Source organism: Streptomyces sp. NPDC058375 (assembly GCF_042723425.1).
GTDB classification, from domain to species: domain Bacteria; phylum Actinomycetota; class Actinomycetes; order Streptomycetales; family Streptomycetaceae; genus Streptomyces; species Streptomyces durocortorensis.
In genome coordinates this window covers 1-50,880 of the sequence record NZ_JBHXJG010000014.1, presented here as the reverse complement: position 1 = coordinate 50,880, position 50,880 = coordinate 1, and the positions used below count along the sequence as shown (strand labels likewise).

Here is a 50,880-nt window from a genome sequence, read left to right as displayed (position 1 = left end):
GCCGACGGCAGTAACGGCCTCGCTATCTCCCACAGTCCGTCCGGAACGATCCATCCCCACCGTCCACTTCCCATGAACAGCACAACCGCCAACTGACCATGTAGGACACGGTCTTAATGGCGAACCTCAGGTGCGGGGCGACGCTGCGGAGCTTTTCGCAGGTCTCCTCGATCTCGCGTTCGGGGCTGGACTGAGCGGTAACTCCCGCGCCCGCGCGTAGCCACGTCTCGTCGCCCGCGCCGATGAGGGTGCGCAGGACGAGGGCGGCGTCGAGGGTGCCACCGGTGCTCCCCCGAAAGACCGCGCCGCCGTACAAGCCGCGTGGCCCCTCCTCGTGGCGGGCCAGGGTCTGGAGGGCGGAGCGTTTGGAGACTCCTGTGGCGGTGATCGCCGGGAAGAGCGAGGCGAAGGCGTCCCACGGTCCGGCATCGGGCCGCAGTCGGCCCGTCACACGTGAGGCGAGGTGCTGCACCGAACCGCGCGGCCGGACCGCCATGAACTCCTCGACCGTGACGGACCCTGGCCGGCACACCACCGCCATCTCGTCCCAGGCCAGGCGTACGGACACGGCGTGCTCGTGCACCTCTTTGGGATCGGTGAGCAGTTCCGTGCGCAGGCGCTCGTTCTCCGTCGGATCCGTCCCATGTGCGCGGGTGCCTGCGAGGGGCTGGGTGCTGACTCGGCCGTCCTCGCCGACCTCCAGGACGGTCTCCGGGCTGAACCCCGCCGCCCGGTAGCCCCCGAGTTCCAGCAGGTAGGAGCGGGCCGGGGTGTTGGCCCGGCGGCCCGTGAGATAGGTCGCGGGGAAGTCCACGGATGGCGCGGCGGGCAGCGGAACCTTCCGGGAGACAACGGCCTTCTCCAGGAGCCCGGCGCGGATGTCCTCGACCGTTCGGGACACCGCCCTGCCATAGGCGTCCGTGCCGGCCGCGATGATCCGCTCGGACACCTCCGGGGACGTCCCGCCCGGAGCGAGATGTCGCGTCGTCGGCTCCGCCAGCAGGTCGGAGACCTTGCGGAGCCACGCCTCGTCCACCGCGCGGATCACGGTCCCGTCCCCGGTGAGGGTCACCTCGACGGACGGGATCAGCGCGTGCAGCAGAGGCCCGTCACCGGTGGCCTCGGGGTCCGCGTGGAGGAGGTGGGCGAGTTCGAAGGCGGCCCAGCCGTAGAAGTGACGTTCGCTGTCGTGCGCGCCGTGCGCTGCGGAGAGGGCGCTCAGTGCGTCGGCGAACATCGTCAGCGGCCTGTCGTCGGTGGGAGACGTCCAGGTGCGCCCCGCCGCTCGCGCCGTGATGCCGGCTGCGTGCGCGGTGAGGCTCTCGGCGGAGCCCGCAGCGAAGTGCCAGACGCCGGCTGCTGCCTCGTACACCATGTACTGGTCGGCGAGGGCGGCTTGGGCGAGGCGGGTGGCCGTGGCCGCGGGGTCGTCGCAGGGCTCCAGGGTGCTTGAGCGCGCCAGTCGCGGGACGGCACCCGCCCACGCGTCCCAGGTCTTCCTCAGGCCGGTACTCATCGTGTCATGTCCTCTCTCTGGCGCTGCGGCTGTGTCCGGTGGATCGCTGGTGCGTGGTGGGGAGTCATGGCCGTGCCGCCTCAAGTCGCCAGCCGTGGGCCCGGGTCCGGCGCTGCCAGAAGGACGCGTAGGTGCCGCCACCCGTGACCAGGTCGTCGTGCGTGCCTCGTTCGGTGATCTCACCGTCCTCCAGGACCAGGATCTGGTCCGCGTGGACGACGGTGCTCAGCCGGTGCGCGATGACCAGCAGAGTTTTGCGGTCGGCCAGGGCGCGCACGGCATCGGCGAACAACGCCTCGTTCTCCTGGTCGAGCGCGGCCGTCGCCTCGTCGAGGATGAGGATGGGAGCGTCCTTCAGCAGTGCGCGGGCGATGGACACGCGCTGGCGCTGCCCTCCCGACAGCCTCGCCCCGCCCTCCCCCACCTTGGTGTCCCACCCGTCGGGAAGCTCCGCGATCACCCGGTCGAGCCCGGACAGGGCGGCGGCAGTGGCCAGTTCCTCCGGGGCGGCGTCCGGGGACGCGATCCTGACGTTCTCCTCGATGGTTCCGTCGAAGAGGTAGACGTCCTGGAAGACGAGGGAGACATGGGCGGCCAGGTCGTCGGCGGCGATCTCGCGGACATCGACTCCGCCGATGCGGACCGTGCCGTCCGTGGTGTCACGGAAGCGGGCGATCAGCGCGGCGACCGTGGTCTTGCCGGCGCCGGAGGGCCCGACCAGTGCGGTCATGCTGCGCTCGGGCAGGCGGAACGTCACGTCGTTCAGGACCGGGCGTGCGGAAGCTGCGTGGGCCGTCCCGTCGGTGTAGCGGAAGCCGACCCCGGAGAACTCCACGCTCGCGTCACGGGGTGTCTGCGGCTCGACGGGCTGGGGGAACGGCGGCTCGTCGAGGACGGCGCCGAGCCGTTCCAGGGTGTTACGGGCAATACGCATGCCCGCACCGGCCTCGGCTGCGGACGACACGCTGTCGATGAGCCGCACCAGCAGGACCAGGAGGGCCAGCAGGGTGGGGACGGTGAGCGACCCGTCGAGCTGCCAGGACACCCCGAGTGCGAGCAGCAGGGCGAACACGAGTCGGGTGGCGAACGTGAACGAGACCAGGCCGGGGAGGCCGCGCGCGATGAGCCGCCGATCGGCGCGTGCCTCGGCCACCAACGCGTCGTCCAGCGCTCCGTAACCCTCCGCGGTCCGGCCGAACGCCCGCAGGACCGGCTGGTTGCGCGTGTACTCCAGCACGCGGTCCGCGGATTCGCCGGCCGCGGCGTCGCGGCCGAGGTCGAGTCGGCGCATCATCGCGGCGCTGGCCAACTGGACGGCGAACAGCACGGGCGCGCAGACCAGGAGCACCAGGGCGGTGCGGACGTCGAAGAAGAAGGTGGCGATGACCAGCGTCACCGGGGTGAGAAGGGAGGTGAGGAATGGGCGCAGCAGGTGGGCCGGTGTGCTCATCACCTGGATGACGTTCTGTCCGGCCAGTCTGCTGAACTCGGCCGTGCGGTCGGCGGTGAACCAGCCCAGCGGCAGGCGCAGGGCCTGGTCGGCCAGTCGGCGGTGCAGCACCCGGGAAAGCTGGGAGCCGACGGTGAACCCGCCGCTCAGAGCGGCGCCCTGCAACGCCGCGTAACCGAGTACGCAGCCGGAGAACGCCGTCAGCCAGGGCCAGACGTCGTCGGGGTCCGCGCCGAGCAGGGCCTGAAGGACCGGCACGAGGAGGGCGAAGGCGACGCCTTGCAGTACGGCCGCACCGGACTGGAGGACCAGCAGCCGGTTCAGCGGGCGGGAGCCAACCGGTCCCAGGACGCGGTAGAGCTGACGGATCATCGTGCACTTCCTTCTCGGATATCGTCCGCCCTGCGGCCGGCTCCCAATGGTGCGGACCGGTGGTGTGGTAGGCCATCGCTCTCGTCCGGGCCCGCGGTCCGCTGGGCCTCCCACAGCGCGGCGTAGCGGCCCTGAGCGGCCAGGAGGTCGTCGTGGCGGCCCTGTTCGGTGACGCGTCCGTCCTCCAGCACCACGATGCGGTCGGCGGAGCGGATGGTCGACAGCCGGTGGGCGATGACGAGGAGGGTCCGGCCGGCCGCGAGCTCGGACAGCGCGTCCTGGATCAGCGCTTCGGAGTGCGGGTCGGCGTACGCGGTCGCCTCGTCGAGGACGAGAACGGGGGCGTCGGCGAGCAGTGCCCTCGCGATGGAAAGGCGTTGGGCCTCCCCACCGGAGAGGGTGACGGTCGTGCCGAGTTCGGTGGCGTATCCGTCCGGCAGGGCCGTGATGCGGTCGTGGATGCGGGCGGCGCGGGCGCACCGCTCGACCTCCTCGTCAGTGGCGTCGGGGCGGCCCAGCCGGATGTTGTCGGCGACGCTCGCGCGCAACAGCCGCACGTCCTGGAGGACGAAGCCGACCCGGCGGTACAGCTCGGCCGCGGGGATGTCGCGGAGGTCGACGCCGCCGAGGGTGGCCGTACCGGCGGTGACGTCGTGGAAGCGGGGCAGCAGCGACGCCAGGGTGGACTTGCCGGAGCCGGAGGGGCCGACCAGGGCGGTTACCGTGCCGGGCGCGAGGTCGAGATCGACGCCGCTGAGGACGTGGGCCCGCCCGTCGTAGGAGAACGACACCCCACGCAAGGAAACGTGATGGCCGTCGGGCAGGGCCGGGTTTGCTGGCTCGGGGAGCGTGGGGGCGTGCAGCAGTGTCGTGATGCGTACGGCGGCGGCCTGGCCGGCACGGATCTGCTGGATGCGGGGGCCCACCACGCCCATGGGGGCGGCGACGGCGGGGCCGAGCAGGAGGAAGGGGACGAGTTCGGCGCCGGTCATCCAGTCCTGGGTGATGAACACCGCGCCCAGAACGGACAGGAGCAGCAGGACCACGGCCGGTGCCACCACCAGGATCGCGGCGGTGGAGGTCATCAGGGTGGACCGGACCCAGCCGGAGAAGAAGTCGGCGAAGCCCTCGGTCGCGCGCACGAAACGTTCGTGGGCCTTGCTCCCGCGCCCGAAGCTCTTGAACACGGCGATGCCGGAGGCGAACTCCACCGCGGCTGCGGATATCCGTCCCAGGGCGGCACCGAACTCGGCCATCTGTCCCGCCGCGCCCGCCATGGCCCGGCTGAACAGGTACACGCCCAGCAGCAGGGGCACCACGCTGACGAGGGCCAGACGCCAGTCGACCGTGAACAGGTAGGCCAGTGCCAGCACCGGGGCGGTGAGGACCGCGACGACATCGAGCAGGGTGTGGGCGAACAGCGTGTGCAGCGCGCTCACGTCGTCCTGCACGGCCTGCTTGACCTCGCCGGTGCCTCGGTCGGTGAGCCGGCCGAGCGGCAGCCGTCCGATGTGCCGGGCGAGCCGGCGGCGGAGGGTGAGCTGGAGGTTGTTGTCGGCGATGTGGGCGAGGGCTCCGGCCGCCGTGCCGCATACCAGGGCGACGAAGCCCGAGGAGCAGGCCAGGACCACCAGCGGCCAGAGGGCGTCCCCGTCGGCCGGGGGCCCAGCGGTGAGGCGTTCGGCGATGCGGGAGACGGCGATGAAGGGGGCCACACCGGCGAGGGCGGCGACGGCCTGGAGGCCCGTGGCGAGGGCCAGCCGGCCGCGGACCGGCTCGGCGAGCGCGCGGAGCGGAGGCGGAGTGAGGCGGGGGCCCGTGCTGTCGGCAGCGGTGTCCGCGGCTGCCGGGGCCTGACCGGCCCCGGGCGGTTGTGACTTCACTTGACGAGTACTCCGATTTCGGGGATGGGCCTGCCGCCGGCCTCGGTGATGCGGCGGCTGGTCATGCCGGCCTCGCGGGCCAGCCGGGCGACGTCGAAGGTGTGCCAGTCGTAGGTATCGGAGACCTCACGCACCGTGCGGCCGTCGCGCAGCACCTTCCATGTGGTGGTGAACCGCATGGCGTCGCCGTCGGTGGGTTCGCCGCCGATCCACCACTCGTACGTCTGGCGTCCGATGGTCTCCCTGAGGGACATGACGGGCGGGATGACGCGGGGCGAGGTCACTCCCATGAGTTCGACGACGATGGGCGCGCCGTCCGGAAGGCGGTCCGCGAGCCGTTTCCACAGCGCGACGCGTTCGGGGACGGTGAGGTGACCGGCTACGCCGAAGATCACGACGGCGGAGAGCCGTTCGGGCAGGACGAGGTCCTGGGCGGCGCCGTCCACGACGGTCACGCGCTTGCGCAGGTCCGGGTCGCGGGCGACCCGGGAGGTGAGCATGGCGCGCATGGTGGCCGAGGGCTCGGCCGCGAGGACCTCCGCCTCGGGCAGGGCGGAGGCGATGACCTCCGTCACACGTCCGGTGCCCGCCCCGATCTCCAGGACGGGTCCGTGGGACGTGTCCAGACCCGTAAGGACGCGGGCCAGCGGCGGGCCGCTGCTGGCGGTGTGCCGGGTGGCGACCAGTTCGTAGAACTCGGCCGAGGTCGAGTAGTAGTCGATCACGGCGTTCTCCGGGTGGGGGCGGGCGTGGTGGGTCGTATACGGGTGGCGGTGCGGTCTCGGTTCACGGGGTGCTCGGCCAGGTGTGTGCGCCGCCGATGGTCAGCGAGGGGTCCAGTCGGCGCAGCACGGTGGCGACGACCTCGCGGCGTCGGGGGGTGAGGTAGAAGTGGTCGCCGGGGAAGACGCGGACTTCGGTGCGGGCGGTGGTGAGGTCCGCCCAGCCAGCTGCCCCGTCGCGGCTGCGTTCCTCCCCGAGTTCGGGGTCCGTGCTGCCGGTCAGGACGTGCAGGGGGCAGGCCAGGGGCGGCCGCTCCGCCGGCCGGTACGTCTCGATGATCCGGTAGTCGTGACGTACGGCCGTCAGGATCAGGGACCGCAGCCCGGGGTCGTCGAGGATCTCTCGGCTGGTTCCGCCGAGGCGTGCCAGTTCGGCGCTCAGGGTGTCGTCGTTCTGGCGGTGCAGTTGCCCGGTCACGGCGGTGCCGGGAGCGGCCCGGCCCGACGCGAACAGCCGGTGCGGGGGGAGGTTCCGGCGGCCGGTGAGCTCGTGGGCCAGCTCCCAGGCCACGGCGGAGCCCATGCTGTGTCCGAAGAGGGCGTACGGCCGGTCGAGCAGCGGTTCGAGGGCGTCCGCCACCGCGCTGATCAGCTCCCCCATGTCGGCCGCCCCGGGATCCTCGAAACGGTCCTCGCGGCCGGGGTACTGGATGGCGAGGAGTTCGACCTCGGGGGGCATCATGGCCGCCCAGGGCCGGTAGAAGCCCGCGCTTCCGCCCGCGTGCGGCAGGCATACGAGCGTGAAGCGGGGAGCAGGCCCGCCGCTCCACCGCCTGATCCAGGGGCTGTCGGCTCGGACGGCGCGTGCGGAGGGCCGGGGGAAGTGCTGAGCGGGGTGCTGGAACGACACGTTCGGTGAGGAGGACGCGGTCACCAGGTCACCCTCAGTTCTTCGAGGCCGAAGGTGGCCGAGTCGTGCTTGACGGCGACGTCGTCCCGGTCACCGGCGAGGCGGAGGGTGGGGACCCGGCGGATGAGTGTCTCCAGGGCGACCTCCATTTCCAGCCGGGCCAGGTGCTGTCCGACGCACTGGTGGACGCCGTAGCCGAACGCGACGTGGTGGTTGTCGGTGCGGTGGAAGTCGACCCGCTCCGGCGCGTCGAACTGCTCGGGATCGTGGTTGGCGCCGGCGAGGAGGGCGATGACGCCGTCGTCGGCGGGGATCGTCCGGCCGGAGAGGTCGATGTCCTCGGCGGCCACGCGCAGGGGGATGGAGTCGGCGACGGACAGGACGCGCAGGAGTTCGTCGACGGCGGCGGGCATGAGGGAGGGGTCGCGGCGCAGTTCCTCCTTCAGCTCCGGCCGGTCCAGGAGGAGCAGAGTGCTCAGGGCGATCATGCTCGTGGTGGTCTCACGGCCGGCGTTGATGGTGATGCCGAGGGTGGACAGCAGCTGGTCCATGGTCACGTGGCCGGTGGCGAGATGGTCGGTGACGAGCTTGGAGATCAGGTCGTCCCGGGGTTCTTCCCGCCGTTGGGCGATGAGTTCGGCGAGCAGGCCGAAGAGGCCGCCGAGGGCTTCGGCAACCTGTTCGGCGGTGCTGTTGCGGGAGCCGGAGATCCGGGTGACGTCCCGGAAGAACTCCAGGTTCTCGCGCGGGATGCCGAGGAGTTCGCAGATCACCGAGGTGGAGACGGCGTTGGCGTACGCGGAGACGAAGTCGACGGGTCCGCCTGCGGCGAGCATGCCGTCCAGGATCTCGTCCACCCGTGCCTGTACGGCGGGGCGCATCTCCCGGACCCGGCGCACGGTGAACACCGGCAGGAGCATGCGCCGGTACTTGGTGTGCTCGGGGGCGTCGGTGCGGATGAAGGGACGGAACCGTGCCCCGGCCTCCTGTTCGCCCTCGCCGAGGGCCGGGAAGCCCGGGCGGCGGATGTCGGCGCTGACACGGGGGTCGGAGAGCAGTTCGCGGACGTCGTCGTAGCGGGTGACGACCCAGGCTTGCTTCTTGGTCGGCAGGGTGACGCGGGCGACCGGTTCGTCGGTGCGCAGCGCGTCGTACTCCGCGGGCGCGGCGAAGGGGCAGCCTCGTTGGATGGGGAAGTCCCGGGGTGGGGCCGTGGTGTCCGTGCGGGGTGGGTCGGAGGCGTGAGACGCCGTCGAGGTCTCGGGGGTGCTCATGGTGGGTCCTAGCCGTCGGTGGGAGCGGAGACGAGCGGAGTGGCGGTGCGCGGGGCGTCCGGGCCGTCGGACGGGGTCCGCGCGTGCGGCAGCCGTGGGGCCGTGTCGGGGCCGCCGGGTGTCCGGGTGAGTACGGCCAGTGGGGGTGCTCCGGGGCGGGTGGGCAGGGCGCGTGCCGTCATGCCGGACTCGGCCGCCACGTCCTGCAGTCCGAAGGGTGCCCAGCGGTAGGAGTCGCGCACTTCGCGTTCCGCATGGGCGGCGCCGTCCCGGTAGACCCGCCAGGTGGAGTGCAGGCGCATCGCTCCGTCCTCGGCCTCGTCCGGTGCTCCGGCGAACGACCACTCATAGCGGTGGCGTCCGGCTCTGGCGGTGGCGAGCCGGGTCTCGGGCAGGGACGAGGGGCTTTCGAACTGCATGAGTTCGACGATGACGAGCCCGCTGGGGGCCAGCCGTCGGTCCAGCCGCCGCCATAGCCTGGCCCGCTCTTCGGCGTCGAGGTGGCCGAGAACTCCGCACAGCAGGACGACGCTGATCCGGTCGGGAAGCTCCAGGTCGGGAGCGGAGTCCGCGGTGACGGTCACCCGGGTACGCAGGTCTTCGTCACTGAAGACACGGCTGGTGAGCACGGCCCGCATGCCGACCGACGGTTCACAGGCGATGATCTGCGCGTCCGGCCGGGCCCGGGCGACGGCCTCGGTGACCAGACCGGTGCCCGCACCGATGTCGACGACCGGCCCCGCGCTCAGATCCGCTTCGGCGAGGAGGGCGGCGACCGCCGGGACGCTGGAGGTCGCGGTGTGCTCGGCGGCGAAGAGGTCGAAGAACTCGGCCGACGGAGAGTACGGCGCGGCGTCCGCGGGACGGACCGGCACCGTCTCGGGCGAGAAGCCGGTCGGCTCCCCGGCGGGGGTCGGACCTGCGACGTGCGAGGACGGTTCCGAGCGGGATGTGGTATCGCCTGGGAAGCCCTCCGGCACTGGGAATATGTCGCTGACCGCCAGGGGCAGGGGGGTGGCCGGCCGGACGATCTCGGGTGGTCCCAGCCGTGCCGCGAGGTCGGTCCAGATGCGGCACACGGCCAGGTCGTACTGGCCCGCGCGCAAGGCGTCCCCACCCTGGGCGACGGCCTCGCGGAGACCGTCTAGGGCCGTGCCGATCGCTTCGGGCCACAGGTCGGAGAAGACCGCACGGAAGGTCCCCGTGGTGCCGACCACGGCCGTGGTGCCGAGCCCCAGTCGCCCGGTTCCCGGCCCGTCCAGGACGAATCGCCGGTCCGTGTCCCGGCCGATGTGCAGCCGAGGACTCCACAGCACCGGGCCGTGGGTGTCGGCCAGGGTGAGCACTCCGCCCTCTGTTCCGACGGAGATCCGGTGCCAGTGCAGGGCATGGTTGTCCCGGTCGGACGGGTCGAGCTGGTGGTGCACCCGCAGGGTGAGGGGTACGCCGGCGAACACGCCGTGCAGGGAACGGAACGGCTGCGGTCCAATCTCGGCGGGCAGCGGCGCCGGGTCCGCGAACCGCCAGGGCCGGAGCGTGCCCATCGCCTGACCGAGGATGTCCACCAGGGGATGCATCAGGTGGACCGGGGTGGCGGCGTCCACGAAGAGTGGTCTCTGCCGTTGGACGAGCCGGCTGGCTGCCTCGATGAAGGCGCGGACGGGAGCGACATGCGGGTAGTGGGTGTTGAGGCGGTACTGCACCCCTCGCCTGCGGGCGTGTTTGAGGTTGTCCGTCAGCTCGGTGAGGTGGACGGGGTGTTCCTGGAGGACGTGGATGCCCCGGTCCATGAGCGCTCGGGCCAGCTCGGTGCCCGGGCCACCTGATATGGAGGAACTCACCGCGACGCAGGCGGCATCGATGTCCTCCGAAAGGTCGTCCACGTCCGTGTAGTACGGGACGTCCAGGCTCCGGGCGTACGCGCGGGACGCCGCCGAACCACGGCTCAGGACGCCGGCGAGGAGGTAGCCGGGGCGCCTGCGTACCGCCTCGGCGTAGAAGCGGCCGAAGTTGGTACCGCAGACCAGTACACGCAGGGGCGACGCTTCGCTCACAGCACGCCTTCTTCCACGTAGTCGGCTTCGGCCGCCGCGCCGGAGAGCCGGAGGTCGGCGGCACCGTGGGATCGCAGGTGCGTGACCACGGTGTCCGGATCCAGGACGTCACAGGCGAAGTGCACGCCCGCCGGGACCTCACCCCGCAGTACCGCTTCCACCGCGAGGGCGCCGAGGGTCGCGGTGAGGCGGTAGCTGCTGGCGGCGCGCAGGGTCAGCCCCGCGGTGGCCGGTCGTGCGGACGCCGTTCCCGACAGCGTGAAGTCCATGACGTAGTAGGGCTTGCGTCCGGCCAGGTCGAGGTCGGCGGCCAGGATCAGCCGCTCCGCGAGCCGGTCGGGGTCTTCTCCGGCTGCGAGGCGTCCCGGCAGGACGTTGAGCAGCGCGCGTACGGCAGGGCCGGGGTGGACGTTGTACCAGTCGAGCCGGTCCAGGCCCAGGACGGTGGCGAGGCGTTCGCTCTCCCCGCTGAGGTAGGGCTGCACCGCGACCCGGCCGGGGAACGCCTCGTGTTCAGTGTCCTCGGCCGTGCGCAGGGCACGTGACACGCGCCGCCCGCCGCGGACGGCCGCCAGCGCCTCGCCGTATGCCGCACCGTCCGCGCCACCGGAGGTCAGGGAAAGCATGAGATCGTGCGCCACGGTCGGCGAACAGGTCTCCAGGCCACCGCAGTACGCGGTCAGCGCCGCGGCCCCGTCCAGTCCCTGCCCGGCCAGCCAGCGCGGCAGGAGGCTCGACAACCCGGGCAGGGCTCCCGCGGAAAGGACGACCGTGCGGCCGCCGAGGGTCGGATCACCGGCCTTGAGGAGGTCTTCGGCAGCCGGGTCGTCCCCGGCCACGTCGACGCAGTGGGCACCGGCGGCGAGTGCCGCGGAGGCCACCGTGGCCCGGAGCCGGTAAGTGGGTCCGACGCAGTTGAGGACGATGTCGCAGCCCTCGGTGAAGGCGCGCAGGCCCTCCGGAGCGGTGGCGTCGGCCCGGACCGTCTCGTCGTGGCCGGTGGGGTTCTCCTCGACGACAGCGCTCAGGGCGGACGCGGTCCGTCCTCCCAGGCGGAGCCTGGTGTGGCCGAGCCTGCGCAGCTCCCGTACGGCGGCCCGTCCGACCGCACCGGATGCCCCGAGGACCCCGATAACTGGCTTGTTCATCGGGTGATCGCCCCCTGGGTCAGCTCACCGAGGGTCTTGAGGATGCCGGGCGCGTGCTCGACGGACAGGCAGCTGTAGTGGTCGCCGCCGATGTCGACGATGTCCAGGTCTCCCAGCGTCAGTTCCTCCCAGTAGGTGGTGACGGCGTCCTTGCTGCCGGGGAAGGGGTAGGCGCCGTCGTGGCGCAGGAAGGTGATGTCGCCCGCGTAGGGCTCGGCGTCGTAGCGGGTGATGGCGAAGACGCTCTGCCGGAACGCGAGGAAGAGCCGCGTCATGTGCTCGGGTTCGTAGGTGCCCGCCGAGGCGGGGACCGCCGCGCACATCCGCTCGATGCGGGTCGCGCGGGGGACCTCCGCCAGTTCCCGGAATCGCGCCGCCACGTCGTCGAACTCCTCGGGCAGTCCGGCCAGTCCGCCGTCCGGCAGCACACCGGGGCTGGCGGCGAGGACGGCGTCGGCGGCCGCTGCGACCCGGTACTGGTCGTCGGGGAAGCCGAGGTCGGCAGGGTCGATGCCCATCATGACGGCGAAGGAGTACTCGGCGAGGAGTTCGTCGTCGAGCCGGAAGCGGGGGCTGTGGCTGCTGATGACGGTGAGGCTCTCCACCTCGGCCCCGGACTCGGCCAGGTTGCGCGCCACCTCGGTGGCGATCAGGCCGCCCAGGCAGTAGCCGACGACGTGGAAGCGACTGCGGCCGTCCGCCGTCAGGGCGCGGGCGTAGTCGGCCGCCATCTGCTCGATGAGTCCCTCAGGGGGCGCTGCGAGGAATCCGTTCAGGTCCGGGACCTCGACGCCGACGACCTCGGCGAGACCTGGTGAGCGGCGTCTGATCTCGGTGACCAGCGCCCGGTACGGCATGATCGTCGCGGTTCCCGCATGTACCAGGACGGTCGTCGGCTCGTCCTCGGAGCGGGCGCCGTGCAGGTGGATCACCGGGTCGGTGCGCGCGGCGTCCGCCGAGGGCGCGTCCTCGGGGGCGGCCAGACCGCGCAGGAAGCCGGCGAGACCGGCGACTGTGGGGCGGCGCAGCATGTGGCGCAGGACGACCTCCCATTCCAGGTCGGCCGCCTGCGGTACGCGTTCGCGCAGGCGGCCCACCATGCGTGCGACCAGGAGGGAGTCGCCGCCGAGGTCGAAGAAGTCGTCGTTGCGGGTGACACGTTCGACAGCGAGGAGTTCCGCCCACAGGTCGGCGAGGCTGTTCTCCAGCTCGTCCTTCGGCTGTTCGTCCACGACGACCGGTGCGCTTTCGCGGGGCAGCCAGGTCCGCAGGCGAGCGCGGTCGGTCTTGCCGTTGGCCGTACGGGGCAGGGCGTCGACGACCTGCCACACCGACGGAAGCATGTACTCCGGGAGCCGGGTGGCCGCCGTGCGGGCAAGCTCACCCGTGGGAACGTGACAGCGGTCGTCCTTCAGGGTGGCGAAGAAGACCTCCTGCCCGGTGAGGGCCAGGGGGTCCCGGGAGTCGGGCAGTGAGGTGACCTCCGACGCCCCCTGTGCGTCCAGGAGTTCGCGCCACTGGGTGTGGGTGAGGAAGGACTGTCCGGTGTGCTCGCGCACATCGGTCCAGGTCTGGCCGGCGACCTCCAGGAACTCCATGGAGACCAGCAGGGGGAGGTTCTCGTCGCGGGTGTTCTCCACGAACACCAGCTGGCCGCCCGGCACCAGCAGTTCCCGCAGCCGGCCCACGGCGGCGTCCGCGTCGGCGGCGGCGTGGAGCGTGTTGGCGCAGATCACGACGTCGAAGGTGTTGGGCAGCAGGTGCTGGGCGCGGGGGTCCTCGTCGACGTCGAAGCGCTGGTAGCGAACCCAGGCATGGTCGGCGAAGCGTTCGCGGGCTTCGTTCAGGAAGAAGGCGGAGGCATCGGTGAACAGGTAATCCACGCCGTACTCGGCGAGGACGGGCACGAGTTCGCCGGTGGTGCCGCCGACGCCGCCGCCCACTTCGAGGACGCGCATCCGCTCCTCGCCGGTGTGGCCGGCAGCGATCTCCCGCAGTGCGGCGACCACCGCGCGGTTGAGGTGCCGGATGGCGAGGTTGTCACGGTAAGCGGCATCCGCGGCATCCGTGGCCGCTCCGGGGAAGAGCAGTTCCTGGATGCCCGTCTCGCCGGAGATCAGCTCGGGCAGTCGCTCGGCACACGTACGCATGACGGTGAGCAGCTCCGTGCTCCAGCCGATCTCGTGCTCCAGTGCCGCGGCCCGCTGCCAGCGGCGTTCCTTCTCGGTCTCGGACACGGGCACCAGGCCGGTGTAGGTGTCGTCCGGGCTCTGGTGGGTGAGCCGGTCGCGTACGGCCAGGGCGCGCAGCCAGCGGCGCACGATGTGCCGGTGCCGGGGCATGGCGCGCAGGGCCGTGCCCACTTCATCCGCTGTGCGCGACGCACCGTCGGCGAATGTTCCGGAGGCGGCGAGGACGTGGGTCATCTCGGCGATGGCCACCTCGTCGAGGGCGCTGAGGAAGTCCGTGAGCCGCGCGGTGTCGACGGCGGCCGAGGCTTGACGTACGGCGTCGGTGGCCACCGTACGCGCCTGTTCCCTGGTCGCCGCGGCGGGCTCGTAGCCGTCCCCGGACGGTGCTCCGGGAAGGCCGGCATCCCTGTCCTTGCGGGCCGTCTCCACGAACGCGGCGAGGCGCCGTCCGCCCGCCGCGGAGTCGTCGACGATGACGGCGCCCGCCGCGACCGCCGGGTGGGCCTGTACGGCGGCCTCCACTTCGGCGAGTTCGACGCGGTATCCGCGGATCTTGATCTGGGCGTCCTCGCGGCCCAGGAACTCGATGGTTCCGTCGGGGAGGTACCGCCCGAGGTCGCCCGTCCGGTACAGGCGCCCTCCGGTGGCGGGGTCGGTGAGGAACCGCTGTGCCGTGCGCTCCTCGTCGCCGAAGTAGCCCAGGGCGACGCCGGCGCCGCCGATGTACAGCTCGCCCGGCACCCATTCGGGGCGGGGCCGCAGGTGCCGGTCGAGTACGGCGAAGGTCTGGTTGGTCAGGGGCTTGCCGTACGGGATGCTCGGGCGGGCGGTGTCCACCTCGCCGATCGGGTGGGCGATGGACCAGATGGAGCCCTCGGTGGCTCCGCCGAGCGAGATGACGTCCAGCCCCGGGAGGAGTTCACGGGCCTGGTCGGGCAGCGAGACGGGTATCCAGTCACCGGATATCAGCGCGAGCCGCAGCGAGGCGTCGCCGGCGGGGGGCTCGGAGCGGAGCCAGTCGCACAGCATGTGGAGCTGACCGGGGACCGAGTTCCACACGGTCACGCCGTGGTCGCGGACGAGTTCGGCCCAGTGGGAGGGGTCCCCTCGCCGGTCGGCCGCGGGCAGGACGAGGGTGGCACCCACCGCGAGCGGCCCGAACAGGTCGTAGACGGACAGGTCGAAGCCCAGCCCCGCGATGCCGAGGACGCGGTCGCTCCCGGTGACGGCGTAGCGCCGGTTGATGTCCTCGACAGTGTTGAGAGCGGCTCGGTGACTGATCATCACACCCTTGGGCGTGCCGGTGGAACCCGACGTGTAGATGATGTAGGCGAGGTCGTCCGGGTCGCATCGGGTGCCACGCACGTCCGGCGCGGCCGCGGTGTCCTCGGGTAGGACGAGGTCGACGGCGACGGCCGTGATGCTTTCCGGCAGGTCGTCGATCTCGGCGAGCCAGGATTGGGTGAGGACCGTGCGAACGCCCGCGTCCGCGATGATCGTGTCCCGACGGGCCGGTGGCTGAGCGGTGTCGACGGGCAGATAGGCACCGCCCGCCATGAGAGTGCCGAAGACCGCGACGACCTGCTCCCAGCCCTTGTCGGCCCAGATGGCCACGGGTTCCCCCGGGCGAAGCCCGGAGTCCGTCAGTGCACGAGCCAGAGCGCTCGCGCGGGCCACGAGCTGTCGGTAGGTGAGGGCGAGGTCGGGGGTCCGGACGGCGATCGCGTCCGGTGCGGCCTGCGCCTGGGCGATTACGGGTTCGTGGAGCAGGGCGTTGGGCAGGGGCCCCTCGGTCGCGTTGACCGCGAGCCGGCATGCCGCCTGGGCCTCGGGCAGAGGAATGCGGACCGGGGCGTCCCAGGCGGCCTCTCCGGCTTCGCCCTCGGCCGACAGCGACCGTACGAGTGCCGAGTACGCCTCGAACATAGCGTCGGCCACCCCCTGGGCGAGTGCGGCCACCCGGATGTCCCAGGACAGGATCAACGCGTCACCGCGCTGCATGACCTGGCAGTCGAGCCATACCTGTGGCGTCCGGGTCACGGCGTACGTCACCTCGGGAGGCACTCCCTCGGAGGTGGCGCCGGTGCCCAGGGCGCTGGTGAAGACGACCGGCATCAGCACCGGGGAGCCGGCGCGGCGGGAGAGTTCGGCGAGCACCTCCGAGCCGGTGAACGACGCATGCGCCAGGTCTTCGAGGAGCTGCTCCCCCACCGCCCTGGTCCGGTCGGTGAAGGTGGCCGGGGCGTCGAGGTCGACGGCGAGGAGTTCGAGCGAGGTGAAGTCGCCGATGAGGCGGTGGATGTCGTCGTGCAGAGCGGGGCGGTCGACGGTGGGCACGTTGAGCGTGAAGCGGCTGGTGCGCGACCAGGCGCCGACCGTCTCGGCGTATGCGGTGAGCAGGACGGTCGACACGGTCAGTCCTCGCCGCGCTGCCCGCCCGGTGAGGCGGTCCCGGTCGGCCGCGGACAGCAAGGTCTCCAGTCGGCGGAACGTCACCGTGCCGTCGGGAGCCGGCGTACTTCCGGTCTCTCCGTGATCGTCCACATCGGCTTCCCAGTGTTCGGCGAGGGGAAGTTCGGGGGCGGGCGGCAGGGTGTCGAGGCGTCCGGTCCAGTAGGCGCGGTCGCGGGTGTGTGCGTAGCTGTCGGCGAGTGCGCGGCGGGCCAGGACGTAGTCGCGGAAGGTGATCCGCGGTGCGTCGGAGAGGGCGGCACCGCCGTAGCTCCCCTGGAACTCGGCGAGCAGGATGCGCAGACTGGCGTGGTCGACGACGAGCATGTCGAAGGAGAGGTGGAGCACAGCCTGCCCGGCGGTCCGGGTGACGTGCACGGCGAAGAGCGGCCACCGGTCGGTGGGGGCCTCGCGGGTGGACAGGCGTGCTCGCGTGCGTTCCAGCTCTGCCTCGGCCGTGTCGGACGGGAGCGCGGTCAGGTCGTCGGTCCCGACCACGAGGGCGGGGACTTCGGGCAGGACCCGCTGGTGGCCGTCGCGATGGACCACGGCGCGGAGCATGTCGTGGCGCTGGACCAACTCGCGCCACGCGGCGGTGACTCGGTCCACGTCGAGGTCGGGGTAGCGCAGCTCGACGTAGGCGTGGCAGCCGATGCCGCCGTAGGCGTAGGCGTCGGTGCGGCCGATGAGGTAGGCGGCCTGGATGTCCGTCAGCGGGAACGGTTCGTGGCGGTTGTCGGGGTCGCTCCGCAGTGTGGGTTCCCCTGCCTCCAGGTGGCGCAGGATGGCGTCCTTGTGCGTGCGTAGTTCGGCGCGGTGCGTGTCGGTGAGCCGGCCCTGGGGGGCCCGGAACCGCAGTTGTCCGTCCTGGGCCCAGAGCACCACGCCCTCGTCGGCGTATCGGGCCAGCAGTTCAGCGATGTTCACAGCTCTCCGGTCTCATAGGTGGTCGCGTGGGCCGCGAGCGTTCGGGTGACGTCCGCGGCGAGCGCGGCGATGGTCGGTGCGGCGAAGAAGCGGCGGGCGGGCACGGTGGCCCCGAGACGGCGCTCGATCGCGGTCAGCAGGCGCAGTGCGGCGAGGCTGTCGCCGCCTGCGGTGAAGAAGTTGGCGTCCCGGTCCGGCAGCCACTGCGGCAGGTATTCGTGCCAGAGCGCGGCAAGGGCTTCTTCGGTTTCGCCCCGTGGCGGTTCGGCGCCGGCGGGCACCGTCTGCGGGCCCGCCAGGCCGGCCAGGGCTCCCCGGTCGACCTTGCCGTTCGCGGTGAGGGGCAGCGTGGGGAGCAGGAGAACGCGGGACGGGACGGCGTAGACCGGCACCCGCTCCGCCACCAGGGCGAAGAGCCCATCGGCCAGTTCCGGATCCTCGAAGGGCGCGACCGGACCGGAAGGAGCGGACTCGGTGGCGGGCGTGGAGACCGCGGTGGGGTCCTGCGGTACGGCGAAGGCGACCAGGCGCTTGGCGGTGCGCTCCCCCACGGCCACGACGGCGGCCCGCGCGACGGCCGGGTGTGCTTCCAGGGCGGCCTCGATCTCGCCCGCCTCGATGCGGTGCCCGGAGATCTTCAGCTGGCTGTCGAGCCGGCCGAGGAACTCCAGCAGTCCGTCACCTCGGAACCGGCCCAGGTCACCCGTCCGGTACCAGCGTCGCCCGTCCCGCTCGACGAACTTCTCGGCGGTGCGGACCGGGTCGGCCAGGTAGCCGCGAGCCAGCCCGGCCCCACCGATCAGCAGTTCGCCGGGCGTCCAGTCGGGGCAGTCCCGGCCGGCCCGGTCGACCACCCTGTAGCGCTGCCCGGTCAGGGGACGTCCGTACGGGATGGAGACCCACCGGGGGTCCAGATCGGTGACGGTGAGGGTGTTGGACCAGATGGCGGCTTCCGTGGCGCCGCCCATGGCGACGAAGGAGCAGGGCCGCGCGGTCCGGGCCCGCAGCCGGGCGGGCAGGTCCAGGCCGATCCAGTCGCCGGAGACCAGCGCGGTCCGCAGCCCCGCGATCCGGCTGCCTTCCACGCCGCCCTGTTCGTCGGCGTCGAGCAGCAGGTCGAGCAGGGCGGGCACGGTGTTCCAGACGGTCACGCGGTACTGATCCAGCAGGCTCGGCCAGCGGGCAGGTTCACGGCGCTGGTCCTCGGTGGGCAGCAGGAGGGAGCCTCCTGCCGCGAGCAGGCCGAAGACGTCGTACACGGACAGGTCGAAGTCCAGCGCGGAGAGAGCGAGGACACGGTCGTCCCCGCTGATGTCGTGGCGGGCGTTGATGTCGGCGATCGTGTTCCAGGCTGCGGCGTGGGTGATCTCGACCCCCTTGGGCTCGCCCGTGGAGCCTGAGGTGAAGATCACGTAGGCGAGCGTCTGCGGAGACGCCGTACAGGGTGTGGGCAGCGGCTCATGGTGCTGCGTGTCCGCGAAGGACAGGCTGCGGGGGCCGGTCGCCTCCGGGGCGGGCCAGGTTCCGAGGACCACCTCGAACCCGGCGGTGGCGTGCACGCGTTCCAGTCGTGCGGTGGGCTGTTCGAGGCTGAGGGGAACGTAGGCGGCTCCGGCCGCGAGGACTCCCAGGACAGCCGCGATCTGTTCCGGGCCCTTGGGCAGGGTGACCGCGACCAGGTTCCCCGGCCGTACGCCCGCGTCGCCGAGCGCCGCGGCGATGCGCAGAGCCTGCCCGGCGAGGGCTCCGTAGGTCACCTCCTGCCCTGCCGTCGTGGCGAGGGCGGTGCGGCCGGGGGTGGTGGTCGCGTGGCTGAAGAACGCATCGTGCAGCAGGCGGGGAGCCACCGGATCGAGGGCGGCCTCCCGTGCCTCGGCGGCCCGCCGTTCGTACTGGGAGGCGGGCAGCAGGTCGGGGAGCGGTGCTTCCCAGTCGCCGACGGCGATGTGCCGCAGCAGCCGTTCGTAGGCGGCGAACATGGCGTCCAGCACGCCCTCGGCGAACAGCTCCTCGACGGCGTCCCAGGTGACGACCAGGTTTCCGGACTCCTCGGTGACCTGGTTGTCCAGGCAGACCTGCGGTGACTGGGAGATGCCCCAGACCTTGGCGGAGAAGCCGGTGCCCGGTGCGGCCAGCGTCGCGTCACCGACGCCGATGGCGCTGGTGAACACGACGGGTGCGGCCGCGTCCACCGTGCCCGTGCGTCGGCCGAACTCCCGCAGCAGCCAGTCGATCGGCACGTCGGCGTGGTCGAGGTCCTCGGCCTGACGGCGTTGCAGGACCCTGGCCGCCGCCGGCCAGGATGTGCCCTCGCGCCGGTATCCGGCGAGGGACAGGGAGGTGAAGTCGCCCAGCACCCGGTGGATGTGGGGGTGGACGTCCCGCCGGTTGAAGAGGGTGAGCGTGATGGTCAGGGCGTCACTCCCACTCCAGGTCGCCAGGGTTTCGGCGTACAGGGCGAGCAGGACGGTCGAGGGGGTGAGGCCGTGCCGGGCCGCGTCCCGCTTGACGGCCCGCCAGTCCTCGGCGGGCACGGTCAGCCGGCGCCGGGTGAAGACGGGCGTGTCGAGAGTCGCGGGGTCTCGGTCGAAAGGCAGGGCGGGAGGCGGCGGCAGTTCGGACAGGCGGGACTGCCAGTGGGCACGGGCCCGCGCTTCCGCCTCCGGGTCCGCCGGGAGGCGGGTCAGATAGTCGCGGAAGGTCACCTCGACGGGCGGCAGTTCCTGGTCCGGATCGGCGTAGAGCGCGTTCAGTTCGGCGTAGAGCGTGGTGATGGAGAGCGCGTCGAGCACCAGGTAGTCCAGGCCGATGCCGATGCGGGTGCGTGTCTCTCCGCCCCCCTTCCCGGCATCCCCGCCCTCGCGGTAGCGCACCGCCTCGATCGCGAAGAGCGGCCACCGGGCGGGGTCACGGACCTGGCGGGACAGGCGGGCGCGCAGGTCCGCGAGCGCCTCGGTCGCCTCGCCGCCGTACGCGTCCCCCACGGGGATGCGTACGGGTGGCACCTCGGGAAGGACTCGCTGGCGTCCGTCCTCGACGACGGCACGGAGCATGCCGTGGCGGGCGACGAGGGTGTTCCAGGCGCGCTCCAGCCGGGGCAGGTCGACGTCCGTGCCGTCGAACTCCGTGTAGTGCCAGGTGCCGACGCCGCCGAGGGTGAAACGAGGGTCTCGGCCGGTGTGGTAGGCGGCCTGGACGTCCGTCAGCGGGAAGGGATCGTGGGCGTGGTCCGGGTCGGGCACGAGGACGGCTGGCTGCTCGTGGGCGGTCGTCGCGGGGTGCAGCGTCTCGCAGAAGTGCTGGAGCACGGGGCGGGCGAAGAGGTCGGCCACACGGGCGCCGGGGAATCCGGCTGCGCGCAGTCGGCCGATCATGCGGGTCGCGACGAGCGAGTCGCCGCCCAGCAGGAAGAAGCTGCTCTCGCGTCCCACGTCGGCCACGTCGAGCAGGTCGGCCCACTCGGCCGCCACGGCCGTCTCCACGGGACCGAAAGGCTCGGAGGTGCGCGGTCCGTCCTGGCCGGCGGCCTCGGTCAGCGCTTGGCGGACGGCGGCCCGGTCGAGTTTGCCGTTGGCGGTCAGTGGCAGGTCGCGCAGGACGAGTATGCGCTCGGGGACCATGTAGGCGGGCAGTCGGTCCGCCGCCCGGAGGCGGACCCTCTCCGGGTCGGGTGCCTCACCGTGGGCGGAGACGGCCGCGGCGAGGTGCCGTACCGGTGTGTCGAGGACGGTGGCGACGGCGTGCAGGACGGCGGGGTCGTCCTCCAGCGCTGACTCGACCTCGCCGAGTTCGATGCGGTGGCCGCCGATCTTCACTTGGTGGTCGGCGCGGCCGAGGAACTCCAGCACTCCGTCGGGCCGGTAGCGGGCCAGGTCGCCGCTGCGGTACCAGCGTTCGCCGTCGTGCTCGACGAAACGTTCGGCGGTCCGCTCAGGGTCCCCCCGGTATCCGTTGGCCACACCGGGGCCGCCGATCCACAGCTCGCCGGGGACGAGATCGGGGCAGTCGCGGCCGCGCTCGTCCACGACACGCGCCCGCATGTTGCGCAGCGGAACACCGTACGGGACCGACTTCCAGGCCGGGTCGGTCTCCTCCACCTCGAAGACCGTGGAGTGGACCGCGGCCTCCGTCATGCCGCCGAGTGCCACGAAACGGCAGCCGGGTACGAGGGCCCGCAGTCTGCGGGGCTGGTCGAGTCCGATCCAGTCCCCGCCGAGCAGCGCCATGCGCGGGGAGTCGCCGAGGCCGTCGTCCTCGCCGGCGGCCATCAGCAGGTCCAGCAGGGCAGGCACGCACTGCACCAGCGTCACCCCGTGCGTGCGCACCAGCCGCCCCCAGTGGTGGGCATCGCGGCGGTGCTCCTGTCCCACAGCGACCATCTGGCCGCCGAGCGACAGCGGGGTGAAGATGTCCCAGGTGGCGAGGTCGAAGTCCAGTGCGGAGATCGCGAGCGTGCGGTCCGCGGGGCCGAGTCCGAGCTGTTGCTCCATCGCCTCGATGGTGTTGACGACCGCTCGGTGCGACACCTCGACGCCCTTGGGCAGTCCGGTCGAGCCGGAGGTGAACAGCACGTAGGCCGGCAGGGCGGGATCCGGCTGGACGACCTGTGCGGGTTCCGCCTTCGCCGCGTCCTCCAGGAGCAGCACCGGAGCCGAGGAGGCTTCCGCGCACAAGTGGGCGTGGTCCCGGTCGGTGAGTACGGCGGACGCTTCGGCCACAGCGTGGATGCGGGCTCGTCGTACGGCGGGCTGCTCCACTCCGACGGGGGCGTAGGCCGCGCCGGCGGCCAGGATGCCGAGCACCGCGGCGACCTGGTCGGCGCCCTTGGGCAGGGTCACCGCGACCGTGTCTCCCTCCCGCACCCCGTGGTCGCGCAGCAGCGCGGCGATCTGCCGTGCCGTGCGGCCGAGTTCGCCGTAGGTGATCGCGTCACCCGTCGTGCTGATGACCGCAGCGCGGTCCGGCTCGGTCTCCGCCAGCCGGAAGAAGCGGGTGTGCAGGGCGCGGGCAGGGACCGGCGTGGCGGGCAGGGCCGCCACCGCGCGGCGGGGCAGGACATCGGTCGCGAGCAGACCGTTCACCGGCCGGTCCCACGCTTCGGGGTCGGTCACGAGCCGGCCGATCAGGCGGCGGTAGGCATCGAACGCGGCGTCGGGGACTCCGGTCTCGAACACCCCGTCACGCACGTCCCAGTTGAGGAGGAGACCCCCGTCGAGTTCGGTGACCTGCGCGTCCAGGTAGACCTGCGGTCCCTGCGAAATGATCCAGGAAGGGCGGCCGAAGGACTTCTGCACGTCCTGCTCGAATATCTCGCCCAGGCCGATGGCGCTGGTGTACACGACGGGTGCCAGCACCGGGGCGCCCTCGACGCGGGCGAGGTCGCGCAGCACCTCGACGCCACCGTACGCCCCGTGGGCGATGCCCTCCTGAAGGCGTTCCTGAAGGCCGCGCGCCTGCCGGGAGAACGGGTGCGGTGCGCTCAGGTCCGCGTCGAGCAGGACCGAGCTGCTGAAGTCACCGACCAGGTCGGCCACTTCGGGGGTGAACATCTCCCGGTCGAACAGCGGAAGGTTGAGCAGGAAGCGCCGGCTGTCGCTCCAGGCGGCGATGACCTCGGCGAAGGCGGTGGCGAGGGCGGCGGCGGGGGTGATGCCGTGTCGGCGGGCCGCGGCGATAAGGGCGGCCTTGTCGGCGGGGCCGAGCCAGTGGTGCAGGCGGCGGGAGCGGGTGAGCGTGGTGTCGTCCGCGCTGACCGGGGTGAGCGGGGCCACGGTCGTCGGCAGCCGGGGGGCGCGGGGCAGGTCCGGCAGGCGCTCTCGCCACCAGGCGGCATGCTGTTCGCGTTCGGCCCTTCGCCGGACGTCGTGCTCCGCGAGGTACCGGCGGTAGTCCAGGCCCATCTCGCGCGGCGGATCCTCAGGACACTCGTAGAAGCGGCGCAGGTCGGACAGGAGGACCCGCAGGCTCAGCGCGTCACCGGCCATCATGTCCAGGTCGATCTGCAGCCGGGTCCCCCCGTCGGGGAGCAGGCACAGGGCGGCACGGAAGACCTCGCCCGTGGTGATGTCCGGGCGGGCGTGGGTGTTGCTCTCACGCAGTCGCTCCAGCTCGGACTCGGCCTCACCGGTGGTGCGTGCACGCAGATCGTGGACGGTGAGGGGCGCACCTGCGGCACCGAAGCGCTGGCGGCCCTCATCGTCGAAGACGGCCCTGAGCATGCCGTGCCGCCGCACGAGGGCGCGCAGGGCGGCATCGAGCCGGGCCGGATCGACGTCATGACCGTCGAGTTCGACGTAGAAGTGCGCGGCGACACCGCCGAGAGGCTGCCCGTCCTGACGTCCGATCCAGTAGGCGTGCTGCATGGTGGCCAGCGGGAAGGAGCCGGACTGCTCCTCGGCGGCCGTCGCGTCCGACGGGGTGGGAGATGCGGGGGCGGGTTCGCCGTCGGGCCGCGCTTGCCCGAGCAGGACCGTCCAGGCCCGCAGGGTCGGCTCACGCGTGAGGTCCTGGAAGGTGACGGTGCTGCCCGCCCGTCGCCAGGTGCCGACGAGGGACATCAGCATCAGTGAGTCGAGGCCGAGTTCGAAGAGGTCACGGTCGTCGGCCAGTTGCTGTGGCGGCAGCTCCAGTGCGCGTGCAACCGCCGCGCGCACCGCGGCCGGTGCGTGCGGGTCGCTGTCGGCGGGGTCGCCTTCCGCTGTCCGCGCCTGGACGAGCGCTTCGTCGCTCACTGATGGGGCCTTCCGATCGGATGGGTGCGGGTCGTGTCGAGGTCGGCAGGCGGCGGGAGGTTCGTCACGCAGGGGCCGAGCCCTAGATTGAAATGATTATCATTTCTATAGTTCACATCGTAATCACATAACCGGACCCGACGCCAGAGCCGCGAGGCTCGGCGATGAGAGGCAGAGCCCCATGAGCGAGACACAACGGACCTGGCCCGAGGCCGAGAAGGCGCGGTACAGGGCCGTCGGCCACTGGGAGGGCGTCACCTTCGGAACCCGGTTGCGCCGGTGGGCGGCCGGGCGCGGAGGGCGGGTCGCGCTCGTAGACGGCGATCGCCGCTGGACCTACGCCCAGCTGGACGCCGAGGCCGACCTCATCTCCCGCGGACTGTTCGGACTGGGCATCGGACGGGGCGACCGCGTGGTGCTCCAGCTCCCGAACCGCGCCGAGTTCGTACTCCTCTGGTTCGCCTTGCAGCGGCTCGGTGCGGTACCGGTGCACGCCATGCCCGGCCATCGGCGCCGGGAGATCGGCCATCTGGTGCGCGTGGCGGGGGCCGTGGCCTGTGTGGTGCCCGATCGGCACGCCAGGTTCGACCACCGCGAACTGATGCGCGAGGTGCGGGCGGAGCAGGGATCGGACGGCTCGCTGCGGCATGTCATCGTGGTCGGCGATCCGGGACCGGGCGAGGACTTCGTCTCCTTCGAAGGGCTCCGCTCGGCCCCGCCGGCCGCCTCGGGTCACGGCCTCGACGACGGGGGAGCCGCCCCCTCCGACGTCGCTCTCCTGTTGCTGTCCGGCGGCACCACAGGGCTCCCCAAACTCATCCCGCGCACGCACGACGACTACGCCTACAACGCCCGCGCCTGCGCCGACGTCTGTGCGCTCGACGCACGGACCGTCTACCTGGCGGTACTGCCGATCGGGTTCAACTTCACCTTCGCCTGCCCCGGTGTGCTGGGCACGCTGATGGCCGGGGGGACCGTCGTCGTCGCGCCTGACCCCAGCGCGCAGACGGCGTTCGCCCTCGTCGCACGGGAGGGCGTGACCTTGACCTCCCTGACCCCGCCGCTCGTTCCCCACTGGATGGACGAGGCCGCGTCCGGGTCTTGGGACCTCGGCAGCCTCGCGGTGGTGCAGGTCGGCGGGGCGCGGCTGCCGGAGGATCACGCCCGCAAGCTGGGACCGGCGCTCGGGGCGACCGTGCAACAGGTCTTCGGCATGGCGGAGGGCCTGATCAACCTGACGCGCCTTGACGATCCCGAGGACCTGGTCTGTGCCACCCAGGGCCGGCCCGTCTCGCCGGACGACGAGGTTCTGGTGGTGGACAGCGACGGCATGCCCGTGCCGGACGGGACGGCGGGCGAACTCCTCACCCGGGGCCCGTACACGCTGCGTGGCTACTACCGCGCCGAGGAGTACAACCGCACGGCGTTCACGCCGGACGGCTACTACCGGACCGGGGACGTGGTGCGGCGCCTGCCCACCGGACATCTCGTGGTAGTGGGGCGGATCAAGGACCAGATCAACCGGGGCGGCGAGAAGATCGCCGCGGTGGAGGTGGAGGAGGAGTTGCTGACGCATCCGGCGATCACCGCGTCGGCCCTGGTCGGTGTGCCGGACGAGCGGTGGGGTGAGCGGTCCGTCGCTTTCGTCGTATGCGAGGGCTCGGCTCCCGGAGCGCGGGAGGTCGCCGCCCATCTCAAGGAACGCGGGCTGGCCGGGCACAAGGCGCCGGACGAGATCGTGCAGGTGCCCGCACTGCCGCTCACCGCGGTCGGAAAGGTGGACAAGGCGGCGCTGACACAGCGGTTGCTCTTCTCGTAAGACGTGGCCGGGAGGAGCGCCCGGTGAGCGGCGCGCTCCTCCTGCCGCCCGTGAGAGGTCCCCCACCCGCCGCTACTCCGGTACGACGAGGAGGGCATCGCCGGCGTGGGCGAGCAGTTCCCTGGTGCGGGGATGCTCCGGGGCCACGAGCACCCGTTCGGCGGGGCCGTCCTCGACCACCCTTCCCGCGTCCAGGACGACGACCCTCTCCGCACGGCGGGCGACGGCCGTCAGGTCGTGCGTCACCATCACGACGGTCAGCCCCGTCGTCGACCGCAGCGAGTCCAGCAGGTCAAGGATTCCGCTCGCCGTGTCCGGGTCCAGCGCCGAGGTGATTTCGTCGCAGACGAGAGCGCGCGGCTGAGCCGCCAGCGTGCGCGCCAGGGCAACGCGTTGGCGCTGGCCGCCCGACAACTCACCCGGTCTGCGTGTCAGTACACCCTCGTCCAGACCGACCAGACCGAGCAGCCGTACGGCTTCTTCGAGCGCTTCCTCGGCGGGTCGGCGCCCGATCCCCCTGAGAGGGCGCAGAAGCGCGGTCCTCACGGATTCACGGGGGTTGAGGGCGCCGCGGGCGTCCTGTGCGACGAGTCGCACCGCAGCGCCACGTCCTCGCTCCGTACCGGCCTCCCGCCACTCGGCACTGCCTCGTGCGGGCCGGTGGAGCCCTGCGAGGCAGCGGGCGAGGGTGGTCTTCCCCGAACCCGAGGAGCCCACCACGGCGGTGCAGGAGCCTGCCGGGACGGTGAGGGAGACGTCGTGCAGCACGGCAACGCGGCCGTGGGCGGCACTCAGCCCGCGCACGTGCAGCCCACCCTCGGTGGTGACTTCCTGCGGCCGCGGCGGACCGGACCAGCCGGTGCGGGCTTTCGTCTGTGTCAGAACAGGCACCGGTCTCTTCACCGGCCCTGCCGTGACGATCCGCCCTCCCTCCAGGCGGATCACCTCGTCCGCCACGGACGCGATCCACGCCGGGTCGTGGCTGACCAGCAACGCGGCGCGGTCGCCCTCGGAGAGGACCTCGGCCAGCAGGCCGCGCATCGCGTCGGCCAGGACCGTGTCCAAACCGCTGGTGGGCTCGTCGAGGACCAGCAGGCGGGGTGTACCAGCCAGGGCCAGTGCGAGGCCGACGCGTTGGGCCTGCCCTCCCGACAGCTGCCGCGGCATCCGTCGCCGAAACGCCCGGTCGGCCGGCAGCCGCACGGACAGCAGCAGCTCCTCGACCCGCGCACGAACGTCGTTCGCACGCTTCACGGCCGAGCGCAGGCGTACCGCCTCCGCGATCTGCGTGCCGATCTGTAGCGCGGGGTTGAGCGACGATGCCGGGTCCTGTCCCAAGAACGACACCACGCGTCCCCGCAGCCGACCGGCGTCCGCAGGGGTAAAAGGGTCGAGTCCGGCCACCTGGACGGTTCCGGACCGCACCTCCAGGCCGGGTCGGACGTGTCCGAGCAGGCTGTAGGCCAAGCTGCTCTTGCCTGATCCCGACCTGCCCACGACCCCCAGTACTTGCCCTGGCGCAACCGACAGGCAGGCGTCGTGCAGGACAGGCGGGCCGCCGGACACCGGACCGACCGTCAGCCCGCTGATCTCGGCGAGCAGCCCCTCCTGCACCCGGCGTGCCGTTGTCCCGTTCCCGGTCATGCGATCCCCCGTCCCACTGCTTCCGCCAGCCGTCCGGCCAGCAGCCCGACACACACCGACAGCCCTACGAGCAGCAGGGCCGGCGCGAGGAACGGCGTGGCGGCCAGCGTCGCCCCGGGGACGTTCTCGCTCACCATGCGCCCCCAGTCGGGCGCCGCTCCGCCCTGACCGAGGCCGAGGAAGCCTGCGGTGGCGGTGAGGTGCAGGGACGCGACCAGGCGCAGCGCGGTGTCCATGAGGGCCGGTCCGGCGATGTTGGGCAGCACGTCGTGGCGGAGCACGGCCAGCCGGGTGTCGCCGCGGGCCAGGGCCGCCTCGACGTACCCGCTGCTCAGCACCGTGTCCCCCGCAGCGCGCAGGATCCTGGTGGAGAAAGGGGCGGTGGCCAGGGCGACGGCTGCCACGAGGGCCGCGTCGCTGCCGGGGAACCCGGCGGCCAGGACCAGGAGGACCAGGAGGGCGGGGACGACCGCGAGGGCGTCCACGCAGCGGACCAGCAGGTCGCCGAACCTGCGGGAGACCATGGCCGCCAGGACGCCGACGGCCATCCCGATGGCTCCGGCCGCAGCCGTCCCGGCCAGCGCGGTCAGCACGATGGACCGGCCTCCGCCGAGCACACGGCTCGCCACGTCCCGGCCCAGCACGTCGGTGCCGAGGAGGAACTGACCGTCCGGCGGCTGGAAGGGCGCGGCGAGCTGGGCGGTGGGGCTGTACGGCGCGGCCAGCGGTCCCAGCAGGGCGAGCAGAAGCAGGAACAGCGTGCCGGCACAGGTGAGCAGCGGCGGCCGCCGGTACTGCGGCGTGCCCGAACGCGCCGGGCGAGTCCGCCTCCTCGGCGGTGTCAGGACCGTCGTCATGGTCGGTGTCCCTCTCGTGCTCCCAGCAGACGCGTGCACAGGTCGCCCAGCAGGAGCACCGCGAGCATGACCGCGATCAGCGCGGTGGCGATGCCCTGCACCATCGGCACGTCCCGCGCCGCGACGGCCAGTTGCAGCTCTCGGCCGATGCCCGGGTAGTCGAAGACGTTCTCCACCACCACCGCCGAGCCGACCAGCGCACCCGTGGTGAGGGTGAGCGCCTGTACGGCCGGTCCCGCGGCGTTGGGCAGGATGTGACGCACCGCAAGCCGCACACCGCGAACACCGTTGAGTCGGGCCGCCTCGCAGTGCGGCGCGGCTGCGGTGTCCGCCACGGAGACCCGCAACAGCCTGGTGGCCACCGCCAGACCGACCGCGCTAAGCGTCAGCACGGGCAGGACCAACGCGTGCGGGACATCGAGCGGCGTACCTCCCAGCGGGATGACCGAGACGCGTGGGAGGGCCTCCAGCCACACCGCCAGTACGGCGACGAGCAGCGCGGCAATGACGAACTCGGGCACGGCGGCCAGGATCTGGGCGGACGTGGAGACCACGCGGTCGGCGACGCCGCCGCGCAGCCCGGTCCACAGACCGAGCAGCACGGCGAGCGGCGCGGTGACGGCGAGCGTCAGTGCGGCGAGGAGGAGGCTGTTGGGCAGGCGGGTGGCGATGACGTCGGTGACCGACCGCTCTCCCACGAAGCCGCGCCCGAGGTCGCCCCGGACCGCCCCGGCCACCCAGTCCGCGTATCTCTCGGTGACGGGCCGGTCCAGGCCGAGTTCGGCGCGCACCTCGTCGCGTTGCGCCGCGGAGGCGTCCACGCCGGCGACTCCGCTGACGGCGTCACCCGGCAGGACCGTCGTGGCCGCGAAGACCACGGCCGACAGCAGCACCAGGAGGACGGCGGCCCCCGCCACGCGACGGAAGCCGAAGGCGAGCAGCCTCACGCCAGCGACGCCCGGGAGAATCCGGGGAACTGTTCGAAGAGGTCGTCCCGTACTCCGTCGACGCCCTTGGCCTGGGCGTTCAGGTTCGGCTTGAAGACCGGCAGCACCTGGTTGCCCTGCGTCCAGCGCGTACGCTGCGCCTGCGTGCTCAGCTTCTTCGCCTGGACCGGGTCGCGTTCGGCACGGGCCTTCGCCACGAGGGCGTCGGTCTCCGACTCCTTCCAGCCGAACGCCGACGGCGACCCGCCCGCCAAGCTCATCTGGTAAGTCGACAGCGCCGGAATGGGCATCTGGTACGAAGCGGCCAACGGCAGCGCGGCGTACGCGGGGAAATCGGCGTAGAGCTGTCCCGCGGGCAGTTCGCGGACCGATGCCCGAACGCCGACCTTTTTCAGGTCCTCGACGAAGAGGGCGGCCATTTCCACCATGCCCGGCGTCTCGGGACCGGTGGTCAGCGTCACCTTCATCCCGTCGGCGCCGGCCTCCTTGAGCAGCTCACGGGCCCGCTCGGGGTCGTGGGCGCGCTGGGGTACGCCTTGGGCGTAGTCGGGGAATCCGATGGAGGGCAGGTCGTTGCCGACCTCGGCGTTGCCGTAGAAGACCGTCCTGACCATGGCCTTCCGGTCTACCGCAAGCTTGAACGCCTCCCTGACCCGGGGGTCGTCGAAGGGCTTGACGCTCATGTTCATCTGGAAGGACAGACCGACCAGGTAAGGGCTCTGCGTGGGGGCCAGCTCGACCTTCGCGCTGTCCGCGAGCGTGCGTGCGGTGACGGGTGAGAGGTCGTGGGCAAAGTCGATCTCCCCGCTGGTGAGCGCGCCCGCCCTGGCGGTCGAGTCCGCGATCGACCGCAGTTCCAGGCCGTCCAGGTGGGGAACGTGACCGTAGTGGTCGTCGTAGCGCTCGAACGCCGACCCCTGACCTGCCGTGAACTCCGTCAGTCGGAAGGGGCCGCAACTGGGCATGCCCTGGGCGAATTTCCTGGTGCCGTCCTTGACGACGAGGAAGTTGCCCTGGCACAGGATCATGCGGCCGTCGGCGATGGGCCGCAGGGTGGGCAGAACGACCTTCAGGCCCCCGTCGGCCTTGGCGCGGGCGAGGTCGAAGTTGGCGGCGGCGAGCCGGTACACGGGCAGTTTGCTCTTGGCCGCGAGGGCGCTGAGCGAGTGCAGGATGTCGGCGGACGTGAGCTCGGAGCCGTCGGTGAAGCGGACGCCGGGTCGCACGTGCAGCGTGTACGTCGACAGGTCGTCGGAGATGTCGATGCCCTTGAGCACGCCGTAGCGCACCCCGTCGGGCCCGCTGGGGTCCAGGTTGCCCAGGGTGCCGTGCCAGGCACGGGCGCGCACCAGGTCCAGTGCGGACGGACCGTTGAAGAAGTCGAGCGTCTCGGAGGCACCGCCTCCGACGAAAGCGGCCCGGAAGGTGCCGCCCGAGCGCGTCGAAGAGCCCGGTCCCGACTTCGGGTTCGCGCCGGGCTCGTCGGTGGAGCACGCAGCCAGCAGGCCAGGTCCTACCGCGAGAGCCGCGGCGCCCGCCGCACCGCGGCGGAGGAAGGCGCGGCGATCGATCTGTCTGGACATGCTTCTCCTTGACGTTCTGCTGATCTGAACCGAGCGCCGGGAAGACGTCCACGGCACGTGAAGTGCCACCCCCGACGCGGGCGGGTGGCCCTGTATGAACGGACGCGTGCACAGCCGGGTCCGCAACGCCCTCGGCGCTGCGGGCCCGGCTCGTGCTACCGGAAGGTGAGAGCCCCGGACGGGCAGGCCCACACGGCGTCGTGCACAGCGTCCGACTGGGACGCCGTCGGCACCTCGGCGAGGACGACCACCAGCCCGTCGTGCTCGTCCTGGTCGAAGACAGCCGGTGCGGCGAGCACGCATTGCCCGGCCCCGACGCACCGACCCCGCTCCGCGCCGACCCTCCCGGCTCCTGGCGCCTGGCCCGACAACGTCATGAGAGCCCCTCCTCTGCAGTCGCATCCGCGACCGCCGATGCGACACAGCCAGACAGTAGTAGATAATGACTTCCATATTCAATAAGCTCATCGAGTCGGCCGCCGGGTGCACTCACACCCAGGACCATCAGCTCCGCGCAAGGTCGTTCCGCCGTCGAGGCAAACCCGGCCGACATGGCACACAGCCAACTGGCCCCGCTTACTGGGAGGTGGGCGTCCTGCGCGACGCACCGGCAACGCAGTCACCGGCGTCATGGCGCCCGACGCGGCAGCGGATGGCTGTCCTGAGCGCCCTGTACGACCGAGCCGACTTCACCTCCGCACAGGAACTGCACGAGACCCTCGAAGCCGAGGGCATCACCGTCGGCCTGACCACGGTCTACCGGACCCTGAACGCCCTGGAGCGCGCCGGACAGGTCGACGTCGTGCGGGACAGGACCGGAGAACGTCTCTACCGCCCTCGGCCCACCGACGGCCACCGCCACTACCTCGTCTGTCGCAACTGCGGCTTCAGCGCGGCGGTCGACGCCGACCCCGTGGAACGGTGGGCGGACGGCGTCGCCGAGACCATGAGATTCACCGAGGTGGAACACACCGTGGAACTCTCCGGCGTCTGCGACCGCTGCCGCGTCGACGTAACCGCGCACACTCCAGCGGAACAGCACGCCTGAGCGGGGTTCACGCCCGGTCGGCAGCGTGCGCTCCGGTTCAGCAGCTCATAGCGGGGATCCGCATGGTGCTGGCAAGCTGACGGGTGTGACAGCGTCCGAGACGGTACCCAGCACCGTGATCGCACAACTCAGCCGACCCCATGACGCCACCGAAGCCGTCCGGCGGAACCTCGCCGCATGCTGGACGGCGGTCGTCAACGCAGGAGGGGCCGTCGTCCCGATGGGCTGCCCGCTTCCACCGGTGGCCCAGGCCACGCTCCGCCCGGCGGTCGAGCGAATCACTCGTGAACTGTCCCCCGACCACAGCAGACTCCTCATGGCGACGGTGGACGGCGCACTCGCGGGCTGGCTGCTGCTGCGCCGCGAGGCGCATCCCCTCGCGGCGCACTGCGGCGTGTTGAACCACGTCCAGACACACGTGCACTTCCGCGGCAGGGGCGTGGGCGCCGCGATGATGCGGCACGCCCAGGGTGTCGCGCGCGACGAGATGGGGCTGGAGCGGCTGCAGCTCGCCGTACGGTCCGGTCTGGGGCTGGAGGAGTTCTACCGCAAGGCGGGCTGGGAGGAGGTCGGCAGGTGGCCGGGCGCACTGCGGGTGTCCCCCGGCGACGACCGCGACGAGATCCTGATGAGTCTGGCCCTGTGAGAGCCGCGGCAACTTCCGCCCTCCGTAACGGCCTCGATCGATCTGCTTCCGCCGCCGACCTCAGGCTCCGACGGGAGTGGAAAGTCCGCCTGTGCCCCCCATGACCGCCACCAGCACGGCGCTGTCTCCGAACTGCCAGACCGGCGCGACGTGGGCGAAGCCGGCCCGACGCAGCAGCGCGGCGTGTCGGCCCACCGTGATCTGCTCGTCGCCGCCGCTGCCGCCATGGAGGGCATGGCGCCGCAGGCGTTCATCGAGGAGGTCGGTCAGTTCGGGGTCCCGGGCCGCGGCGTCCCACCAGGACCGCCAGTCCTCGCACGCGTGGCCGCCCAAGCGCTCGGACCTGCGACGGCCCACATGGGCGGTGAGGTCCGAGCAGGGCGCCGCATCCGGTGGGAAGTGGTCCCCGTTGACGAGGACGCCGCCGGGGCGCAGCAGGGACGCGAGGGAACGGTAGGTGCGCAGCAGCACCTGCTCGGGCAGGTAGTGCAGCGCGGTCGTCGAAACGGCGGCGTCCAAGGGGCGGTCCAGCCCGAGGACGTCGGTCCAGCCCTCCGCGCCGATGACCGTGTCGACGTAGCGGGCGGCGTCGGCATGGTGGGTGCGCCCCAGTTCCAGCAGTACGGGGTCCATGTCGGCGGCCACGATCTCGGCGTGCGGGAGCCGGTCGGCGAGCCTGGCGGCCAGGGAGCCGGGGCCGCACCCGAGGTCCAGCAGCAGGGGGCGGGCGCGGTCGGCGACGGTGTGTTCGACGACATCGGCGATCACGGTGAACCGCTCCTCGCGGTCCACCGCGTACCGCTCCTGCTGGCGTTCCCAGCGCTCGACCCAGGACCTGGCCGTCGCCATGCTCACACCCATAGCTTGCGTCACCTCGTCTGTCTCTCGTCCGTGCGGGAGCACCGACGGATCTACAGATGGTAACGATTATCAATTGCCATTCATGCCAACGACGCGAGGACGGCCAGCAGCCGGTCGATCTCCTCCACCGTGTTGTACACGTGCAGGCTCACGCGCACCGAAGCGTCCCGGCCGTCGGAGCCGGCCTGGCACAGGTTGTCGGCTCGCACCATGAAGCCGTGGCTGAAGAGGATGAACCCGAGGTCGTCGGAGGGGATGTCCCGGTGCCGGAAGGTGATGATGCCGCGTCGGCGCTGCTCGGCGGGCAGGGCGGAGTCGGCGGGCAGACTCGCCTGACAGCCGATGATCTCGTACGGCCCCAGAAGCGCGAGCCGGTCCGTCAACCGGGTGGCGAGCGTGGTCGTCCAGTGGGCGACGCGCTCGGGTCCGATCGTGTCGAGCCAGTCGAGGGCGGCCCGCAGCGAGACGATGCCGGTCGTGTTGGGCGTCCCCTTCCAGCCCTCCGGCCGGAACGTCGGCCCTCGCGTATTGCGCGCCCAGATCACGCCTGAGCCCGGCAGAGCCATCGCCTTGTGCCCCGAAAAAGCCACGAAGTCCACGTCGAGGGACGGGTCGTCGAGGTGGAGGGGCAGGTGGCCGACGCTCTGCGCCGCGTCCAGGCAGATGGCCACGTCCGGGCCGACCGCTTCACGGATGCGGTGCACGTTCATGTCGCCGCCGTAGACGTGGTGGACGTGGGTGGCGGCCACGAAGCGGGTCCGCGGGCCCACGGCCTGAGCCAGGGCCCGGTGGTCGTAGTCCCCGGAGCCCGCCTGACAGGGCAGCGCCCGCACGCGGACCTCGACGCCGCGCTCGGCCAGCAGCCGCCGGACCTCCAGCCAGGGGTCGAGGTTGGCCCGGTGGTCGGCGTACGGCACGAGGATCTCGTCCCCATCGGTGAGGTACGGCACGAGCCAGTCCCGGGCGACGGTACGCAGGCCCTCGGTGGTGCCACTGGTGAAGTGGACGCCCGAGCGCGCCGGGTCGGGGTCGTGGAGGAAGTCCTTGACCCGTTCCCGGGTCGACTCCACCAGTTCCGTCGTCCGGTTGGCCCAGGGGTAGGTGCCGCGGCCGGCGTTGGCGTTCGACGTCGTGAGGTAGGTCTGCACGGCCTCCAGGACGGCACGCGGCTTCTGGGACGTGGCAGCGCTGTCGAGGTACGCCAGCTCCGGGTGCGCGGTGACGATGGGGAACTGCTCTCTCGCTTCCTGCTGCCAGAGCGGGTTCTCGGGCCCAGGGGAAGGGAGCGGGCCGGCCGGGCTCATTCGCGCACCAGCGGTGCGCCCGCGTCCCGCCAGGCGACGATCCCGCCGTCCAGACTGCGGACGTCCGGGTGGCCCATCCGGGTCAGTGTGGCGGCGTAGCGCAGTGACTTCTCGCCGACGGGACAGGCGAGCAGTACAGGAGTGCGCTTGCTGAAGGGGAGCCCGCCGCGGAGCAGGTCCTCGAACACCTCGTCGACGATGTTGAGCGAACCCTCGATGTGCAGGGCGGCGTAGGCGTGCGGGCTGCGCAGGTCGACGACGAGGGGACGAGGATCGCCCTCGGCAGACCAGCGCCGGGCGTCGTCCACCCCGATGACGCGACCCTCCGCACGGGCCTCGGCGTCGGTGACGGCCACCGCGGACCGCCCACGGCCCGTTCGGCCCAGGAGGTCCGGGCGCCGCTGACGCACATAACTGAGATAGCTCTCGGCCCGGTCGCACACGATGAACACCGCCGTACGACGCTGCCCCGTCCCGTCCAGCTCCTCGTCGGCGTACCGCAGTTGCCGAACCGCCCCCTGGTAGGCGGCGCCACCGGTCGGGCCGCTCAGCAGTCCGCAGCGACGGATCAGGGTGATCATCCCGTCGATGGCCTCCTCCGAGGTGACCGACTCGATGGTGTCGTACGTCGCCGGGTCGAACAGGCCGACCTGGTGGACCTCGTCGATGGTGCGGATGCCCGGTATGAAGTCCGATTTGTGGGCGACCAGGCCGAGGACCCGCACGCGCGGGTCGTGCTCGCGCAGGACCCTGGCGACACCGGTCGACGAACCGGCCGTCCCCACGCAGGCGATGAACCAGTCCGGCGCCCGGCCGTCCAGATCCTTCACGATCTCGGGGCCGGTGCCCTCCGCGTGGGCCTCCACGTTGCGGGGGTTGAAGTACTGATCGGTGTGCAGATACGTGCTCCCCGGGTCGGAGAGCGCCCGGTGGAAGTGTGTCAGCGGGTCGTCCGTGTCGGTCGGATCGAGGCACTCGCTGCGCCCGGGAAGTTCCTCGATCTCGGCGCCGATGAGCAGCAGGAGTTCCTTGATCTCGGGTACGCGCATCCGGTTGGTGACGCTCTTGAACCTCACGCCGTGCATACCGGCCAGCAGAGCCAGCGCCTTGGCTGTGTTGCCACTGGAAAGCTCCACCACCGTCCCCTCGCTGTCGGCGGCAGCCTCCAGGTGGGGTCGGGCCATGTGCCAGGCGGGCCGATCCTTGACAGACCCGAACGGGTTGAGCATCTCCAGCTTGGCGTAGAGGTCGATGTTGCGCAGTCCGTGCACGGCGGGATCTATGCGCACCAGAGGCGTGTTGCCTATGGCCTCGGTGATGCTGTCATACCTCATCCGGCTGCTCCCCCACGGGTGTGATCGGCCAGTAGTCCTCGTCCGGGCACCAGTTCCAGGATTCACCCCGTCGCTCCACCGCGACCGTCCGCGCGACCGGCTGCCGCTGCGCGCGGTGGGCGTGGAAGTCCATCGCGTACCCAGCGGTGTTGACGAAAGCCAGCAGGTCCCCCGCCACTGGCAGCCGCGGCAGGTAGACCAGACGGCGCGTGATGAGGTCACCTTCCAGGCAGAGGTTGCCCGTCAGATAGACACCGACCGGCTCCCCGTCACCGGCTGCGGTGGTTCCACCCCGCGGCAGCAGGACAGGGTCCACCAGGACGCCGTGCTCCTCCAGGCTCATGTCACCCGCGTTCACGGCGAGGTGCACCAGGTACTGCCCGGAGTCCGTGTCCGCGGGGCGTACGTCCAACACACGCGCGAGCGACAGTCCGCACTGGTCGACGAGCGAGCGCCCAGGTTCGATGTACAGGTCGTGGAGGTGCTCCAGCAGGAGAGTGGCAGGCGGGCGGCCCAGCACCGGCGCGGGCAGGGAGAGCAGCTCGTCGAGGTAGCCGGGGCCTGCGGTGGGGCGGTGCGCGGGGTACAGCGCGGCGGCACCGCGCACCGTACCGCCCTCGTTGCGCAGCCCGTATCCGTGACCGCGCCAGGTCAACGGCGGGCGGACACCGAGCACCGCCTCCGTCAGCGCGGTGGTCCACCGCTCCCACTCCTCCGCCTCGGCGACGTAGCCGACGCCGAATCCACCCCCGATGTCGAGAGCGCGCGGCGCGAGTCCCCGTGCCCGGCACTCGTCCATGAACAGCACGCACTGCTCCAGCGCCCGCGCCTTCTCCTCCAAGCCGGTGGTGTCGAGGTGGTAGGCGGCACCGACGAACTCCACCGTCTCCGCGTTGCGTTCGAGCGCCGACAGCAGCGCCTCCGTGTCCCGTACCGAAGTGCCGAACCGACTGCGCCGGGAGAGCAGCCGGGTGCCCGCTCCCTCACGGCCGGAGGCGTACTCGAACCCCGACAAGCGCACCAGCACGGCGACCCGGCCGAGCCCGTGCGCGCGCACCAGGCCGGAGAGCCGTTCCAGTTCCCCGGGCGAGTCCACGTTGACGGTCGCCCCGACTCGGGCGGCCAGCCAGAGGAACGCGGCATCCTTGGGACCGGTGGCCATGATGCGGTCGCCGGTGAACCCGCAACCCAGCGCGTGCCTCAGCTCCGCCACGGAGGCGACGTCGACGCCGACGGCGGCCGGGTCCTCTGCCGCCAGCCGCCGCAGCAGGGCGCTGGAACGATTCGCCTTGTGCGCGAAGTACACGCGTCCGGTGAGATGGTGACGGTCGTAGACGGCGCGGAAGCGGGCGGCGTTCTCGGCCACGGTCTCGGGGAGCAGCACGTTGAGCGGCGAGCCCAGCGCGTCGACGAGCGAGTGCAGGAAGTCCCGGTCCGTCAGCAGTGCGGCGAGCGGCGGCTCCACCCTGGGCCTCAGATATAGGGGCGCGTCCACGTAAGACCTCTCCCGGTGTCGGCCGACCACCGAAGCGGCGATCGCTCGGGAGTAGTCGTTTCCAGGTACAACCGCTCCTAAGCGTCACCGGTCCGGTTCCCGGAGCACAGTCCTGTGTCGCGGAAGGAAGCTCTGAGGCTGCGGTAGAGCGTGCTGCCGTGGTTGCGTGTGCCCTAGCCGTCGCGGCGTCGAGCCGGGACGGCGAGGGCACAGGCGCGGTCAGGGTGTCAGTGTCCGGCGACGACGCCCGACAGTTCGTTGGTGCTCTTCGGCAGGGTGACGGAGGTGATCTTCTTCCCCGTTTCCACGTCGATGGCGTGCAGTGCCTTCTTGCCGGGCTCGGAGACGTAGGCGACGTGTCCGCGCACGAACAGGGTGGGCCGGGCCTGCTGCCAGTCCAGCGGTTCCTGCCACTCGCCCACGACGGGGATCTTCTTCTCGATCTTGCCGGTGTCCGGGGTGATGACGTGGATGGCGCCGTCGGTTCCGAGGACCAGGGCCTCGCCGTGCGGGCCGCGGGCCAGCGAGCGGAAGGAGTAGCTGGTGCCCAGGTCCACCAGGCGCAGCTTCTTCTTCTCGGTGTCGATGAGGGAGACGCGGGTGGGGCGTTCGAGCTCGGCGTCGGGGTCGGTCTTGTAGTCGCCCAGCAGAACGGGCGAGGCGTCGCTGCCGGCCTGGTTGCCGATGCGGCCGTAGTCGTCGGGGGAGTCGATCTTGGTGAACTTGCCGTCCTTGTAGATCAGGATGCCGTCCTCGCAGCCGACGCCGACGGCTTCGTTCTTCGCGGCGGCTTCGCCGTGGACGCCGGGGCAGTCCTCGTTGCGTGCGATCTCCTTGTTGTTCCGGTCCAGCACCAGGGCGCCGGTGCGCTTCTCCTCGGTGCCGAGGGTGCTCACGAGGTTGCCGTCGGCCAGTTCGATGGCGACACCGTGGTGCGCCTCGGCGGAGGTGTACGTGCGCCCTGACGGCTTCTTGCCGCTGCTCAGTGCGGTGGGGTCGAAGACGTTGACCTCTCCGGTGCCGTCGGTGAAGAGCACCGTCTTCGCGGCGTGACGGACGACGTGGCCCGGCTTGGCGCCCTTGTACTCGATGTCGGTGAGGGCCTGGTCGGTGGCGTTCAGGACACGGAATCCGCTGTCCGTGGAGACCATGACGTGGTCCTTGTCGCCTGCGGGATTGACCCGGTTGAAGCCGGGCAGGTCAATGGTCTTGGCGAGCTTCAGGCTCTCGCCGTCGAGGATGTAGAGGCCGCCGTCGAAGGTGGCGACCAGCGGCTCCTTGACCGCCACCGCGGGCGTGGCGTCGGCTGTTTTGCCGGACTTGGTGTCGGCGGAGGAGGAGGTCTCTCCGCCGCACGCGGTCAGGACCGTGGCCGTGGCCAGGGCCAGTGCCGTGCCTGTGAGAGCTCTGCCGCGTATCGACTTGTTCATGGGTGTTCCTTTCTGCGCCGCGCGGTGGCGGCATGGGGGCATGACGATTCGGCGCCCGACGGGCGGGTGTGCCGGGAGGATCGGGGATCAGGATCTGGTGATCAGGCGCCGGTCAGGCCGTTGACCATGGCGGTGGTGTTGGCGCGCATCATCCGCAGGTAGGTGTCGGCGCCCGCGCCCTTGGCGGTGAGGGACTCCGAGTGGAGTTCGACGACGCGAACCCCGCCGCCCATCTCCGTCCGCAGTACCTCGGCGAGCCGTTTGGGCTGGGAGGAGTCGGCGAAGACGGTGCGTACGCCGGCTTTCTCCATCGCCTGGGTGAGGGAGCGCAGGTCCGAGGAGCTGGGTGAGGCCAGGGTGGTGCCGCTGGGGATGACCGCGCCGATCACCTCGAAGTCGAAGCGGTCGGCGAGGTAGCCGAAGACGTGGTGGTTGGTGACCAGGGCCCGGTGGTCGGCGGGTACTCGGTCGAAGGACTTCTTCATCCAGCTGGTGAGGTCGGTGAGTTGCTTCGCGTAGCGGTCGGCGTTGGCCCGTATAGTGTCGGGGTCCACGCTGTTGACGTGCTCGATGACCTGGTCGGCTATCAGGCCGGTGACCTTGTGCATCCGGTCGGGGTCGGTCCAGAAGTGCGGGTCGGGCTCTCCTTCCTCGCCCTCGGGTCCGCCGTTGTCGGCGGTGTGGAAGGTGAGCGGGTCGGCCGCCTCGCCGGCGGCGAAGGTGGCGACACCGGACGCGCGGGCGGCGTCCACGTGCCGCAGGACGTTCTCCTCCAGGCCCAGGCCGTTGTAGACGACCAGGTCGGCCTGTTCCAGCTCGGCGGCCTGCACCGCGGACAGTCCGAAGGAGTGCGGGTCGGCGTTGGGCTTCATCAGGACGGTGACGTCGGCCTCGTCGCCGACGATCTCGCGGGTGACGTCGCCGAGGATGTTGGTCGTGACGACGATGCTGGGCCGGTCGTCGTCGGTGGTGCAGGCGGTGGCGGTCATCGCTGTCACGAGGGCGAGGAGGCCCGCGATCAGGTGTCGGGGGCGAGTGGTGCCCGCCCTCGCTCGTCGCTTCGCCGCGGTTCGGCTCATCGACCGGCCTCCGCCATGAGGACCGGCTGGACGTCCAGGTCGAAGGTGCGCGCGATGCGCAGGCCGTCGTTGTAGTCGATCTCGAACACCTTCTTTCCCTCGGGGTCGTTGACGTAGGCGCGGCTGCGGTCGACCTCGATGACGGGGGCGTTGCCGTCGGAGCCGTCCGGCTTCCCCGGTGTCAGCAGCGGCTTGGTCCGTGCGGTCTGCTTTCCGGTCGCGATGTCGTAGCCGTGTACGGAGCCGTCGGTCTCCAGTACGAGCAACGGGGAGCCCTCGCCTGCCGTGTTGACCGCGACGACGGGCCCGGTGTCCACCTGCTTCCAGGTCCGTTCGGCGACGTCCAGGACCCAGACGGCGTCGCCTCCGGCCGGGGCGGTGAGGGTGTCGCTGCCGGGACGGTGGCGGAAGGTGGTGGCGCGTTCCTGTCCCGGGACGGGCTTTCCGTACGGGATCTTCTCGGCAGTGAAGGCACCGTCCTGCGCACGCACGAGCAGGGCTCCGTCGGCACAGCCGAGAATCACGCCGCGCCGGGTGACCGCGTCTCCTCGGGGGGCTTCGCACGTCACGTCCGGGGAATACACGCGTTCGCCCTCGCGGTCGAGGACGACGAGTTCCGTGGTGCCGCCCCTGTTCGCGAAGGCGAGCAGGTGTTCCTCGTACGGCACGACCGCACCGGTGTAAGTTCCGCGCAGCGTCCGAGGAGTCGCGATCCGCCCCTTCTCCAACGTGCCGCGGTCGTAGAGGACGGTGCGGCCGTTCTCGTCGGTCACCGCGGTGACGGCGACATCACTGCGTATCTGCGCTTGGCTGCCCGCAGGGATCTCGCCCACGTCCCGCGTCGGCGCACTGTAGTAGTGGACGTGGTCGCCGTGGTCCACCATCCACGCGCCGCTGTCGAGCACATGGGTGCCGTCGGGCGCCTGAAGGAAGCCGAACCTTCCGTCCATGCCCAGCCGCACGGCATCCTTCACCTCGGCCGTCCTGTGCACCTTCCCGGTGACGAGGTCGAGGACTCCGGTGTTCCCGCTGTCGGGGTCGTTCAGGAGGAGCCGGGACTGCTGCTCGGCGGCCTCCTTCGCTCCCTCGACGTACCCGTGCGGAGTGGCGGACGGGGTCTTCGCCTCGGGTCGTCCGGCGCTGGGCTCCTCCCCCGCGCAACTCGTGGTGAACAGCGCGGTGAGCACCAGTGCGGCCGATGCCCACGGAGTGACGTTTCTGCGGACGGTCATGATGATCGCCTCTGGCTTCTTTCAGTTGACTTCGAGCAGGGGTGCCGTGGAGTGGACCTGACGCGTACGCCGGTCACGCAGGCCGGACAGGACGTGGGAGACGAAGAACAGGCTCACCGCGAGGGCCGCGACAGTCGCGCCGGCCGCGGTGCTCAGATGCCAGGACAGCAGCAGGCCCCCGAACGTGGCCAAGGTGCCGAGCAGTGCGGCGAGCACCATGACTCCGCGCACCGTGCGAGCCCAGGGCAGAGCGGCCGCCGGCGGCGCGATGAGCAGCCCGAGGACGAGCAGCGTTCCCACGATGTGGAACGAGGCGACGATCGCCAGGCCGAGCAGGCCGAGGAGCACGGCGTGGGCAAGGCGCGGTCGCAGCCCCAGAGTGTGGGCCTTGCGCGAGTCGAACGCCAGGGCCAGGAAGGCGCGATGACCGAGGACCGACACCGCCAGCGCCGCGAACAACGCCGCCGCGAGCACGAGGAGATCCTGCTGCCTGACCGCGAGTACGTCCCCGAAGAGGAATCCGGTCAGGTCGACCGCGAACGACTGCGAGCGCGACACGATGATCACGCCGAGCGAGAGCATGCCGACGAACAGCAGCCCGATGCCGGTGTCCTGCGACAACCTGGGCGTACGGCCCAGCGCGGTGACGCCTGCTGTCATGACGACGGCGCTGACCACCGCGCCCGCCATCAGATTGCCCCCGAGGAGCGCGGCGACCGCGACCCCGGGCAACAGCCCGTGGGACATGGCGTCACCGAGGAAGGCCATCCCCCTCAGCACCACCCAGGTGCCCGCCAGCGCACAGATGGCGGAAACCAGCATCCCGCCCCACAGAGCCCGCTGCACGAAAGTCACCTCGAACGGGACCGTCAACCATTCCATGCCCCGGACACTACAATGAAAACCATGTTCAACACACCACACCCCTCGACCACCTCACCCCTCGACCGGACCACCACCCTCCGCTTCTCGGAACTGTGCGCCGGCTATCCAGGGCGCCCAGTCCTCCACCAAGTCAGCGGAGAAATAACGAGGTTGACCACGACAGCACTCGTCGGCCCGAACGGCAGCGGCAAGTCGACCCTGCTCGGCGTGCTCGCCGGTGTGATCAAGCCGACATCCGGCGACCTCCTCCGCACCGGTGACCGGCCGCCCGCTTTCGTACCGCAGCGCGGAGCAGTGGGCGACACTCTTCCGCTCACCGTTCGGCAGACCGTGGAGATGGGCCGCTGGGGCGAGCGCGGCCCATGGCGCCGACTGACCGCACGTGACCACGCGACCGTGGACGCGGCCCTCGACCGGCTCGGCATCGGCGACCTCGCCCCACGCCAACTGGGCGAGCTCTCGGGCGGACAACGGCAACGCGCGCTCATCGCCCAGGGACTGGCGCAGGAATCGGACCTACTGCTCCTCGACGAGCCGACCACCGGCCTGGACCCGGAGGCGAGGGACCGGATCGGGGCACTATTGACGACGCTCGTCGCAGACGGGGTGACGATCGTCCAGGCCACACACGACCTTGAGGTCGCGCGCACGGCGGATGCCTGCCTGCTGCTCCAGGACGGCCGCCTCGCCGGACAGGGACGTCCGGACCAGGTCCTCACCACGGCGTCGCTGACACGTATCTGGCAAACGCTCTGAGGAGCCCGGCGCACGCAACCGCGACGGCCATGGCGGCACGGCCAAGCGGTGCGTAGGGCCCAGGTGTTCGACCCGCACAGCCAGCAGGTCGAGTCCCGCACGCCCGCCTGTCCGACGGGCATTCACGCCGGACGGGCAGACTGTGGCGCGCGTCGACTCAACTCCTGAGTCCGCGCAGCTAGTGCTGTGACCGCTATGGTTCGCCAGGTTGAGAGGGAGGACCGTGGTGTTCGTCGAGATCGTGTTCGTGGGGCTGCCGATCGATCGTGACGAGGTCGAGGAGGCTCTGGAGACGGCGTTCGCGCTCGACGGCGAGGTCACTGGCGCGGGCAGTGGCATGGGTCGCTGCCATCTCGATCTCGAAATCGCGGAGGACTCTGACCCTGCTGCGGCCCTGGAACGGCTTCGGGCGGTGCTCTGTCCGAGCTCGGGGTCGCGGACTGCGCGACCTTGAACGTCAGTGAGTGATCAGGCCGCGATTCGCGCGCGTCCGCCCCAGCGGATGCCCTTCTCGCTTCGGCCCCGGCCGCGTTCACGGCGCTCTGCCGCCAGGACGTCCCGGTGGCGGGCATTGGCGTTGCGACATTGCAGGTAGGCGTGCAGGGCCCGGGTCTGGGCGGTGTGGTTGCGGTGGTTGAAGTCGGCGATCGTGAACTGTCGCAGCGGCCCGAAGTGGGCCTCGATCGGATTCGTCCACGACGCATAGGTCGGGGTAAAGCACAGCTCGACGCGGTTCTTCTGCGCCCAGCGCCGGATGGTGTCGCTCTTGTGGCGGACAGGTTGTCCAGGATCACGTAGATCGGGCGCCGTCCGGGCGGGCCGCCCGAATCGACCTGAGGGCGGCCAGCGTGTTGCCGGCGCCCTTCCTGAGTCGGTTGACGCCCCACAGGGTGTCGTCGCCGACCGAGTAGCAGCCGTGGAAGTAGCGGACCTCGTGGGTGCGGTGGTAGTCGCAGGGTGCCGTTCAGGATGTCCGGCCGCGGCCCAGCCCGAACCGCCGGTGGGCCTGATTCCCAGCGGCCCGAACTCGTCGAACGCGAAGACCCGGTCGGGGAAGCGGTCCAGGACGTGCTCGATCCGGTCGAGCTTGGCGTCGCGGTCGGGTCCGGTGACTCCTTCCAGGTCTTCGTGCGCTGGAAGATGACGCCGCGCCGGGCGAGCAGGCACCGTAACGCCTCGCGGCCGATACGGATGACCCGGCCGTGGACGCGGTGCAGGTAGATGACGAGCTTGCGCAGGGACCAGCGGGTAAAGGGCTGGCCGAGCTTGGCCGGGCGGGTGGCGCTGGCTACGGGCGCAGGTGGCGGCCATCGTCTCGGCGTTGCCGAGTGCTGGCGGGTGCCTCCCGTTCTCGTCGACATCGAGATCCGGGCTCAGCGAGCGCCTTCCGGGGCCGTCGACAACTGCTGTCGTGTGACGTCGACAAAGCCAGGAGGGATCAGCGGTGTCTCCTGGACGCTACCAAGCGTTCGCCCGCCGAGCGCCCATCTCGGCTCCCTCACATAGGCGTGCGCCGTAGGAGCCGGGGCACGCGACCGGTGATGCCCCGGGTTCCATGGAAGCGGAGGCCGGGGCGGGCTGTGCCGTACCGGGCCGGGCGGTGCCGTGGCTGCGACCACCACCCGGCCCGGAGTTTCAGTTGTGAGCGGCCCCCGCGGATACCGGTTCGGGCTGCTCGTGCTCGCACGCGTCCTCGATGCCGTAGGTCTCCCAGGCGGGGAACGCGTCGTCGTTCGGCGCCGGTTCGCCGTCGGCCAGCAGACAGTCGGTCAGGGCGGCCTGCAGCCTGTCGGCCTGCAGTCCGGTACCGATGAACACCAGCTCCTGCCCCTGTGAGGTGCCGGCGTCGCGAGCCCCCGAGGGCTCGAAGCGGGCGACGGAACCGGCCTGCGACCACAGCCCCGTCACCCGCGGTCGGCTGGCCAGCCAGAAGAAGCCCTTGGAGCGGAGTACCTGCCCGAACTGTCCGCTGTCGAGCTGCTCGGTGACCAGGTTCCACAACCGGTCCGGGTGGAACGGGGCGTCGGCGCGGAAGACGGTGGAGGAGATGCCGTACTCCTCGGTCTCCGGGACATGGTCTCCGTTGAGTTCCCTGACCCAGCCCGGAGCCTGCTGGGCGCGCTCGACGTCGAAGAGCCCGGTACCGAGCACGTCACGCAGGTCCACCGCGCCATGGCTCGCCGGGACGATGCGGGCAACGGGGTTGAGGCGTACCAGAGCGGCCTTGAGCCGGTCGGCGTCCTCGGCGGCGACGAGGTCGAGCTTGTTGAGCACGATGACGTCGGCGAACTCGATCTGGTCCATGAGTAGATCGCTCACGGTGCGCTCGTCGTCCTCGTACTGGTCCAGTCCGCGCTCGGCCAGTCCGTCGCCGCCGGTCAGCTCCGGCAAGAAGTTGGCCGCGTCGACAACGGTGACCATGGTGTCGAGCCGGGCGAAGTCGCCCAGGGTGGCACCGTCGTCGCGCGGGAAGGAGAAGGTGGCCGCTACCGGCATCGGCTCGGAGATACCGCTGGACTCGATGAGCAGGTAGTCGAAGCGGTCCTCGCGGGCCAACCGGTCGACCTCTTCCAACAGGTCGTCGCGCAGAGTGCAGCAGATACAGCCGTTGGTCATCTCGACCAGGCGCTCCTCGGTACGCGACAGCGCCGCTTCGCCGCCCCGGACGAGAGCCGCGTCGATGTTGATCTCGCTCATGTCGTTGACGATCACGACGACACGAAGACCTTCGCGGTTGCCCAGGACATGGTTGAGCAGGGTGGTCTTGCCCGCGCCGAGAAATCCGGAAAGCACGGTGACAGGCAGACAGTGGTGGCTCACGTTCGCTCAGCCCTCGGGGTGCAGCAGGCCGCGCTCATACGCCTTGACCAGCCGCTGCGGCACAAGATAGCTGGAGCCGTCCACCGTGATCGGCGCGAGCTGCGGAGTGCTGGCCTTCCACTGGGCGCGGCGGTGGCGGGTATTGCTGCGGGACATCTTCCGCTTGGGAACAGCCATGGGGGTCTCCTCGATCCTTGACGCCGATCAGGCTACATGAAAATGAATGCCATTACGACCTGCGTGCCCACTCTGAATGGCACAGTTGGCAATGACCTGCACCAGGTCCCAGCCGTCGTCGAGCTCAGCCGACACATCCTGCGCGTCGTACGCCAGAACTACGACCTGGCCGTCGGTGTCAACCTGGTCGTGCCTCCTTGCCGACGCAGGAGGCACGACCAACCCGGCCCTCGCGGCTTTGCTGCACAACACCAACAGCATCGCCGTCGTGGTCAACTCCCCGCCACTGGAAGCACGACGCTTCCGCCGATCCATGCTGCGAGCCGGGAAGTCACGGACATCGGCCGTCCGGAATGCCGGTCAGCGGGCGGTGGAGTTGCCGGCGTAGGGCAGCAGGGCCATCTCGCGTGCGTTCTTGATGGCGGCGGCGAGTTGGCGCTGCTGCTGGGCGGTGACCCGGGTGACGCGGCGGCTGCGGATCTTGCCGCGGTCGGAGATGAACTTGCGCAGCAGGTCGGTGTCCTTGTAGTTGATGTACGTGATCTTGGCCGCGTCGAGCGGGTTGGGGCGGGACTTGGCGGGCTTATGGGGTTCCTGGCGGCGGGCCATGGCGGCTGCTCCTTGCGTAAGGAAGGTCGTCGAGGGGTCAGGCTGGGTCCAGGAGCGCGTCGAAGGCGGCGGGAAGGTGCTTCCACGCGTCGCGCCCGGCCGCGTACTCGGCATCCGTCAGAAGGCACGACTCAAGGAGCTGTTCGAGCCCCTCTCGGTCGAGTCCGGGGGACGTGAAGACGAGGTGCTGGCAGCAGTCGCCGTGCTCGGGGTGCCAGTCCAGTGCTGCGGCGGCCTGCCGGATGGGTGGGATCATTTCCCAGGCGGCGTCGGGCAGGGAAGCGAGCCATGGTCCGGCGCTTTCCACACACAGCGCGCCGCCCGCGGCGTCCCAGGCGAGCAGGGTGTCCGGGCGGTCGGCGAGCCAGAACCGGCCCCGGCTACGCGCGGCCGCGCAGCACAGGTCCTCCAGCGCTTCGTACAGACGCGCGGGGTGAAAGGGCCGGCGACGGCGCCAGACGAGCGTGGTCACCCCGGCCTCTTCGGCCTCCTGAGGCAAGAGCGCGCAGGCCGGATGTTGCGCGGCGGCGGCAGCCTCGACGTCGAAACCGGCAAAGGCGATCTCGGCGAGTTCGCCGGAGTTCACATCCACTTGGCGGGCGGCGGGGTGGAGTTGGGTGAGGAGTGCGTGGTCCTCGCTGTCCGCTTCTTCGTTGTCGACCAGGGCGAGGACGGGCGCGTACTCCAGTTGGCGGGCGAAGGTGTCGCCGATGGTGCGCTGGTCGGTGGGGGCGGCCTCCAGGCCGGCTTCGGCCAGGTCGTCGCCGTTGGCCAGGTAGGGCAGCACGAGCGCCGGGTCCACAGCGGTGATCACGTTCGTGAGGCTCAGGAGGTTGCCCGCGTGAGCGGCGACCACCTCCGCCATCGCCTTCGGTTCGACCGAGTCCCACAACTCGACAACGGCTAGCCGGGTCAAACCGCTGTGGGCCAGCCGCTCCAGCTCGGGGACGAGATCCTCACGCAGCGCGCAGCAGGCGCAGTCGTTGATCAGCGGCGTCTGCTCCCGAGCGAGGTCGCCGGAGGCGTCGCGGGTCAGGCGGTGTACGGCTCCGTCCCCCGCGCCGGTCAGGTCATGGTGCAGAGCGACGCTGCCGGAAACGGCCCGAAGGAAATGGTCGACGACCTCCTTGCGGGCGTCCGCATGGAGCCCGGCGACGAGGACGACGGGTAGTCGGCGATCCTGCTCCATCAGCGGGCCCCGTAGCGGCGCTCGAAGCGTTCGACACGGCCGGCGGTGTCCAGGACGCGGGCGGCGCCGGTGTAGAAGGGGTGACTCACCGAGGAGATCTCGACGTCGACGACCGGGTAGGTCTCGCCGTCCTCCCACTGGATCGTCTTCTCACTGGTCATCGTGGACCGGGTCAGGAAGGCGTGGTTCGACGCGGTGTCGCGGAAGACGACGGGGCCGTAGTCGGGGTGGATGCCGGGCTTCATGGCTGGGTCTGACCTTTCGGGGCCGGTCGGGGGACGAGAGGTGTCAGCGCTCTTCGCGGAAGTCCACGTGGCGGCGTGCGACGGGGTCGTACTTGCGCAGCACCATCCGGTCGGGGTTGTTGCGCCGGTTCTTGCGGGTGACGTAGGTGAAGCCGGTGCCCGCGGTGGAGCGCAGCTTGATGATCGGGCGGAGTTCATTGCGTGCCATGAGACTAGTATATGGGAATGATTTCCATTACCAATAGGTAATGGACCATGAGAGAGGCAGGTTCACCCATGTCCGCCCACTGCCAACTGACCGGCGCGAAGCCGGGCTTCGGCAACGCGATCTCCCACTCGCACCGGCGCACCTCGCGCCGCTTCAACCCGAACATCCAGCGCAAGCGCTACTGGCTCCCCAGCGAGGGGCGCAACGTCCGCTTGACCCTGAGCACCAAGGGGATCAAGACGGTGGACGTGATCGGCATCGAGGCGGCCGTGGCTCGGATCCGGGCGCGCGGAGGGCAGGTCTGATGGCGAAAAAGAGCAAGATCGCGCAGAACGAGAAGCGTAAGGCGATCGTCGAGCGGTACGCCGCACGGCGGGCCGAGCTCAAGGAGATCATTCGCTGCCCCTCGACACCCCAGGAGGAGCGGGGGGCCGCACTGGCGGAACTGCGCCGCCAGCCGCGCGATGCCAGCGCCACCCGCATCCGCGACAGCATGGACGGCCGCCCCCGCGGCTACCTGCGTAAGTTCGGCCTCTCCCGGGTCAGCACCCGGCAGCAGGCGCACGCCGGCTTCCTGCCCGGCGTGACCAAGTCCTCCTGGTGAGCAGGGTCCGCTGACGCCAGAGACGTGACCGCACCCCACTGCCGCGCATCGCGGCCGGCGTTGACACCGCCGCGAGCGTGGCCCGTCGAGGCCGACGGGCCGCGATGGGTGCTGCTGCGGCACCTCCATGGACCGCGGTCGGCGGGCATTCGCATGCCGCATGCCCGCCGGCGAGGGAACGACATACCGCAAACCGGGCCCTGACTTGCGGTCTCGCACGTCGCGAAGGCGTGCACTTCGCCGGATCCCGACGGCGGTGTCATGGTCGAGACCGAACGTCGTGGTCGAGACGATGGACCGTTACAACCCGTGCAACAGTCATCCCCCCGCTGCGGCGAGCAGCAGGCGCAGTGAGGCGACCTCAAACTGCTGCAGAAGACTGGCCGCTACCCGCACCAGTCGCACTGCGTCACGGACGTCAACACATCCGGATACAGCGGAAGGCACATCGTTGTGACCGCCTGGAAGGCGTTCCACATGGACCAGAAGTACTTCCTGTGCAGCAACGTCACCTTCAACTGAGGCATCCGGCGCATCTCGTCCGTAGGCGCAGGCCCCGCGAAGAACGGCCCTCCATCGCGCGGGGCCTGCGCACTCCACCACCTGCCACGGCGGGCCCCGCCGTCAGCCGTACAGGCTGACCACTGTTACGTCAGAGCGGGGCAACATAGCGCAGGATCGCCGGTTAGCCAAACCGGCGATCTCGCGCATCATTGATAATCCGCCACCACGACCCTGGGCTAATCATCACAGTCAGACCGTGCAGCAAATTCCAGTTCCCCACCCGCAGTCACCCCGTGCAACTGACCGCCCATCAGCAAAGTCAGCAAGAGGTCAGCACCCGTCCGCAATGGCTGTTCCAGATTGTCTAAGTCTGATGAAGCCCAGCAACCCAGGATCCTTTCTGACCTGCGTCGATGCAGCACTGAGGGTTCCTGCTACACGTCGTTTCTCCTGTCATGCGATCAGGCTGTGACCGCTCGTTCGACCAACGTCAGCGCCCGGTGCGGGAGTTCCCCCCGGTCACGGTGTCCGCCGCCGAGCCACACGACACGCGGGTCGCGGCGGAACCACGAGTCCTGACGGCGGGCGAAGCGCTTGGTGGCGCGCACGGTCTCGGCCCGCGCGCCGTCCTCGGTGCACTCCCCCGCGAGCGCCGCGAGGATCTGCTGATAGCCGAGGGCCCGGGAGGCGGTGAGGCCCTCGCGCAGCCCGGACGCCTCCAGGGTGCGCACCTCGTCCACGAGCCCCGCCTCCCACATCCGGTCGACGCGCAGGGCGATGCGCTCGTCGAGTTCGGGGCGGTCCACGTCGACGCCGATCTGCACGGCGTCGTAGACCGGCTCGTCGCCGGGGAGGTTGGCGGTGAAGGGCTTGCCGGTGATCTCGATGACTTCGAGGGCGCGGACGATACGGCGGCCGTTGCTCGCCAGGATGGACCGGGCGGCGACCGGGTCGGCGGCGTCGAGACGTGCGTGCAGGACGCCGGAGCCGCGCTCGGCCAGCTCCGCTTCGAGGCGGGCGCGCACCTCGGGATCCGTACCGGGGAACTCCAGGGCGTCGATGGCGCCCTTCACGTACAGCCCGGAGCCGCCGACCAGGACGGGCGTGCGCCCTTCGGCGAGCAGCCGGTCGATCTCCCGGCGGGCCCGGCGCTGGTACTCCGCGACGCTGGCGGCCTCGGTGACGTCCCAGATGTCCAGCAGGTGGTGCGGCACGCCGTCGCGCTCGGGGAGCGTCAGCTTCGCGGTGCCGATGTCCATCCCCCGGTAGAGCTGCATGGAATCGGCGTTGATCACCTCGCCGCCGAGCCGCTGGGCGAGAAAGACCCCCAGATCCGATTTTCCGGCCGCTGTGGGGCCTACGACGGTGATGACGCGGGGGGCGGGAGGGCGAGGGGTCACCGGGACAGTCTCCCAAATATCCGGGCCCTCCCTAACACTCCGGGTGGTGCCATCGGAGGAGTAAAAACGGCAGGAACGGACAGGTGACGGACAATGGGGGCGGGAGCACGTTCCCGCGAAGACAGTCCTCCACACTGCACGGAAGGTGACCCAATGGGGTTCCTGGACAACCTGAAGGCCAAGCTGGGACCGGCCAAGGACAAGGTCGGCGACCTCGCGCAGCAGCACGGGGGCAAGATCGAGCAGGGCCTCGACAAGGCCGCGCGCACGGTCGACCAGAAGACCAAGGGCAAGTACAGCGACAAGATCGATTCGGGTACGCGCAAGGCCAAGGAGGCCGTGGACAAGCTGGGCCAGAAGGACGGCGGTACGCCCGGTACGCCTGGCACCCCCGGCGCTCCGGGTACGCCCGGCGGCGCCCCCGGCAACACGCCTCCTCCGCCGCCGTCCGCGCCCTGACGCAGCGGTCCTGCCCCCCCGGAGAACCGAAAGAACGCCACAGCCAAATACCGAAACCGCAAAGCCATGAGCATCCGACAAGGAAATATCAAAACTCGGGCAATGGGAGTTGGAG

At 70.9% G+C, this 50,880-nt stretch carries 38 protein-coding genes and 1 pseudogene; 8 read left to right on the top strand and 31 right to left on the bottom strand.

Annotated elements, in window-relative coordinates; genetic code table 11:
• Nucleotides 1-22: 22 nt before the first annotated feature.
• The 10 genes from ACFWM7_RS04560 to ACFWM7_RS04515 all read right to left on the bottom strand — a co-directional run bounded on the left by ACFWM7_RS04560 (nt 23) and on the right by ACFWM7_RS04515 (nt 23,552).
• Entirely contained in the window at nt 23-1,516 is a 1,494-nt protein-coding gene (locus tag ACFWM7_RS04560) for a salicylate synthase (RefSeq protein WP_383255022.1), read from the bottom strand.
• A gap of 64 nt (nt 1,517-1,580) precedes the next feature.
• The gene (locus ACFWM7_RS04555) at nt 1,581-3,338 is read right to left on the bottom strand and encodes an ABC transporter ATP-binding protein (RefSeq protein ID WP_383255020.1); all 1,758 of its coding nucleotides are present in this window, start codon (nt 3,336-3,338) and stop codon (nt 1,581-1,583) included.
• Nucleotides 3,335-5,221, bottom strand: coding sequence for an ABC transporter ATP-binding protein (locus ACFWM7_RS04550; protein ID WP_383255018.1), 1,887 nt, complete (start codon nt 5,219-5,221; stop codon nt 3,335-3,337). Before ACFWM7_RS04550 ends, ACFWM7_RS04555 begins: the two co-directional genes overlap by 4 nt.
• Nucleotides 5,218-5,946, bottom strand: coding sequence for a class I SAM-dependent methyltransferase (locus tag ACFWM7_RS04545; protein WP_383255016.1), 729 nt, complete (start codon nt 5,944-5,946; stop codon nt 5,218-5,220). Before ACFWM7_RS04545 ends, ACFWM7_RS04550 begins: the two co-directional genes overlap by 4 nt.
• A gap of 61 nt (nt 5,947-6,007) precedes the next feature.
• Nucleotides 6,008-6,877, bottom strand: coding sequence for a thioesterase II family protein (locus ACFWM7_RS04540; protein WP_383255014.1), 870 nt, complete (start codon nt 6,875-6,877; stop codon nt 6,008-6,010).
• Nucleotides 6,874-8,127, bottom strand: coding sequence for a cytochrome P450 (locus tag ACFWM7_RS04535; RefSeq protein WP_383255012.1), 1,254 nt, complete (start codon nt 8,125-8,127; stop codon nt 6,874-6,876). The genes ACFWM7_RS04540 and ACFWM7_RS04535 overlap by 4 nt, the downstream gene beginning before the upstream one ends.
• An 8-nt stretch (nt 8,128-8,135) precedes the next feature.
• Nucleotides 8,136-10,181 (bottom strand): Gfo/Idh/MocA family oxidoreductase, encoded by a 2,046-nt coding sequence (locus tag ACFWM7_RS04530; protein WP_383255009.1) that lies wholly within the window; start codon nt 10,179-10,181, stop codon nt 8,136-8,138.
• The gene (locus ACFWM7_RS04525; protein WP_383255008.1) at nt 10,178-11,329 is read right to left on the bottom strand and encodes a saccharopine dehydrogenase NADP-binding domain-containing protein; all 1,152 of its coding nucleotides are present in this window, start codon (nt 11,327-11,329) and stop codon (nt 10,178-10,180) included. Before ACFWM7_RS04525 ends, ACFWM7_RS04530 begins: the two co-directional genes overlap by 4 nt.
• On the bottom strand, nt 11,326-16,899 hold the full coding sequence (locus tag ACFWM7_RS04520) for an amino acid adenylation domain-containing protein (protein WP_383255006.1): 5,574 nt from the start codon (nt 16,897-16,899) through the stop codon (nt 11,326-11,328). Before ACFWM7_RS04520 ends, ACFWM7_RS04525 begins: the two co-directional genes overlap by 4 nt.
• Nucleotides 16,896-23,552, bottom strand: coding sequence for an amino acid adenylation domain-containing protein (locus tag ACFWM7_RS04515; protein WP_383255024.1), 6,657 nt, complete (start codon nt 23,550-23,552; stop codon nt 16,896-16,898). The genes ACFWM7_RS04520 and ACFWM7_RS04515 overlap by 4 nt, the downstream gene beginning before the upstream one ends.
• Before the next feature lie 259 nt (nt 23,553-23,811).
• Between ACFWM7_RS04515 and ACFWM7_RS04510 the strand changes: the two genes are divergently transcribed.
• Complete coding sequence (locus ACFWM7_RS04510) at nt 23,812-25,449, top strand: (2,3-dihydroxybenzoyl)adenylate synthase (protein ID WP_383255004.1); 1,638 nt, start codon at nt 23,812-23,814, stop codon at nt 25,447-25,449.
• Nucleotides 25,450-25,521: 72 nt separating this feature from the next.
• On the opposite strand, the gene ACFWM7_RS04505 is transcribed toward ACFWM7_RS04510, so the two are convergent.
• From ACFWM7_RS04505 to ACFWM7_RS04485, 5 genes are all read right to left on the bottom strand, one after another.
• Complete coding sequence (locus ACFWM7_RS04505) at nt 25,522-27,093, bottom strand: ABC transporter ATP-binding protein (RefSeq protein WP_383255002.1); 1,572 nt, start codon at nt 27,091-27,093, stop codon at nt 25,522-25,524.
• Nucleotides 27,090-27,950: an ABC transporter permease gene (locus tag ACFWM7_RS04500; protein ID WP_383255000.1), complete on the bottom strand. Its 861-nt coding sequence runs from the start codon at nt 27,948-27,950 to the stop codon at nt 27,090-27,092. Before ACFWM7_RS04500 ends, ACFWM7_RS04505 begins: the two co-directional genes overlap by 4 nt.
• Nucleotides 27,947-28,897, bottom strand: coding sequence for an ABC transporter permease (locus ACFWM7_RS04495; RefSeq protein ID WP_383254998.1), 951 nt, complete (start codon nt 28,895-28,897; stop codon nt 27,947-27,949). Before ACFWM7_RS04495 ends, ACFWM7_RS04500 begins: the two co-directional genes overlap by 4 nt.
• A complete protein-coding gene (locus ACFWM7_RS04490; RefSeq protein ID WP_383254996.1) occupies nt 28,894-30,480 on the bottom strand; it encodes an ABC transporter substrate-binding protein in 1,587 nt (528 codons plus the stop codon). The genes ACFWM7_RS04495 and ACFWM7_RS04490 overlap by 4 nt, the downstream gene beginning before the upstream one ends.
• Nucleotides 30,481-30,635: 155 nt before the next feature.
• A complete protein-coding gene (locus ACFWM7_RS04485) occupies nt 30,636-30,857 on the bottom strand; it encodes a ferredoxin (protein ID WP_364940796.1) in 222 nt (73 codons plus the stop codon).
• Nucleotides 30,858-31,066: 209 nt separating this feature from the next.
• On the opposite strand from ACFWM7_RS04485, the gene ACFWM7_RS04480 reads away from it, so the two are divergent.
• Nucleotides 31,067-31,528, top strand: a complete 462-nt coding sequence (locus tag ACFWM7_RS04480; RefSeq protein ID WP_383254994.1) for a Fur family transcriptional regulator — start codon at nt 31,067-31,069, stop codon at nt 31,526-31,528.
• 115 nt (nt 31,529-31,643) lie between these two features.
• Entirely contained in the window at nt 31,644-32,174 is a 531-nt protein-coding gene (locus ACFWM7_RS04475; RefSeq protein ID WP_383254992.1) for a GNAT family N-acetyltransferase, read from the top strand.
• A gap of 60 nt (nt 32,175-32,234) precedes the next feature.
• Here ACFWM7_RS04475 and ACFWM7_RS04470 read toward each other — a convergent pair whose 3' ends face one another.
• From ACFWM7_RS04470 to aztB, 8 genes are all read right to left on the bottom strand, one after another.
• Entirely contained in the window at nt 32,235-33,035 is an 801-nt protein-coding gene (locus ACFWM7_RS04470) for a class I SAM-dependent methyltransferase (protein WP_383254989.1), read from the bottom strand.
• An 80-nt stretch (nt 33,036-33,115) separates the two neighbouring features.
• Entirely contained in the window at nt 33,116-34,339 is a 1,224-nt protein-coding gene (locus ACFWM7_RS04465; RefSeq protein WP_383254987.1) for an aminotransferase class V-fold PLP-dependent enzyme, read from the bottom strand.
• Nucleotides 34,336-35,673 (bottom strand): pyridoxal-phosphate dependent enzyme, encoded by a 1,338-nt coding sequence (locus ACFWM7_RS04460; protein WP_383254985.1) that lies wholly within the window; start codon nt 35,671-35,673, stop codon nt 34,336-34,338. The genes ACFWM7_RS04465 and ACFWM7_RS04460 overlap by 4 nt, the downstream gene beginning before the upstream one ends.
• Nucleotides 35,663-37,168, bottom strand: a complete 1,506-nt coding sequence (locus ACFWM7_RS04455) for a Y4yA family PLP-dependent enzyme (protein ID WP_383254983.1) — start codon at nt 37,166-37,168, stop codon at nt 35,663-35,665. Before ACFWM7_RS04455 ends, ACFWM7_RS04460 begins: the two co-directional genes overlap by 11 nt.
• Before the next feature lie 227 nt (nt 37,169-37,395).
• Complete coding sequence (gene aztD, locus ACFWM7_RS04450) at nt 37,396-38,598, bottom strand: zinc metallochaperone AztD (protein WP_383254980.1); 1,203 nt, start codon at nt 38,596-38,598, stop codon at nt 37,396-37,398.
• 101 nt (nt 38,599-38,699) lie between these two features.
• Nucleotides 38,700-39,677, bottom strand: a complete 978-nt coding sequence (gene aztC / locus ACFWM7_RS04445; protein ID WP_383254978.1) for a zinc ABC transporter substrate-binding protein AztC — start codon at nt 39,675-39,677, stop codon at nt 38,700-38,702.
• A complete protein-coding gene (locus tag ACFWM7_RS04440; protein WP_383254976.1) occupies nt 39,674-40,909 on the bottom strand; it encodes a hypothetical protein in 1,236 nt (411 codons plus the stop codon). The genes aztC and ACFWM7_RS04440 overlap by 4 nt, the downstream gene beginning before the upstream one ends.
• Nucleotides 40,910-40,930: 21 nt before the next feature.
• On the bottom strand, nt 40,931-41,791 hold the full coding sequence (gene aztB / locus ACFWM7_RS04435; protein WP_383254973.1) for a zinc ABC transporter permease AztB: 861 nt from the start codon (nt 41,789-41,791) through the stop codon (nt 40,931-40,933).
• A gap of 15 nt (nt 41,792-41,806) precedes the next feature.
• Between aztB and aztA the strand changes: the two genes are divergently transcribed.
• A complete protein-coding gene (gene aztA / locus ACFWM7_RS04430) occupies nt 41,807-42,550 on the top strand; it encodes a zinc ABC transporter ATP-binding protein AztA (RefSeq protein WP_383254971.1) in 744 nt (247 codons plus the stop codon).
• Between the two features lie 226 nt (nt 42,551-42,776).
• Nucleotides 42,777-43,004 carry a hypothetical protein gene (locus tag ACFWM7_RS04425; protein ID WP_383254969.1) on the top strand — a complete coding sequence of 76 codons (228 nt, stop codon included), beginning with the start codon at nt 42,777-42,779 and terminating at the stop codon, nt 43,002-43,004.
• Between the two features lie 14 nt (nt 43,005-43,018).
• Here the strand turns inward: ACFWM7_RS04425 and ACFWM7_RS04420 are convergent.
• The 7 genes and pseudogenes from ACFWM7_RS04420 to rpmG form a co-directional block, all read right to left on the bottom strand.
• A pseudogene (locus ACFWM7_RS04420) lies at nt 43,019-43,836 on the bottom strand (IS630 family transposase); the annotation flags it as partial.
• A gap of 349 nt (nt 43,837-44,185) precedes the next feature.
• Nucleotides 44,186-45,370 (bottom strand): GTP-binding protein, encoded by a 1,185-nt coding sequence (locus ACFWM7_RS04415; protein WP_383254967.1) that lies wholly within the window; start codon nt 45,368-45,370, stop codon nt 44,186-44,188.
• Between the two features lie 6 nt (nt 45,371-45,376).
• A complete protein-coding gene (rpmF, locus tag ACFWM7_RS04410) occupies nt 45,377-45,547 on the bottom strand; it encodes a 50S ribosomal protein L32 (protein WP_383254965.1) in 171 nt (56 codons plus the stop codon).
• A gap of 360 nt (nt 45,548-45,907) precedes the next feature.
• Complete coding sequence (gene rpsR, locus ACFWM7_RS04405; RefSeq protein ID WP_383254963.1) at nt 45,908-46,156, bottom strand: 30S ribosomal protein S18; 249 nt, start codon at nt 46,154-46,156, stop codon at nt 45,908-45,910.
• Between the two features lie 37 nt (nt 46,157-46,193).
• The gene (locus tag ACFWM7_RS04400) at nt 46,194-47,345 is read right to left on the bottom strand and encodes a CobW family GTP-binding protein (RefSeq protein ID WP_383254961.1); all 1,152 of its coding nucleotides are present in this window, start codon (nt 47,343-47,345) and stop codon (nt 46,194-46,196) included.
• On the bottom strand, nt 47,345-47,590 hold the full coding sequence (locus ACFWM7_RS04395; protein ID WP_383254959.1) for a type B 50S ribosomal protein L31: 246 nt from the start codon (nt 47,588-47,590) through the stop codon (nt 47,345-47,347). Before ACFWM7_RS04395 ends, ACFWM7_RS04400 begins: the two co-directional genes overlap by 1 nt.
• Nucleotides 47,591-47,633: 43 nt before the next feature.
• Nucleotides 47,634-47,798 carry a 50S ribosomal protein L33 gene (rpmG, locus tag ACFWM7_RS04390; RefSeq protein ID WP_383254956.1) on the bottom strand — a complete coding sequence of 55 codons (165 nt, stop codon included), beginning with the start codon at nt 47,796-47,798 and terminating at the stop codon, nt 47,634-47,636.
• Between the two features lie 68 nt (nt 47,799-47,866).
• Here rpmG and rpmB point away from each other — a divergent pair, with 68 nt between their 5' ends.
• Nucleotides 47,867-48,103 (top strand): 50S ribosomal protein L28, encoded by a 237-nt coding sequence (gene rpmB, locus ACFWM7_RS04385; protein WP_215040312.1) that lies wholly within the window; start codon nt 47,867-47,869, stop codon nt 48,101-48,103.
• Nucleotides 48,103-48,402, top strand: coding sequence for a 30S ribosomal protein S14 (gene rpsN, locus ACFWM7_RS04380; protein ID WP_383254953.1), 300 nt, complete (start codon nt 48,103-48,105; stop codon nt 48,400-48,402). The genes rpmB and rpsN overlap by 1 nt, the downstream gene beginning before the upstream one ends.
• 965 nt (nt 48,403-49,367) lie before the next feature.
• On the opposite strand, the gene miaA is transcribed toward rpsN, so the two are convergent.
• Nucleotides 49,368-50,306, bottom strand: coding sequence for a tRNA (adenosine(37)-N6)-dimethylallyltransferase MiaA (gene miaA / locus ACFWM7_RS04375; protein WP_383254952.1), 939 nt, complete (start codon nt 50,304-50,306; stop codon nt 49,368-49,370).
• A 153-nt stretch (nt 50,307-50,459) separates the two neighbouring features.
• Between miaA and ACFWM7_RS04370 the strand changes: the two genes are divergently transcribed.
• Nucleotides 50,460-50,765 carry an antitoxin gene (locus tag ACFWM7_RS04370; RefSeq protein WP_383254950.1) on the top strand — a complete coding sequence of 102 codons (306 nt, stop codon included), beginning with the start codon at nt 50,460-50,462 and terminating at the stop codon, nt 50,763-50,765.
• Nucleotides 50,766-50,880 lie beyond the last annotated feature (115 nt).

What these genes read in the sequence shown, in the direction of transcription:
- rpsN (WP_383254953.1), top strand. Translation starts at nt 48,103, where the DNA reads ATGGCGAAAAAGAGCAAGATCGCGCAGAACGAGAAGCGTAAGGCGATC.
- aztC (WP_383254978.1), bottom strand. Translation starts at nt 39,677, where the DNA reads ATGAGCCGAACCGCGGCGAAGCGACGAGCGAGGGCGGGCACCACTCGC.
- ACFWM7_RS04490 (WP_383254996.1), bottom strand. Translation starts at nt 30,480, where the DNA reads ATGTCCAGACAGATCGATCGCCGCGCCTTCCTCCGCCGCGGTGCGGCG.
- ACFWM7_RS04440 (WP_383254976.1), bottom strand. Translation starts at nt 40,909, where the DNA reads ATGACCGTCCGCAGAAACGTCACTCCGTGGGCATCGGCCGCACTGGTG.
- ACFWM7_RS04560 (WP_383255022.1), bottom strand. Translation starts at nt 1,516, where the DNA reads ATGAGTACCGGCCTGAGGAAGACCTGGGACGCGTGGGCGGGTGCCGTC.
- ACFWM7_RS04500 (WP_383255000.1), bottom strand. Translation starts at nt 27,950, where the DNA reads ATGACGACGGTCCTGACACCGCCGAGGAGGCGGACTCGCCCGGCGCGT.
- ACFWM7_RS04395 (WP_383254959.1), bottom strand. Translation starts at nt 47,590, where the DNA reads ATGAAGCCCGGCATCCACCCCGACTACGGCCCCGTCGTCTTCCGCGAC.
- aztB (WP_383254973.1), bottom strand. Translation starts at nt 41,791, where the DNA reads ATGGAATGGTTGACGGTCCCGTTCGAGGTGACTTTCGTGCAGCGGGCT.
- rpmG (WP_383254956.1), bottom strand. Translation starts at nt 47,798, where the DNA reads ATGGCACGCAATGAACTCCGCCCGATCATCAAGCTGCGCTCCACCGCG.
- aztD (WP_383254980.1), bottom strand. Translation starts at nt 38,598, where the DNA reads ATGAACAAGTCGATACGCGGCAGAGCTCTCACAGGCACGGCACTGGCC.
- ACFWM7_RS04535 (WP_383255012.1), bottom strand. Translation starts at nt 8,127, where the DNA reads ATGAGCACCCCCGAGACCTCGACGGCGTCTCACGCCTCCGACCCACCC.
- ACFWM7_RS04460 (WP_383254985.1), bottom strand. Translation starts at nt 35,673, where the DNA reads ATGAGGTATGACAGCATCACCGAGGCCATAGGCAACACGCCTCTGGTG.
- ACFWM7_RS04400 (WP_383254961.1), bottom strand. Translation starts at nt 47,345, where the DNA reads ATGGAGCAGGATCGCCGACTACCCGTCGTCCTCGTCGCCGGGCTCCAT.
- ACFWM7_RS04485 (WP_364940796.1), bottom strand. Translation starts at nt 30,857, where the DNA reads ATGACGTTGTCGGGCCAGGCGCCAGGAGCCGGGAGGGTCGGCGCGGAG.
- ACFWM7_RS04555 (WP_383255020.1), bottom strand. Translation starts at nt 3,338, where the DNA reads ATGATCCGTCAGCTCTACCGCGTCCTGGGACCGGTTGGCTCCCGCCCG.
- ACFWM7_RS04470 (WP_383254989.1), bottom strand. Translation starts at nt 33,035, where the DNA reads ATGGGTGTGAGCATGGCGACGGCCAGGTCCTGGGTCGAGCGCTGGGAA.
- ACFWM7_RS04370 (WP_383254950.1), top strand. Translation starts at nt 50,460, where the DNA reads ATGGGGTTCCTGGACAACCTGAAGGCCAAGCTGGGACCGGCCAAGGAC.
- rpmB (WP_215040312.1), top strand. Translation starts at nt 47,867, where the DNA reads ATGTCCGCCCACTGCCAACTGACCGGCGCGAAGCCGGGCTTCGGCAAC.
- ACFWM7_RS04510 (WP_383255004.1), top strand. Translation starts at nt 23,812, where the DNA reads ATGAGCGAGACACAACGGACCTGGCCCGAGGCCGAGAAGGCGCGGTAC.
- ACFWM7_RS04525 (WP_383255008.1), bottom strand. Translation starts at nt 11,329, where the DNA reads ATGAACAAGCCAGTTATCGGGGTCCTCGGGGCATCCGGTGCGGTCGGA.
- ACFWM7_RS04505 (WP_383255002.1), bottom strand. Translation starts at nt 27,093, where the DNA reads ATGACCGGGAACGGGACAACGGCACGCCGGGTGCAGGAGGGGCTGCTC.
- aztA (WP_383254971.1), top strand. Translation starts at nt 41,807, where the DNA reads ATGAAAACCATGTTCAACACACCACACCCCTCGACCACCTCACCCCTC.
- ACFWM7_RS04465 (WP_383254987.1), bottom strand. Translation starts at nt 34,339, where the DNA reads ATGAGCCCGGCCGGCCCGCTCCCTTCCCCTGGGCCCGAGAACCCGCTC.
- rpsR (WP_383254963.1), bottom strand. Translation starts at nt 46,156, where the DNA reads ATGGCCCGCCGCCAGGAACCCCATAAGCCCGCCAAGTCCCGCCCCAAC.
- rpmF (WP_383254965.1), bottom strand. Translation starts at nt 45,547, where the DNA reads ATGGCTGTTCCCAAGCGGAAGATGTCCCGCAGCAATACCCGCCACCGC.